Below are 55220 nucleotides of genomic sequence, written 5' to 3'. Positions count from 1 at the left end.
GTAGATCGGCACGGCGACTGCCTTGGTCGTCGGGTCCGGGCTGTAGCCGCCATGAACGGCGAGGGTTTCGATCTTCATCCGCGTGTCTCTCTTTTGTGTTTGAAAAAAAGTGAAGTTTACAGGAGCCCGGCTAGCTTAACCGGGCCTTCGGCGGGCTGCCAATAACATCGGCAGCTAAGCTTATGCCGGTTTCACGTGCGGTCGTCGAAGCCGTCGTCTTCCTGCAGCCGGCTGGCCGGTTTGAGCAGGAAACGGCCGGGATCGACGGCGTCCACCAGGTCGTTCTCCAGCGGCAGCGGCTCGCCTTCCAGGCGTGACAGCAGCAGGTCGGCCATCAGCGCCGACCAGACGATGCCGCGCGCGCCGAAGCCCTGCACGCACCACAGGCCGGGGTGGCGGGGCAGGGCCGGCAGGCGGGGCTGGCCCTTGAGCGCGGCGAGGTCGGGCAGCGGGCCGACGATGGGCAGGCGGTCGGGCGACATCGGCCGCACGCCGCAGCGGCCGGTGAGCGTCGCCGGGTCGATGGCGGTGGCGAAGCCGGGCAGGCTGCGCTGCAGGCGGGCCAGATTTTCGGCGTGGTCGGCCGGACGCAGCGCCAGATCGGCTTCGCCCGGCTGCAGCGTGGCGCCGGTCAGGCAGATGCCGTCGATGGCCGGCATCAGGTAGCCGTGGCGGCAGACGACGTGCGGCAGCGGCGCGATGCTGGCGGCCGGCAGGTGGCTGACCTGGCCGCGGGCGCCTTTCTGCGGCTGGCCGGCGAACTGCGCAAAATGCGTGGCGCCGGCACCGGCGGCCAGGATCACCACTGGCGCGCGGGCGATCTCGCTGCCGTCGGCGGCGAGCAGGCGCCAGCCGTCGTCCGTTCTTTCCAGGCGGTCGACGGCGACGCCGTAGCGCGTGGCGATGCGCTCCGGAAAAGCCGCCAGCGCGGCGCGGCAGACCGAGGCCGGATTGACCCAGCCGCCCTGCGGGAACCACCAGCCGCCGGTTTCCACCGGTCGGCCGAGGCGTTCGGCAACGGCGTCGGCGGCGGCGAACTGGAGCAGTTCGGGCGGCAGCTGTAGGCGCTCGACGACGCGGCGCTGGGTCGCTTCATGTGCCGCGTCGCGGCCGAGATGCAGCACGCCGCACGGCGACCAGCGGGCGTCGGGCAACGTCTGCAGGAGGGCGCGGGTGGCCAGGTAGCCGGCGCGGGTCAGGCGCGACAGACGGTTGTCGTCGGCGCTGGGCAGCGGCCGCAGCACCCCGGCTATGTTGTTGGAGGCGCCGGTGGCCGGCGTCGCCGCGCTTTCGATCACTTCGACCTGCCAGCCGGCGCCGGCCAGTGCGCTGGCCGTGGCGCAGCCGGCGATGCCGGCACCGATGACGATGGCGCGTCGTTCGGTCGGCGGGCGGTGGCGGTCGGGGCGGCGCGAGCGGAAACGGCCGTGCAGCATCTGCCGCTTGCCGGCGAAGCCGGGGCGCTTTTCCAGGTCGAACTCGGCGGCTTCCAGCGCCGCCCGGACGTGGCCGGCAACCGACCAGGTGGCCAGCGTGGCGCCCGGCGCAGCGAGGCGCGACAGCGCGCGGCACAGTTCCGGCGTCCACAGTTCGGGGTTCCTGGCCGGCGAGAAGCCGTCGAGGAAAAAGGCGTCGACCGAAGCGTCGAGCTGACGCAACTGCGTCGTCGCGTCGCCGAAGAACAGGGTCAGGATGACCTGCCGGTCGTCGAGGAAAAGGCGATGCACGCCCGGCGTCAGCAGCGGCCAGCGGGCCTGCAGTTGCGCCGCCAGTTCGGCGAACTCCGGCCAGGCGCGCTGGGCGATGGCGAGGTCGGCGGCGGAGAAGGGATGCTTCTCGAAGGAAACGAAATGCAGCCGCCGGCAGCGTTGCGGGTCGGCGCGCCAGGCCTGCCAGGTGGCGAGGAAGTTCAGCCCGAGGCCGAAGCCGGTTTCGAGGATGACGCAGCGGTCGCGTCCCTGCCAGCGCTGCGGCAGTTCGTTGCCGCCGAGAAAGACGTGGCGCGCCTGCGCCGGGCCGCCGTGGGCCGAGTGATAGACATCGCCGTAGGCGCTCGACCAGGGGGTGCCGTCGTCGGCGAATTCGAGCCGGGCGGGGCGCAGCGCTTCCACTAGTGGAGCAGGCCGGGCTTCTTGTCGCCAGCCGGCATGGCCGGCGTTTCCCCGGGTGCCGCCGGCGCGTAGTCGAGGGCGAGATCCCAGGCGGCCTGATCGGCCGCCGCACGCAGCATGGCGCACAGCGCCTGCATCAGTTCGGCGTTGAGGTTCAGGTTGAAGGCGCGTTCGCGACCTTCGCGCAAAGTCAGGCGAGCCAGGCCTTCACCCGCCTCGGCCAGCGTCGCCTCACTGGCCAGCAGTGGCGTCGAACCCAGCGGATAGAGCGGGTTGTCTTCCTTGAACGGCTGCTCGAAACTCGCCTGCGCCGCCTTGGCCGGCGCCTCGGACGCCGGCCGCGGCCGGGAAGCGAGATGCCCGGCGAGCATCGCCGTCAGGTGCGGCCACAATTCGCGCAGATAGCGCCGGGTGATCCACACCCGGTATTCCTCGTTCGCCTGCGTCGCCACGCGCAGGGTCAGGCGATCCTGAACGGCGTCGCGGGCAACCTGGAGCTGGCGGATCTGCATCAGTCGATCTTGCGCAACTGTTGATCGACGCCTCCAAGGCATGAGCGAGCGCAGGCGAGACAAGGCGCAGCCGGCCGCCGCATAGCAGCGCTATGCAAGGCCGGATGCAACGCCGTATCGCCAAGCGCAGCCATGCCTTACTCGGGACGCATTTGGGGGAAGAGAATCACATCGCGGATCGCCGGGCTGTCGGTGAGCAGCATGATCAGCCGGTCGATGCCGATGCCGCAGCCGCCGGTCGGCGGCAGGCCGTACTCGAGCGCGCGGATGTAGTCGGCGTCGTAGTACATCGCTTCCTCGTCGCCGGCATCCTTGGCCTTGGCCTGTTCCTGGAAGCGGGCGGCCTGGTCTTCCGGGTCGTTCAGTTCGGAGAAACCGTTGGCGATCTCGCGGCCGACGATGAACAGCTCGAAGCGTTCGGTGATTTCCGGGTTGCTGTCGGAGGCGCGAGCCAGCGGGCTGACTTCGACCGGGTAGTCGATGATGAAGGTCGGCTCCCAGCACTGCGCTTCGGCGCAGGCTTCGAATAGCTGCAGCTGCAGGCTGCCGAGGCCGCCCGGCTTGACCTTCTCGCCGAAGGCGACGATCTTGGCCTTGAGGAACTCGGCGTCGGCCAGTTGTTCGTCGGAGAACGACGGCTGTTCGCGCTGGATCGCCTGGGTGATGGTCAAGCGGTGGAAGGGCTTGGAGAGGTCGAGTTCGCGCCCCTGGTAGATGAAGACTTCCTTGCCCAGCGCTTCGCGCGCGGCGTGGCGGATCAGGCCTTCGGTGAAGTCCATCAGCGTGTGGTAGTTCGCATACGCCTCGTAGAACTCCATCATCGTGAATTCGGGATTGTGGCGCGGGCTCAAGCCTTCGTTGCGGAAGTTGCGGTTGACCTCGAAGACCTTCTCGAAGCCGCCGACGACCAGGCGCTTCAGGTACAACTCCGGCGCGATGCGCAGGAACTGCTGCATGTCGAGCGCGTTGTGGTGGGTGACGAAGGGCTTGGCCGCGGCGCCGCCGGGGATCGGGTGCATCATCGGCGTCTCGACTTCCATGAAGCCGTGGCCGCACATGTAGTTGCGGATCGACGAGACGATCGCCGAACGGGCGCGGAAGGTGAAGCGCGTTTCCTCGTTCATGATCAGGTTGACGTAGCGCTGGCGGTACTTCATTTCCTGGTCGGCCAGGCCATGGAACTTGTCCGGCAGCGGGCGCAGCGACTTGGTCAGCAGGCGGATTTCAGTGGCGGCGATGGTCAGCTCGCCGGTCTTGGTCTTCATCAAGGTGCCGACGACGCCGAGGATGTCGCCGAGGTCCCAGCCCTTGAAGGCGGCGTAGCTTTCCTCGCCGACCTTGTCGCGCGCGACATAGACCTGGATGCGGCCGGAAACATCCTGCAGCGTGGCGAACGAGGCCTTGCCCATGACCCGCTTCAACATCATGCGGCCGGCGACCTTGACCTCGACCGGCAGGCCTTCCAGTTCCTCGGCCGATTTCTCGCCGTAGCCGTCGTGCAGCTTCTGCGCCGTGTTCTCGCGCTGGAAGTCGTTCGGGAAGGCGACCCCACCCTGGCGCAGCTCGGCCAGCTTGGCGCGGCGCTCGGCGATGATGTGGTTCTCGTCTGGTTGCTGTTCGGCGTTGGACATCGGGGAATCCTTGGGGAAATCGGGGTTTGGCGCGGTGGCGCGCGAAAGGAAGGATTTTCGCTGATTCGGGGGGGAGGGACAAGGGAAAGGGGCGCTGTTTTGTGCCGCTGACTGGCGGAGGGGCTTGGTTATTTGGGCGGCGGGCTCGGCGCCTGAGGCGGCGGGGACGGCTTTGGTTCGGAGGCGCGGAACCCAGCGGTCAAAAAACCAAAGCCGCCCGCCGGTCAACGGCGGAACCCGGCGGAGGGGAAAGCAAAGTGGCTGGCCGGTCGCCAGGGCGGAAAACAGTGCTCCACCAAGCAATGCCATAATTCCGCCCCATGGAAATCCTGATCGAAATACTTCTCAAGGCTGGCCGCTCCGCCGTCGAGCTTTCCCTGTTCATCCTGCTGCCGGTGATGGTGGTGATGCTGTCGCTGATGCGCCTGCTCGAGGCGCGCGGGGCCCTCGACTGGGTGGTGGCGAAACTGGCGCCCTTGCTGAAACCCTTCGGCCTGACCGGGCTGGGCGTGTTCGCGGCGGTGCAGATCAATTTCGTCAGCTTCGCGGCGCCGATGGCGACGCTGACCATGATGGACCAGCGCGGTGCCTCGGACCGCCACATCGCGGCGACGCTGGCGATGGTCTTCGCGATGGCGCAGGCCAACGCGGCGCTGCCGATGATGACGATGGGCCTCGATATCGGCCTGACCCTGCTGTGGTCGCTGATCGGTGGCCTGGGCGCGGCGGCGGCGACCTGGTACCTGTTCGGACGCGGCCTGTCGGCGGCTGAGGGCGTCGTCAACGAACACCTCTCGCACCCGCTGGCGGAGAGCGCCAAGGGCGTGCTCGACGTGATCAACCGGGCCGGCGCCGAGGCCTTCAAGCTGGCGGTCGGGGCGATTCCGATGCTGGTGCTGTCGCTGGTGGTGGTCACTGCGCTGCGCACTTTCGGCGCGATCGACCTGCTGACGACCTTGCTGGCGCCGCTGCTCGATGCGCTGGCGATCGATCGAGCGCTGGTGCTGCCGGCGTTGACCAAGTACCTGGCCGGCGGCACGGCGATGATGGGGGTGATGGACGAGATGCTGCGCGCCGGTCAGGTCAGCGTCGAACTCCTGAACGCCAGCGCCGGTTTCCTGATCTCGCCTTTCGATCTGCCCGGCGTTGCCGTGCTGATCTCGGCCGGGCCGCGCGTTGCCAAGGTGTGGAAGCCGGCGGCGCTCGGCGCCTGCATCGGCATTGCGCTGCGCACCCTCGGTCACGCACTTGCCGCCTGATCCGGCCGGAAGGCGAACCGCCGGGGCGGGAGATCCTGCGGGGGCGGGAATGCGCTGGCGTAGCGGATTCGATTGACCGCCAGCGATGGCTCATTGATACTTGAAAATGACATTCACATTTTTCAGGAATCGACATGACCGGAACGCATCCGCTGCTGAACAATCTTCGCGCCCTTCTCGCCGACCCCGATGTGGGCAACATGAACCAGTTCAAGGCCGACGGCTGGTTCCAGCCGCTATGGATGCCCGGACAGACGCAGGCTCATCCCAGCGGTCAGGTGGCAATTTCGTTTTCCGCTGCCGAGGTCGATGGAATCGATCGGCCGGTCCTCTTCACCTATGTCGACGAACAGCAGGCGCGCCGGCTAAACCCGGAAGATGAACTGTTGAACTATCCCCTCGCCGTTGTTGCGATGCTGGCGCACCAGCAGGAAATGGACGTCGCCGTGGTCGATGGCGAGGCCAGCGAGGCGGTGACCCACGAGCAATTGATGCTGCTGCGCGAACTCATGCAACTGGAGAACGCTCCCCAGACCCGGAACGAAGCGGCGGACAATCAATTCCTGAAACAGCTCAATGTCTATGTGAAGCGTGCGCTCGATTACTGCGAGGCCGCCAGCGATGTTCGCAGCATGCACGTGTCGGCAATCGTCCCGGGTGGTGCGCCGATGCGTGCCGGCATCCTGTTGCGGGCGAGCAACGAGACGGCGCACCGGAACGCCTTGCTGGCCTTGTTCGAGAAGATGATGCAACCGGGCGACATGCTGACCTTCATCGACCCGCTTGCAGCCGATCATCGGGTCATGGTCGATGCGCTTGAAAAACAGGCGCCGACTTACCTGCGGCAGCAGGGTGGAGGCTGGTGGGGCCAGCTGATGCGTCGTTTCGAGCGCCCCCCGGTCACGCTGCTGACGATGGAACTCACGCCGGACGAGGCGTGACCGGCGTTGCCGGGCCGGGCGTGACGCCGGTTGCACGATAGAAGACCGCCAGCCAGACCGTGACCTGGTCGCTCGGCGTCCAGTCGACGCGATGCCGGCGATGCGGGGCGATGTCGATGCAATCGCCGGCCCGCAGATGGCGGGCGTCGGCTTCGTCGGCAAAGCGCAGTTTCGCTTCGCCCTGCAACAGAACCACCCATTCGCCGTCGTCCTGGTCGTACCAGAAGCCTTCCGGGCTGGCCTGGCCGGTCGAGACGATGCGCTCTATGCGTAGTCCCGGGCGCTGCAGAATTGTCGCGAATTGCTCGTCGGCCAGCGCGGCCGACGGCAATCCGGCGAACAGGTTGGCGGTTACCTGTCCGGTTTCAGGCGGGAATTTCGGCATCGATCAGCTTGAGCAGCGCGCGTTCCAGATGGGCGAAGTCGGCCGATTTCTGGCGTAGCAGGTCGATGTCCAGGTGCGCGGCAATTTTCTGCTGATGAACGGATTCCTTGTAGGCCATGCCCTTGGGCCTTTTCTCGCTCAACCATTCCTTGGCGCCTCGTATGTGCTCCGGCTGCTCAGGGAAAACAACCTGCTTGGGGATGTCGCTGAAGACTGCCCGGGTGGCGGCTTCGTCGTGCAGGAACAGGGTTTCGAATTCCTTGACCAGGAAGGCGAAGGCGATCGGCCAGTCGGGGCGCAGTAGAGCGGCGAGTCCTACCAGGTTGGTTGCTTCCCGGTAGGGGCAATCATGGCCTTTGGCGTCGAAATCCATGATCCAGAGGATGGGCGCACGCTCTTTGATTGCTGCCAGGAAAAAGTTCTTGAAGTTCTTGGCGACTGCCGGGTATTCGCCGCGCCGCTGCGTCGGGCGGAGGATGATGTCGTAACGGTTGTGCTGCTCAAGAATCTTGCGCACCAGTATCGGGGCGGCTTTTTCGTCCCCGTGGCCTTCGACGATGAGCAGCAGCGGACGCATCAGGCGTCCTCCGGCTGTAGTCCTTCCGCCGCCATGATCTGCTCCAGGCTGAGCAGGTGTTCCTTGATCGCTTCCTGCTGGCTGGCGCGGATTTTCGCGATGCGCGTTTCGCCGTCCTGCATCGTGACGACGCGGATGTTCTCGGTCGGGAAGAGGTCGACCAGATGCGGGCTGTGGCTGGTGATCAGAATCTGGGTGCGTTCCGAACACTCGCGGAAGGCGTCGGCCAGTACGGCGAGCAGCGCCGGGTTGATGGTCTGTTCCGGCTCTTCGATGACCATCAGCGAGGGATGCGGCGTTTGGTAAAGCGCGAGCAGGATGCCGAGGATGCGCAGGGTACCGTCGGAAATTTGCGAGGGGTCAAACAGATGCGCCTCGCCGCTGGTTTCGCGCACCTTGAAGCGGGGCAGGATGAAGCCGCCGACCGCCACTGGCGAAATGTCCTCCAGTTGCGGCATGACCACCTGCATCATCTCCCGCACCTGTTCCCAGGCTTGCTTGCCGCGGCTGGTCTTCTTCATGTTGCGCAGGATGGACGCCCAGTTGGCACCGTTTTCCTTGAGGATGGGGTCAGTGTCGGGCGGGGCAGGTTGGCGCAGGGTGTTGGGGTAGATGGCGGAGAAGCGGAAGTTGAGGATGAAGTCGCGGAGTGATGTGCCGCCAAAGTAGTTGGTGGCGATCAGTCTCTCGTTGAAAAACTGCTGTCCAAATGCAAGATTTTCAGGATGGATAAGAGTTTGATTTTCAAGTTGGAAAGGCTTTCCCTCAATTTCCATGTCTGGCTTGACTTCACCTGCTGCATTGCGTTCGAAGCGCATCCGGTGATGGCCTAACTCGATCAACTTTCCTTCGGGGTCGAATATCGGCGACATTGCTTGAAGCCATTCGCAACGTTCCCGCTCCACTCTATAGTTGCCTTCCCGCAAACTGGTCAGCGTCAGTTGATAGCGGGCAGTAAAGGCTTCGTCATCATCTTCGGCAAAACCAAAATCGAACGAAACCTGGTACGGCTTCCTTGGCGAATACTGCCGAATCAGCCCAATGCCGCCTCGTGTGCTGACGGCATGGTCCAGACCCTGGACGACCGCGTCGCGCAGGAAACGCAGGGCATCGGCCAGGTTGCTCTTGCCGACCCCGTTGCAGCCCACCAGTACCGTGACCGGTTGAATATCGGTCAGCGCAATGTCTGACAGACTCTTGTAGTGGCTGATACGGAGGTCGACCAAGCGCATGGTTTTCTCCTGATGTGGTCACACGCCCTGTTTCAGGCTGGCCTCGATGAAGGTGTCGAGGTCGCCGTCGAGTACGGCCTGGGTGTTACCGGTCTCATGGTTGGTGCGCAGGTCCTTGATTCGGCTCTGGTCGAGCACGTAAGAGCGGATCTGGTGGCCCCAGCCGATGTCGGACTTGGCGTCTTCCAGCTTTTGCTGCTCCGCCTGCTGCTTGCGCAGTTCGAACTCGTAGAGGCGGGCGCGCAGCATTTGCCAGGCTTCGTCGCGGTTGCGGTGCTGCGAACGGTCGTTCTGGCACTGCACGACGATGCCGGTCGGGACGTGGGTCAGACGCACGGCGGAGTCGGTCTTGTTGATGTGCTGACCGCCAGCGCCGGAGGCGCGGTAGGTGTCGGTACGCACGTCGGCCGGGTTGATGGCGATTTCGATGGAATCATCGACTTCCGGGAAGACGAAGACCGAGGTGAAGCTGGTATGGCGGCGGGCGTTGGAGTCGAACGGCGACTTGCGCACCAGACGGTGGATGCCGGTTTCCGTGCGCAGGGTGCCGTAAGCGTAGTCGCCGCTGAACTTGACGGTGGCGCTCTTGATGCCGGCGACGTCGCCTTCCGACTCTTCCATGACCTCGACGGTAAAGCCCTTCTTTTCGCCGAACTTCAGGTACATGCGCAGCAGCATGGCGGCCCAGTCTTGCGCTTCGGTGCCGCCGGCGCCGGCCTGGATTTCCAGGAAGCAGGGCATGGGGTCGGACGGGTTGCTGAACATGCGGCGGAATTCGAGGGCGGCGAGCTTCTTTTCCAGCTCGGCGTTGTCGGCCTCGACGGCGAGCAGGGTGTCGTCGTCGCCGTCTTCCTTGCCCATGGCGAACAACTCGCGACCGTCATTGACGCCGCTGTCCACGGCTTCGAGGACGAGCACGATGTCCTCCAGCGATTTCTTTTCCTTGCCCAGTTCCTGGGCACGTTTCGGATCGTCCCAGATCTTGGGATCTTCCATCTCCTGGTTGAGGAGGGTCAGGCGTTCGCGCTTGTGATCGTAGTCAAAGATACCTCCGTAACTCGTCGGCGCGCTGCGCCAGGTCGTCGAGTTTGTTGGCGATACTGTTGAGCTGTTCGGCTTCCATGTCGATTCAATTCATTCAAATGCAAAACGCGGATTATACATTGACCGGGTAGTGTGCCCGGCGCCACTCAGCGGTGAATCGCCGCACCAAGATGGGGCGCGATTTTGTCGTTTTTCCGCTGATGAGTCGCAAATTCGCTCGAATTCGCGGATTCTGTGGCTGGCAAGTATCTTGCTTAACAGTGTTTCGGATTAACCGAGATTTACGATTGTGAACGACCAGGCATCTTCCCCCGGCTTTCTTCCCGTACTGCGCAAACGCCGCGAATCGGTCTGGAACAGGATCGACAGCGAGCGCGTCTTGCAGGTCCTGGTCCATAACCTTGAAGGCATGGTTTTCCGCTGCGCCATCGACGATCAATGGACGATGCATTTCGTCAGCGACGGTAGCCGTGAGCTGACCGGCTATTGCCCGGACGAACTGGAATACAACAAGGTGGTGTCCTACGAGGCGATCACCCATCCGGAGGATCGTCTGCCGGTGCGTCAGCGGATCGTCGAAGCGATGAACGGCGTCGCCCGTTACCGGGTGCAGTACCGGATCGTGCACCGCGACGGTTCGGAAAAATGGGTGCTCGAACGCGGCGCCATCGTCCTCGACGAGCAGGGGCGGCGGGTGCTCGAAGGTTTCGTCGAAGACATCACCGACCAGGTTCTCAGCCAGCGCCAGCTAAGCGACGCCGAGCAGCGCTACCGCAGCATCTTCGAAGATTCCGTGGTCGGCATGTTCCAGACCTCGATCGACGGCCGCTACATCGCCGCCAACCGCGCGCTGGCCCAGCTCTACGGTTACGTCGGGGCTGCCGAACTGATCGCTGGCCTGTCCGACATCGCCGGCGATCTCTATGTCGAGCCAGGGCGCCGCGACGAGTTCGAGACGCTGATGCGTGAGCATGGCCGGGTCAGCGATTTCGAATCCGAGGTCTATCGCCGCGACGGCAGTCGCATCTGGATTTCCGAGCACGCCCACGTCGTCCGCAGCCCCAGTGGCGAGCCGCTGTATTACGAAGGCACGGTCGAGGACATCACCGCCCAGTACCACTATCGCCAGCAACTGGAGTACCAGGCGACGCACGACCCGCTGACCGGCCTGCCCAACCGCAACCTGTTGCAGGACCGCCTGCAGCAGGTGGTGCGTCTGGCCAGCCGGCGCGGTACCAAGGGCAGTCTGGCCTTTGTCGATGTCGATAACTTCAAGCTGGTCAACGACAGTCTCGGCCACGGCGCCGGCGACAAGCTGCTGGTCGAAGTCGCCCGCCGGCTCAAATCCTGCCTGCGCGATTCGGATACCGTCGCCCGTTACGGCGGCGACGAGTTCGTCCTCATCCTCGGCGACTACGACGGTCTCGCCGAGACCCTGCACATCCTGCACCGCATCCAGGACGCCATCGCCGAGCCGATCACGCTGGACGGCCAGGAGGTCCGCGTCAATTGCAGCATCGGCGTCAGCATCTTTCCCGACGACGGCGTCGACCTCGACGTCCTGCTGCGCCACGCCGACGCCGCGATGCACCACGCCAAGAAGCTGGGCAAGGGGCAGTTCCAGTTCTATACCGAAACCCTCAACGTCGAGGCCCGCGAGCGCCTGGCGCTCGATTCCGCCTTGCGCCGGGCGATCGAGGAAGAGGCGCTGAGTGTCGTCTATCAGCCGAAGGTCAACGCCCGTGGCCGCGCCTGCGGTTTCGAGGCGCTGGTGCGCTGGGAGAGCGCCGAATTCGGCAGCGTCTCGCCGGTGCGCTTCATTCCGCTGGCCGAGGAAAACGGCCTGATCGGCCAGCTCACCTGGTTCGTCCTGCGCCAGGCCTGTCAGCAGGCCGCCGCCTGGCGCGCTGCCGGTCATTCGGACCTGCGCATTGCCGTCAACATCTCGCCCAGCCTGTTCCGCGAGAAGGACCTCGCGGCGCTGGTCGGTGCCGTCCTCGAGGAAGCCGGGCTGCCTGCCGCCAACCTCGAACTGGAGATTACCGAGGGCATGCTGATGGGCGACGTCCAGCGCAGCCTGGCGGTGCTCGGCGAACTGAAGGCGATGGGCGTCGATATCGCGGTGGACGACTTCGGCACCGGCTATTCCTCGCTGGCCTACCTGAAGCGTTTCCCGATCGACATCCTCAAGGTGGACCGCTCCTTCGTCCTCGAATGCGACAGCGGCAACGGCGGGCTGGCCATTACCCGCGCCATCGTCTCGCTGGCACACAGCCTCAACTTGCGCGTCGTCGCCGAAGGGGTCGAGCAGCAGACCCAGCTCGCCGTGCTCAACGCGCTCGGCTGTCAGGAATTCCAGGGTTATTACTTCGCGCGGCCGATGCCGGCCGGACAGATCGCCGCCTACCTGGCCGGGCGCTGAAAAAAATGCCGGAATCCGCGCGTTGCGCGGAGTTCCGGCAAAGGCCGGCGTAGCGGTGCGCCGGCCGGGGGTTCAGCCCTTCTTCAGGCTGAGGATGCTCGATTTGCGGTATTCCTCGCTCGGGAAGACGCGGCCGCTCACCAGGGTCTCGAAAATATGCTCGAAGACGATGCCGGGCTGGCCTTTCTTGATCCCGGAACGGAAATAGGAATGGCCCTTGGGCGGGTCGTAGAGCGTATTCACGTCGTCGCAATCGATGGCGTAGACGTTCTTCGGCGTCCGGTCCATGTCTTCCGGTCCGGAGTGGCCGAGCCGGCGCGACGCCTCGCCGTTCTTCAGGTTGGAGACCTTGCTGGCGCGCAGCGCCAGGTCGTCGGAGGCGTAATAGACGACGACGTTGCGCGAGGCATGGCTGATCAGTTCGCCTTCCTCGCCCTTGTGCAGCGACTCGTTGAGGATGTCGGCAGCGACCATGAAGGTGTTGCGGAAGAGCAGCGGCAGGCCTTGCGGCTGGTCGTAGCGTTGCCAGTTGGACAACGTCTGGCGCAGCACCCGGTTGCCCATCGAATGCGCCAGCAGGTTGATCCGCTTCAGGCAGGGGTCGTCTTCCGGGTTGTATTCGAGCGAGTTGCGCCATTCCATGAAACGCTGCATCACCCGGGCGAAGGTGAAGGCGCTCTGGTCGGCGGCCTTCTGGTCGTCCCAGTAATCCTTGATGATGCCGAGGTCGGCGTCGCACGGCCAGACCAGCGGCAGCACCAGGACTTCGCCCGGCTTCTTCCTGTCGCTCAGCTTCTGCAACTCCTCGGTTGCCGCGAAGACATCCTCGGGCAGGTTGGCGAAGCCGTGGATATACACCAGCACCTGCCGAACTTTCGCCGTTTTCAGGGCTTTCAGCAGGTTCATGCTGCCGATTTCCTCGTATTTCCCCTTCTTGTGCCGGATGCAGCAGAAGAAGCTGCGGCTCGACGAATTGTTCTGCAGGTCGAATACGAAATCCTTGTTCAGTTCGGGTTCCGTGTTGACCGTCGGCATGCGGCTGGTGATGAACAGCATGAGGCTCCTCCTGTGGGTGTCGACGTACCGCCTCCGCGGGCGATTGCCGTCAAGCTTAGTAGCTGCATGGAATATGTCAATCGGTTTTTTCGGCGCTGCGAGCGAGGAAATGCTGCCGGCGTGCCGTTGTCCGGGGCGACTTCAGAAGCGGCGCATCAGCAGTTGCCGCCCGTCAATCTCGCTGTCGCGGATCGCATCGAAACCATGGTCCTTGAAGCGGCGTGATTTGACGGCCGAGACCAGGATGCGGCCGGATTTGAAATTGCTGGTCACCCAGTCAACCCGCGCCTTGATCATCGCCCGTCCCAGTCCCTGGCCGCGTCTTTCCAGCGCCACCGCCGACAGGTAGAGGATATGGGTCCGACTCGCCCAGTCGGCTGCCTTGACACCGCCGAAGGCGAGCACTTGTCCGTCCGCTTCGGCGATGAAGAACTGGCGGTAGAACAGCGGGTCCGCTGCCTGCAACTCCCGTTGCAAGCGCTCGGTACCGTAACGCAGGGGATCGCCGAAAGCATCGACGAGCAGGGCGATGCTGGCGTCGAGCCGCGCTGGACAGCCGGTGTCCAGGGGGGCGATGCGGATCCCGGCGAGGTCGCCGGCGGCTGCGTCAGGACTCGGCAAGTTGGCGCAGGCGCCATTGGTTTTCGGCGGCGCGGCAGGCAGCCTCGCGATTGAGCGCCGTCTGTTGGCGGCCGAAGGCATCGCGCTCGCCGTGATTGCGGCGGGCGGCTTCGATGCTGCGCAGGCAGCGCCAGCGATAACCGTGGCGGGTCCGGAACAGGCGCATCTCGTTCTTGGCATGATGCACGCGGCAGCAGTAGCAAAACAGCATCTCTGTCATCACAACCTCGCGGGAAAGGTCTCGTTGCCAGATCAGCTTGCCGCTCGCGTGTTACGGCAGCGTGAAGGCTGCGTTCCTGCCAGGGGAGCTTCAGCGCGCGGCGCCTTCCTTCATCGCCGCCAGCTTGACGTACAACGTGCTGCGGGCGATGCCCAGGGCGCGCGCGGCGCGCGAGACGTTGCCGTTGGCGCGGCTGATGGCGAGCTGGATCGCTTCCTGCTCGAGTTCCTCCAGGCGTCCGGGCAAGGCGGGCAGGGTGGCGGCGGGCGGAGCGGTCAGCATGTCGGCGGCGATGTGCGGCGGCAGCAGGCTGTCGTCGATGGCTTCGCCTTCGCTCAAGGCGAACATCGCTTCGAAGACGTTCTGCAGTTCGCGGATGTTGCCTGGCCAGCGGTAGCGCAACAGGGCTTCGACGACGCCCGGCGAGAGCCGCTTCGGCGGGCAGCCGTATTTGCGGGACAGGCGTTCGTTGAGATGGGCGATCACCGCCTCGATGTCGCCCGGGCGCTCGCGCAGGGCGGGCAGTTTCAGGCTGACCACGCACAGGCGGTGGAAGAGGTCCTCGCGGAAGCGTCCGGCCTCGACTTCGGCCAGCAGGTCGCGGTTGGTGGCGGCGACGATGCGCAGCGCAACCTTGCGTTCGCGGGTGTCGCCGAGGCGGACGACGATGCCGTCCTGCAGCACGCGCAGCAGGTGCGGTTGCATGTCGAGCGGCATTTCGCCGATTTCGTCGAGGAACAGGGTGCCGCCGTCGGCCTGCTCGAACTTGCCGGGCAGGCCGCCCTTGCGCGCGCCGGTGAAGGCGCCCTCGCTGTAGCCGAAGAGTTCGCTGGCCAGCAGTTCGCGGGTCAGGGCGCCGCAATTGACGGCGACGAAGGGGCCATCCGGACGGCTGCCCGAGCGATGCACGGCACGGGCGAACAATTCCTTGCCGGCGCCGGTTTCGCCGAGCAGCAGCACCGGCAGGTCGAGCGGGGCGATGCGCCGGGCGCGGCTCTTGGCCATGCGCAGGCTCTCGCTGCTGCCGATGATTTCGGCGAAGGGATCGGCGGCCTCGGCCGTCGCCGCTTTCGGAGGGGGCGGCGCGGCCGGCCGCGCCGCGGCGCCGAGCGGGATCACCAGCAGGGTGCCGAGTTCGCCGTCCTCGTCGCGGATCAGGCGCTGCCATTCCGGGCGCAGCCAGTCCGGGCGCTGCTGCCGGCGGTCGATTTCCGGCTGCGCCAGGTTCAGCCCCGGCACCTGGCCGCCGATCTCGAAGGGCAGGCGGACGCCGTGCTGTTCGCGGGCGCCCTGCACGCTGCCGGTGGTCTTCACCACCCGGCCGCGGTGATCGAAGAGGACGACGCAGTCGCTCGCGTAGCGGGAAAAATCGTCGATCGCCCGGGCCAGCAGGCGGCCGTGCAGGAGGCCGTCGTGGCGCGCCAGTTCGCCCTCGATCTGCTTGGCGGCGGCCATCACCAGGGCCAGGGTATGGCCGTGGAAGCTTTCCTTGACGCCGGAGACGTTGACCACGCCGAGCAGGGTGCGCGCCAGCGGGTCGAGGATGGGCGCCGCGGCGCAGGTCCAGCGCTTGACGTCCATGCAGAAGTGCTCGCTGGCGTAGATCTGCACCGGGGCGGCGGTGGCGATCGCGGTACCGATGGCGTTGGTGCCGATCACCGATTCGCGCCAGCAACCGCCGGTCGCCAGGTTGATGTCCTCGCCGGCGCTACGGGCCCGGGTTTCGCCGTTGAGGTCGATGATGGTGCCGCTCTGGTCGCACAGCATGATCAGGGTGCCGCATTCGCGCAGGATGTCGCGCAAGCCGTCGAGCACCGGGCGCGCCGCCGCGCACAGGTCGCGGTTCTGCCATTGCAACTGGCGCAGGCGTTCGCTGGCCGCGCCCGGCGCGCTGCGCAGCGCCGGGTCGACGGCTTCCGAGCGGCAGCGCTGCCAGGAATCGAGGACCACGTCGCGCACGCCGCCGCCGGACCACGGCCGATCCTGCAGAAAACGTTCCCAGGCGGTGGCGACGACGTTCTCGTCGCCAATCCGGGGAACCAGTGAGCCGCATTGGGAAAAAGGCATGGGGCGTCGATCTCGTTGGCTGTTGGTTTTTGATTAGGTGAAGCGATAAACCATTGCGTAACCCTAGTCGGCTTGTCGGGATATGTCAATAAATTCCTTATGGATCAATGGCTTGTGCGGCGCAGCACAGCGCCGGAAAAGTGTCCGGATTCCGGACACCGGCGTCCGTTCGTCGTGAAAACGGACAGTGGCGGACAGTCGGCGCGGGGGCCTGGGCGGCATCAGGTTGGTACTTTCAAGCCACTGATTCGCAAACGGATTTTCGCGTGGCGGACGGCCGTGTGCAGGGCCTGGCCCGGCCCTTGCCAAGAAGCTGGCGTGGGGAAGCCCCCCATGCACACACCAAATACAGGAGGCAACATGCAACAACAATCCACCGTCCAGGTGATGGGAATCGATGCCGGCGGCACGATGACCGACACCTTCTTTGTCCGCGCCGACGGCCGTTTTGTCGTCGGCAAGGCGCAAAGCAATCCGGGCGACGAGTCGCTCGCCATCTTCAACTCGTCGCAGGACGCGCTGGCGCACTGGAACCGCAGCGTCAACGACGTCTATCCGGAACTGGCGACCTGCGTCTATTCCGGCACCGCGATGTTGAACCGCATCCTGATGCGCAAGGGGCTCGACGTCGGCCTGATCTGCAACAAGGGTTTCGAGCAGATTCACTCGATGGGCCGCGCCCTGCAGAGCTACCTCGGCTACGCGCTGGAAGATCGCATCCACCTCAATACCCACCGCTACGACGAGCCGCTGGTGCCGGTCGCGCGGACTCGCGGCGTCACCGAACGCACCGACGTGCAGGGCAAGGTGGTCATCCCGCTGCGCGAGGACGAAGTGCGCCAGGCCATCCGCGAACTGGTCGAAGCCGGCTCGCAAGCCATCGTCATCTGCCTGCTCCAGTCGCACAAGAACGAAAGCAGCGAGCAGCGCGCCCGCGACGTGGCGAGGGACGAACTGCAGAAGCTCAAGGTCGATATCCCGGTCTTCGCCTCGGTCGATTACTACCCGTCGCGCAAGGAAAGCCACCGGATGAACACCACCATCCTCGAAGCCTACGGCGCCGAACCGTCGCGCCAGACGCTGAAGAAGGTCAGCGACCGCTTCAAGAAGCACGGCGCCAAGTTTGACCTGCGGGTGATGGCCACGCACGGCGGGACGATCAGCTGGAAGGCCAAGGAGCTGGCGCGCACCATCGTCTCCGGCCCGATCGGCGGCGTCATCGGTTCCAAGCTGCTGGGCGAGGCGCTCGGCGACGAGAACATCGCCTGTTCCGACATCGGCGGCACCAGCTTCGACGTGGCGCTGATCACCAAGGGCAACTTCGCGATCAAGTCCGACCCCGACATGGCCCGCCTGGTGTTGTCGCTGCCGCTGGTCGCCATGGATTCGGTCGGCGCCGGTGCCGGCAGCTTCGTCCGCCTCGATCCGTACAGCAAGTCGATCAAGCTCGGCCCGGACTCGGCCGGTTATCGCGTCGGCACCTGCTGGCCGGAAAGCGGGCTGGATACCGTGTCGGTCTCCGACTGCCACGTCGTGCTGGGCTACCTCAACCCGGACAACTTCCTGGGCGGCGCGATCAAGCTCGACGTGCAGCGCGCCCGCGACCACATCAAGGCGCAGATTGCCGACCCGCTCGGCCTGTCGGTCGAAGACGCGGCGGCCGGCGTCATCGAACTGCTCGATCTGACGTTGTCCGAATACCTGCGCGCCAACATCAGCGCCAAGGGCTACAACCCGGCCGAGTTCACCTGCTTCTCCTACGGCGGCGCCGGCCCCGTGCATACCTACGGCTACACCGAAGGCGTCGGCTTCAAGGACGTCGTGGTTCCGGCCTGGGCCGCCGGCTTCTCGGCCTTCGGCTGTGCCTGCGCCGACTTCGAGTACCGCTACGACAAGTCGGTCAACCTCGGCGTCGCCCAGCTCGCTGCCCCCGAAACCAAGGCGGCCGCCTGCCGGACGCTGCAGGAAGCCTGGGGCGAACTGGCGGTCAAGGTGATCGACGAGTTCGTGTTGAACGGCTACAAGCCCGCGGACGTCATCCTGATCCCCGGCTACAAGATGCAGTACATGGGCCAGTTGAACGACCTGGAAATCGTCTCGCCGGTGACCAGCGCCGCTACCGCCGCCGACTGGGACCAGATCGTCGATGCCTTCGAGACCACCTACGGTCGCGTATATGCCAACAGCGCGCGCTCGCCGGAACTCGGCTTCTCGATCACCGGCGCCATCCTGCGCGGCATGGTCGTCACGCAAAAGCCGGTGCTGCCGGAAGACCCCGACGCCGGCCCGACGCCGCCCAAGGAAGCCTACCTCGGCACGCGCCCGTTCTACCGCCACAAGCGCTGGGTCGATGCTGCGCTGTGGAAGATGGAAAGCCTGAAGGCCGGCAACCACATCGTCGGCCCCGCGATCATCGAATCCGACGCCACCACCTTCGTCGTGCCGGATGGTTTCGAGACCACGGTGGACAAGCATCGGCTGTTCCACCTCAAGGAAGTGAAATAAGGAGATCCACCATGAACATGATGAGCAAAAAGGAAATCGGTTTCGCCGACCTGCTGCAGAACGGCCAGACCCTGAAGCAGTACCGCGACGGCATCATCGAGCGGACCAAGGCCAGCGGCTGCTACAACGGCCTGGAAAAGCTGGAATTCCGCGACAGCGACCCGATCGGCTATGAAAAGCTGTTCTCCAAGCTGCGCGGCGGCCTGGTGCATGCCCGCGAAACCGCCAAGAAGATCGCCGCCAGCCCCATCGTCGAGCAGGAAGGCGAACTCTGCTTCACGCTCTACAACGCGGCCGGTGACTGCGTGCTGACCTCGACCGGGATCATCATCCACGTCGGCACCATGGGCGCGGCGATCAAATACATGATCGAGAACAACTGGGAAGCCAACCCCGGCATCAACCCGGGCGACATGTTCACCACCAACGACTGCGCCATCGGCAACGTCCACCCCTGCGACATCGCCACCATCGTGCCGATCTTCTGGGACGGCCGGCTGATCGGCTGGGTCGGCGGCGTCACCCACGTCATCGACACCGGCTCGGTGACGCCGGGTTCGATGTCCACCGGCCAGACCCAGCGCTTCGGCGACGGCTACATGATCACCTGCCGCAAGACCGGCATCAACGACGAGCCGCTGCGCGACTGGCTGCACGAATCGCAACGCTCGGTACGCACGCCGAAGTACTGGATTCTCGACGAGAAGACCCGCATCGCCGGCTGCCACATGATCCGCGAACTGGTCGAGGAAGTGATCCGCGCCGACGGCATCGAGGCCTACGAGAAGTTCGCCTTCGAAGTCATCGAGGAAGGCCGCCGCGGCCTGATGAGCCGGATCAAGGCGATGACCCTGCCTGGCAAGTACCGCAAGGTCTCGTTCGTCGATGTGCCGTACAAGCACGACGATGTGCAGGTCTCCAACGCCTTCGCCAAGCTCGACTCGATCATGCACTCGCCGTGCGAGATGACGATCAAACCGGACGGCAAGTGGCGGCTCGACTTCGAGGGCGCCAGCCGCTGGGGCTGGCATACCTTCAACGCCCACCAGGTCGCCTTCACCTCCGGCATCTGGGTGATGATGTGCCAGACCCTGGTCCCGACCCAGCGCATCAACGACGGCGCCTACTACGCCACCGAGTTCCGCCTGCCCAAGGGCACCTGGTGCAACCCGGACGACCGCCGCACCGGCCACGCCTATGCCTGGCACTTCCTGGTCTCCGGCTGGGCGGCGCTGTGGCGCGGTTTGAGCCAGTCCTACTTCAGCCGGGGTTACCTGGAAGAGGTCAATGCCGGCAACGCCAACACCTCGAACTGGCTGCAGGGCGGCGGCATCAACCAGGACGGCGAGATCCACGCGGTGAACAGCTTCGAGGCTTCGAGCTGCGGCACCGGCGCCTGCGCCGTCAAGGACGGCCTGAACCACGCCGCCGCGATCTGGAACCCGGAAGGCGACATGGGCGACATCGAGATCTGGGAAATGGCCGAGCCGCTCCTTTACCTCGGCCGCAACGTCAAGGCCAACTCCGGCGGCTACGGCAAGTATCGCGGCGGCTGCGGCTTCGAGACGCTGCGCATGGTGTGGAACGCCCAGGACTGGACGATGTTCTTCATGGGCAACGGCTTCATGAACAGCGACTGGGGCATGATGGGCGGCTATCCGTCGGCCACCGGCTACCGTTTTGAGGCGCACAAGACCGGGCTGGAAAACCGCATCGCCATCGGCGACTCGTTGCCGCTGGGCGCCGACCTCGACCCGTCCAACCCGGACTACGAGCGCCATCTCGACGCCACCGCCACGGTCAAGCGCGACAAGCAGTGCATCACCACCGAGGACTGCTACGCCAACCACGATCTCTACCTCAACTACCTGCGCGGCGGCCCCGGCTTCGGTGACCCGATCGATCGCGAGCCGAAGGCGATCGAGGCCGACCTCAACCAGAAGTTCCTGCTCCCCGAGTACGCCCAGAAGGTCTATGGCGCGGTGTTCAGCGAAGACAACGGCGTGTTCACCGTCGATGTCGTCAAGACCGCCGAACGGCGTACCCAGATCCGCAAGGAACGCCTGGCCCGCGCCCTGCCGACCCGCGAATGGATGAAGGCGGAACGCGAGCGCATCCTCAACAAGCACGCCTCGACCCAGGTCAAGCACATGTTCGCCACCAGCTTCGCGCTGTCCGAGAAGTTCACCAAGCAGTTCAAGGACTTCTGGCATCTGCCGGCCGACTGGCAACTGCTCGAGGACGAGCTGGACGTGCCGACCTACGGTTCCAAGCACCGCATGGACCTGTCGCTGCTGCCGGACGTCACCACCGTCGTCCAGGTCGAAGAGTAATCACCGAATCAAGGAGTCAGAAATGTCTACATACACCAACGAACAGGTCGCCCACCTCGTCGAGGGCACGCTGGACTGGGAAACCACCTTCCGCATGCTGTCGATGCCCAAGGACCACGGTCGCTTCGAGCAATACCTGGCGGCGCTGCAGGCCAAGGTCGATTTCCCGGACCGCATCATCCTGCCGCTCGGCCCGCACCTCTACATCGTGCAGCAGGTCCAGACCAAGAAGTGGGTGACCCAGTGCGACTGCGGCCATGTCTTCGGCGACTACCGCGAAAACTGGAAGCTCAACGCCCTGGTCTACGTGCGCCGCACCGAGGAGGCGATGACCGAGGTCTATCCCAAGCTGATGGCCCCGGACACCGAATGGCAGGTGTACCGCGAGTACTACTGCCCGCAATGCGGCGCCATGCACGACGTCGAGGCGCCGACCCCGTGGTACCCGGTGATCCATGACTTCGAGCCGGATATCGAAGCCTTCTACAAGGAATGGATGCACCTGCCGGTGCCGGAACGCGCCGACTAAGCGGCGCTGCCCCGGGGGCGGGTGATGGCCGCCCCTGGGGCTTTTTCGACGATTTCGGAGCAGCAACGCAATGAGCAAAGTCTATGAAAATGCCGCCGTCGCCCTCGACGGGCTGCTGTTCGACGGCATGACCCTGGCCGCCGGCGGCTTCGGCCTGTGCGGCATCCCGGAGAACCTGATCGGCGCGCTGCGCGAATCGGGGACCCGCAACCTGACCATCGTCGGCAACAACGCCGGCGTCGACGACTTCGGCATGGGGCCGCTGTTGAAGACGCGGCAGGTCAAGAAGGTGATCGCCTCGTATGTCGGCGAGAACAAGGAATTCGAACGCCAGGTGCTGGCCGGCGAGCTGGACCTGGAACTGGTGCCGCAAGGCACGCTGGCCGAGCGCCTGCGCGCCGGCGGCGCCGGCATCCCCGGCTTCTACACCCGGACGGCGGCCGGCACGCTGCTCGCCGAAGGCAAGGAGACGCGCCGCTTCGACGGCCGCGAGTACGTGCTGGAACCGGCGATCCGCGCCGACCTCGCCATCGTCAAGGCATGGAAGGGCGACCGCGACGGCAACCTGGTCTTTCGCAAGACGGCTCGCAACTTCAACCCGATGATCGCCACCTGCGGCCGCCTGACCGTGGCCGAGGTCGAGGAACTGGTCGAACCGGGCGAACTCGATCCCGACCACATCCATACGCCAGGCATCTACGTCGACCGCATCGTCCAGGGCGAGCGCTATGAGAAACGCATCGAGTTCCGCACCGTCGCCGGCGCCGCCGCGCCGGCCCGCGCCGACCCGGTACGCGACGCGATGGCCCGGCGGGCGGCGCGCGAACTGCGCGACGGTTACTACGTCAATCTCGGCATCGGCATCCCGACCCTGGTCGCCAACCACATCCCGGCCGGCATGCGCGTCACCCTGCAATCGGAGAACGGCCTGCTCGGCATCGGTCCCTTTCCGTCGCCCGATGCCATCGATGCCGACCTGATCAACGCCGGCAAGCAGACCATCAGCAGCCTGCCGGGCAGCAGCTTCTTTTCCAGCGCCGACTCCTTCGCGATGATCCGCGGCGGCCATATCGACCTCTCGATCCTCGGCGCGCTCGAAGTCTCGCAGTACGGCGATCTCGCCAACTGGATGGTGCCGGGCAAGATGGTCAAGGGACCGGGCGGCGCTATGGACCTGGTTTCCGGGGTCGGCCGCGTGATTGTGCTGATGGAGCACTGCGCCAGGGACGGTTCGCCGAAGATCCTGGCGCAATGCACGCTACCGCTGACCGGGCGCGGCGTCGTCAACATGATCATCACCGACCTCGCCGTGTTCGCCGTCGGCGACGATGGTTTGACCCTGCTCGAACTGCAGCCCGGCGCGACGCTCGCCGAGGTGCGCGACAAGACGGCCTGTCCGTTCGCCGTCGCGCCCGGGGTGTCCGAACTGGCGCCGGAGGAGGCTGCGGCATGATCGATCCGGACTATCGGCGCGGTCTCGCCATCCGCCGCCAGGTGATGGGGGCCGCCCATGTCGATCGGGCGCTCGGCGAAGTCAGCGACTTCGCCGCCCCGCTGCAGGAGTTCATCACCCGCAGCGCCTGGGGCGGCATCTGGAGCCGGCCGGGGCTCGACCTGAAAAGCCGCAGCCTGATCACCCTGGCCTTCCTCACCGCGCAGGGCCGCAGCCACGAACTGGCCGGCCACCTGCACGGCGCCCGCAACAACGGCGCCAGCACCGAGGAAATCCGCGAAGTCCTGCTGCAGGCCGTCGTCTATTGCGGCGTGCCGCTCGCCGCCGAAGCGCTGCGCGTGGCGGAAAGCGTGCTGCTGGCCGGTGAGGCGGGGTAGGGGCGGTCCTACTCCAGGTACTCGATCATCAACTGCGGAGTCTCGACGCCCATGTATTCGTTGACCGACAGCCGGTAGGCGGCGCGGGTGTTGTGGCCGGGCTGGCTGGCGAAGTTGAACTGGATCGCCTCGATCCGGCTGTTGCCCTTCTTCAGACGTAGCTTCAGGTGTTTTTCCTTGAGCACGCGCTGTTGCTCGACTTCGAACTCGTCGCAGAACAGTGGCGCCGGGAAGCCCTGGCCCCAGATTTCGTTTTCCAGCAGCTTGGCGGTTTCCAGGCTGATGTAGCCGCCTTCGAGCGGGCCGTCGGTTTCCAGCGTGCGGGTGAGGTCGGACGGGGCGAGGAGTTCGCCGGCGACTTCGGCGAAGAGCGCCTGGAAGCGCTCGAAATCGCCGGCTTTGATGGTGGCGCCGGCCGCCATCGCGTGGCCGCCGAAGCGGACGAGCAGGCCGGGGGCGCGCTTGGCGACGAGGTCGAGCGCATCGCGCAGGTGCAGGCCGGGGATCGAGCGGCCGGAGCCCTTGACGATGCCGCCCTCGCTTTGCGCGAAGGCGAACACCGGCCGGTGCAGCTTGTCCTTGATGCGCGAGGCGAGGATGCCGACGACGCCTTCGTGCCAGTCCGGGTCGAAGAGGGCGACGCCGGGCGCGGCGGCGTCGACGTCCATCGTTTCCAGCAGCGCCAGCGCCTGTTCCTGCATGCCGGACTCGATTTCGCGGCGTTCGCGGTTCAGGTTGTCGAGTTCCTGGGCGATGTTGAGCGCCCGCGCCGGGTCGTCGGTGAGCAGGCATTCGACGCCCAGGCGCATGTCGGCGAGCCGGCCGGCGGCGTTCAGGCGCGGCCCGATCAGGAAGCCGAGGTCGAAGGCGGTGGCCTTGCGCGCATCGCGCCCGGCGGCCTTGAACAGCGCCGCGATGCCCGGTTGCAGGCGGCCGGCGCGCATGCGCTTCAAACCCTGGCTGACCAGGATGCGGTTGTTGCGGTCGAGCTTGACGACGTCGGCGACGGTGCCGAGCGCGACCAGATCGAGCAGATCGGCGAAGTTGGGCTCGGGGCGCTCGGTGAAGTAAGCGCGCTGGCGCAGTTCAGCGCGCAACGCCAGCATCACGTAGAACATCACGCCGACGCCGGCGATGCACTTCGACGGGAAGTCGCAGCCGGGCTGGTTGGGATTGACGATGCAGTCGGCGTCAGGGAGTGATTCTCCGGGCAGGTGATGGTCGGTGATCAGCGTGGCGATGCCGTGCTGCTGGGCGCGGGCGACGCCTTCGAGGCTGGCGATGCCGTTGTCGACGGTGATGATCAGGTCGGGCGATTGCTGTGCGGCGACGTTGACGATCTCCGGCGACAGCCCGTAGCCGAGCTTGAAGCGGTCGGGCAGCAGGAAATCGACGTCGGCACCGAGCGCCTTCAGCGCGCGCATGCCGACGGCGGTGGCGGTGGCGCCGTCGCAGTCGTAGTCGCCGATGATCAGGAGCTTCGCTTCGGCCTCGATGGCGTCGGCGAGCAGGCTGGCGGCGTCGCCGGCGTGGGTCAGCGCGGCCGGCGGCAGCAGCGATTTCAGTTCGTAGTCGAGTTCGCTCTTGTCGGTGACGCCGCGCGCGGCGTAGAGGCGGGCGAGCAGGGGATGCAGGCCCTGCTGTTCGAGTTGCCAGACGGTGCGCGGCGGCGCGCTGCGGGTGACGATGCGGGTCAAGATGTTTTTCCTTGCGGCCCGGCCAGCGCCAGGGCGACTTGTTGCGGCGTGCGGCCGGATTTCCAGAACTTCCAGCGCTCGCCGGCGGCGAGCGTCCATTGCAGGCGTCCGTAGATGGTCGGTGCGACGATGACGAGCTTCCTGACGGTCTTGCCGAGACGCTTCTGGATCGGCGCCAGCCAGTCGGTGTCGAAGCGCTCGCAGGCGCGTCGCCAGCCGTCCGGGTCTTCGTAGAGCACGGTCGGCAGCAGCGTGTCGACGACGACCAGCGGCCGTTGCGCGCCGCTGTCGAGGACGGCGCCGGCGTCGGCCGGCAGCGCCTGCGCGGCAACGCCGGCGGCGCGGGCGAGGCCGCGCGCCAGCGGGTCGTCGGCAATAACCGCGTCCGGGCCGCTGGCCGGCGTTGCCGCCGGGCCGTTGCCCCACAGCCAGAGGCTGTTGATCGCCGGCTTGCCGGCAGCGGCGCGCGCGGCGTTGACCGGGTGCAGGTGGAGGAACATCTGCACCTCGTTCAGCCAGCGGTGCAGCGGTGAAGTCTTGTCGCTCAGGTCGCTGTCCATGCGCCGGCCGGCGACGGCGGAGAGCGGCGCGGCGACGTGCTCGGCCGGCTGATGCAAACGTAAATACCAGCGCCGCGGCGTCGCCGCGTGGAAGACGCCGATCTCGGCGAACTCGGTGTTGAGCGCGCCGACCAGCGCCTGCGCCTCGGCGGCGTCGATGTCGAAGGCGCCGGCGTCGGCAAGGACGATGCGTTCGTGGTGAAAGCGCAGGTGCACCGGGTCGGCGCATAGCCAGTGGCCGTCTTCCTCTGTGCAGCCGTCTTCGCCGAGGCGGCGGAAAGCGGCACTGCCGGCGTTGGCGATGCCGAACTGTTCGAGCAGGGCGGATTCGACGGCCAGCGGTTCGCCGCGGCTGAAGGCGGCGTGCCCGTCGAGCCAGGCGAAGGCCGGCGTGCTGAGGTCGGCGAGGGTTTGCGTGTCGCCCGGTTCGGGCCAGATCAGTTCGGGGACGAGCAGGGTGAGGCGCACGGCGAAACTCGGGGCAGGGGAAGCCGCGAGTTTACCACCGCGCGGCGGCCGGCCGGCTCAGTTCGCGGCGTCGTCGGCCGATTTGCCGCGGCGACCGCCGAGCATCAGCAAGAGGCGCAGGACGACGACGGCGGCGCCGGCACTGCCGAGCACCGTCGGCCAGCCCCAGGCGGGGAATAACGCAGCGGCGAGCGCCGCCAGAATCAGGAAGAGGAGGGCGAAATGCATGGCCGCATGGTAATCGCCCCTCGCTTCCGGTGACAATCCCGCACTACCGATCCGCCGCCGCGCCGCGTATCCTTGGCGTCCCCCGCAATCCTGCCCGCCGATGACGACCGAACTGACTCCGCGCAACGAACGCCTGCTCCTGCTGGTCCTGGCCGCCATCCAGTTCGGTCATATCCTCGATTTCATGATCATGATGCCGCTCGGGCCGATCCTGATGCGGGCCTTCGGCATCAACGCGGCGGAGTTCGGTTTCCTGGTTGCTTCCTACAGCTTCAGCGCGGCGGCGGCCGGCCTGCTCGGCGCCACCTTCGTCGACCGTTTCGAACGCAAGCGCCTGCTGCTCGTCGTCGTCGCGCTGTTCGGGCTGGCGACGCTGGCCTGCGCGCTGGCGCCGGGTTACGCCACGCTGCTCGTGGCGCGCGGGCTGGCCGGGACTTTCGGCGGCCTGCTCGGGGCGCTGGTGCAGACGATGGTCGGCGACGCCATCCCGTTTGCCCGTCGGGCCCAGGCGACCGGCGTCGTCGCCAGCGCCTTCTCGATTTCGACCATCGCCGGCGTGCCGCTGTCGCTGTGGCTGGCCAACCACCTCGGCTGGCACGCGCCCTTCGTGCTGGTGGCGGCGATTGCTGCCGTCTGTATCGCCGTCGGCCTGCGCTGCCTGCCGGAACTGCACGGCCATCTCGGCGCCCCGGCGCATCCGCTGGCGGCGGCCGGCGAAGTGCTCAAGGAAGGCAACCACCTGCGGGCGCTGCTGTTCTCGGCGCTGGTCATCTTCTCGGGATTCACCGTGATCCCGTACATCACGATCCAGGCGGTCGGCAACGTCGGCATCGCCCAGTCCGAGATCCCCCTCGTTTACCTGGTCGGTGGCGCCGCCACTTTCTTCAGCGCCCGCGCCATCGGCCGCTGGGCCGACCGCCGCGGCAAGGTGGCGGTCTATCGCTGGCTGGCCTTGGCGGCGCTGTTGCCGCTGCTGCTCGTCACCCACGCCGGACACTTGCCGCTGTGGGGCTGGCTGATCTGCTCGACCAGTTTCTTCGTGCTGATCTCGGGGCGCATGATTCCCGCCATGGCGATCGTCACCTCGGCCGCCCAGCCGCGCCTGCGCGGCACCTTCATGTCGCTCAACGGCACCGTGCAGGCATTGGCGATGGGGTTGGCGACGACGCTTGCCGGTGTTCTGGTCGAGGTCGATGCGGCGGGTCAGTTGCACGGTTACCCGCTGGTCGGCTACGTGGCGATCGGCGCCAATCTGCTGGGATTCGCCTGGGTCGGCCGGGTTGTCATGCATACCCGGGCTGCGGGCTGAAGCCGGGCAGGCTAAACTGCGTCACTTGCCTTCCCTGAGCTACACCAACCTACGGAGTTCCGTATGAGCCGTTCCTTCCTGACCGGCGCCGTCTTCGGCGCTGCCCTGCTGGGCGCCGCCTTGTTGCTGAACCCCTCAGCCGATCGCCATCGCGACAGGATCAAGGCGGCGCTCGCCGAGCGCAGTCAACTCAACGCCGTACTCGGTGTCGGCGCCTTGGTGGCCTTCGCTTCCAACTACCACAACCTTGGCGTCGCCTCCTACACCACGGCGGGCGAGCAGAACTTGTCGTTTGGCGTGCTCGGCATGGTCTTCGTCCTCGACTAGGCCCGATCCGGGACCAGCGCTCCATTCCGGGGGCGCGCAGCGTTTCAAGCGGTGCCGTTTCCCTTCGGGTTTTTCAAACGGCATAATGCGCATGGCAAATTTCCGGGCGGCGTCCTGCGCTGCCTGCAACCTTCGAAGCATTTACCGGAACTCCATGAAATCTTTTGGCGTATTGACCGCGTTCATCCGGGAGCGAGCGACGCGTTCGCTGCCGATCGTTTTCTCCTTCGTCATCCTTGCCGGTTGCGGCAACAAACACGAACCCGGTAGCCAGACGGGGGGGGCGGCGGAACGCGCCCCTGCCGAGCAAAGCGCACCGGCACCCGCCGACAGTCCGAGTCGTTACATGGCCTACGAGCACGCCATCAAGCTCGAGGTGGCCGAGGAGCGCGTCGCCGAAGTTCACCGGCAGGCCGAAGCCGCCTGTCTGGCGGCGGCGGCCGAACAATGCGTCATCCTCGAATCGCGCATCGGCACGGGGCGGGGCAGTTATGCGCAGATCACCCTGCGCGCCAAGGCGGCCGGCATCCGGCAACTGATGAGCGCCCTGAGCGCCCAAGGCAGGGTCGCCAGCCAGTCGACGACGGCGGAGGACCTGGCCGGCCCGCTCGAGGATTCGGCCAAGAAGCTGGCCATGCTGAACGACTATCGGAGCAAGCTCGAAGTCCTGCGCAACAAGGCGAGCGGCGATATCGACGCGATGATCACGGTGAACCGGGAACTGGCCCAGACGCAGGCACAAATCGAGGAAATCAGCGGCGCCCGCGCCCACGACCTGCAACGCGTGAATACCGAGGTGCTGCGCCTGTCGATATCGGCGACCGGTGTCACGTCGTCCTGGCGGCCGGTGCGCGATGCGCTGGACGAGTTCGTCGATAACCTGGCGCGCGGCTTGTCGGGCGCGATCACGGCGATTGCCTACCTCATTCCGTGGAGCATGCTCTTCCTGCTGCTCGGCTGGCTGCTCCGCCTGCTGTGGCGCCGAATCCGCAAGCCGGCGCCGAAAGCGGCGGCTTGAGCGTCGGCGCGTTAAACTGCCAGCCCTTTTTCCCCGGAGTCGAGCAATGAACGAGGCCGTTTACTGGATACTGCGCTGCCAGCACCGTGTGCTCACCGTGCCCGGCGACTGGCCTTTTCCTTTCGGCACGGCGGCGGATTTCGGCCTGCCGGCCGGCGGCCTGGCAGTCGGCGAAATCGGCGGCCGGCCCTGTCGGGCGCTCGATGTCGCCGACTGGCCGGCGATCGGCGCTGGCGAAGCGGTGCCCTTGCGGGCGCTGCACGGCCTGGCCGGGATGGAGGTGTTCGCTTTCGCCGGGCGGGCGACGCAACTGCTCGACTGGCAGGCCAACCACCGTCATTGCGGCAGTTGCGGTACGCCGACCGCGCGCCTCGGCGGGGAATTCGCGATGCGTTGCCCGGCCTGCGGGCTGGTCGTCTATCCCCGGCTGTCGCCGGCGGTGATGGTCCTGGTGCGCGACGGCGAGCGTCTGCTGCTGGCGCGCAGCCCGCATTTCAAGGAAGGCGTCTACAGCGCGCTGGCCGGTTTCGTCGAACCCGGGGAAACGCTGGAGCAATGCGCGGCGCGTGAGGTGCGCGAGGAGGTCGGGGTCGACATCGCCAGCCTGCGCTATTTCGCCAGCCAGCCGTGGCCTTTCCCGAACTCGCTGATGATAGCCTTCTTTGCCGATTACGCGGGCGGCGACATCGTTCCCCAGCCGGGCGAGATCGAGGACGCCGCCTGGTTCACGCCGGACGCGCTGCCGGCCTTGCCGGACCCGGTGAGTATCGCCCGCCGGCTGATCGACGCGGCGCTGGCTCCCGCCAATTTTCGCAACCTTATCCCGGAAGAGGCGGAGCGCTAATATAATTTTGCACCGATCATCACTCCTTCATTCATTCCAAACAGAGCCCGCTCATGAAGTGCAAATCCTTCCTGCCGCCTTTCCGCAGCCATCGTCTCCACGCAGCCTTGGCGCTGGCCATGCCCATGCTCGCCATGTCGGCGAACGTAAAAGCACAAAGCGGGCTGACCGACATTGGTGCTCTTGCTGGTGTTGACTATTCCTATGGCCAAGGTGTTTCTGCCGATGGGTCGGTAACCGTCGGTTATGTCGAGAGCGACAGTGGTGGATACGCTTTCCGCTGGACAGCGTCTGGTGGCATGAGCAGATTGGATAACATTGCTTCGCCGCATTATTCAGAGGCTTTGGGTGTCTCGGCGGATGGCTTGGTGATCGTCGGTGACTTTTCCAGTCCGGATTACAACGCGCAACGTCCTTTCCGCTGGACAGCAGGCACGGGCATGGTTGTACTGCCGGTTCTCTGGGATTCGGGACGCGCCGCCGCGACGGCCACCTCTGCTGACGGTTCGGTGGTGGTGGGTTATGGTTACACGGTTGAAGCTGCAGCAGAGCATGCCTTCCTCTGGAGCGCGGCAAACTGGAATACGGTCCAGGATCTTGGCACCTTGGGCGGGAAAGACTCATATGCTGCCGCTGTTTCCGCAGATGGCAGTGTGGTGGTCGGATCTTCCCAGCCTGCCGGCGGCAATGACTGGACCCAGCAGTACGCGTTTCGCTGGACAAGTGCCGGCGGCATGGTCAACCTCGGTGCTCTGGGTGGAAGCCGATCCAGCGCCCGAGGCGTTTCCGCCGATGGCAACGTGGTGGTCGGTGCCGCCACCACAGCCGGTGATGCAAGCGCGCACGCTTTCCGCTGGACCGCTGCTGGCGGCATGGCCGACCTCGGTACCCTGGGGGGAACCAACTCACGTGCCGCAGCCATCTCCGGCAATGGTTTGGTCATCGTCGGTGCAGCCAGCACCGACAGCGCAACCCGCGCTTTCCGCTGGACCCAGGCCACCGGCATGCAGAGCGTCGAAGACTGGTTGCGCGCCAGCGGTGTAACGGTGGCAAGCGACATAAGCTACGAAGCCACGGCTACCAACAGCGACGGCAGCGTTGTGGTGGGCTATCTCGAAAACGAGTCTGCTTTCATCGCCCGCGGTGCAGGGACTGGTCAGGAAGGGGGGCTGATCACCCTGGCCGACGTGCAGAACAGTCTTGCCGGTACCGCCAGGGCGAACAGCATGGCCTTGTCTTCCAACAATACACTCATTCACGGGGCGCACAGTCGCCCGCTGGCACGCCGTGTTGCGGCCGGCCAGAATACCTACTGGCTGGCCGGCGACTGGGGTCGCGACGACCACGGCGACCGCGATGGCGATCTCGGTCTCGCCGAATTCGGCATCGGGCGAAATTTCGGTCCGGCGCAGGTGAATATCTCGCTCGGCCAGACTTGGGCGAAGCAGCACCAGCTATTGAATGGCCAGACCAAAACCGACGGCAGCTATTTGCTGCTCGAAGCCCTTGTCCCCGTTTCCGGCAATATTTCGGCCACGCTGGGCGCTTACCGCAACTGGGGGGATGCCAAGCTGAAGCGCGGCTACATCAATGCCGGCGCGCAGGATTTCTCGCGGGCCAAGGCTGATATCGCCACATGGGGCGCACGCGCGCGGGTCGATCTGGAAAATGCCTATACGCTCGCCGGGGCTGCTTTCACACCGTACGCCGATCTCTCCTATGCGGAGGCAAAGCTCGATGCCTACACCGAAACCGGTGGCGGTTTTCCCGCCTACTTCGATGCACGCAAGGAGAAGGCGACTGATCTGCACCTCGGGGTGAATGTCACGAAACCGCTGACGCAGGGCATCAATCTGCTCGCTACGCTGGAAGCGGTGCACCGTTTCGAGAAGAACGGTCCGCATACCACGGGTCAGGTGCTCGGTCTCTTCGGCTTCGATTTGCCGGGCCAGAAGAACGACCAGGACTGGCTGCGCGTCGGGTTTGGCGTGGAAGGCAAGCTGGCCGGGGGAAATGCTTCACTGTCGCTGAATGCGACCACCCAAGGCGAAACAGCCAACTACTGGCTGGCCGCGAACTGGCAAAGATCGTTCTGAGAGGCTGTTCACGTCTTTCTTCCGGAAGCGCTGCGGGCAGCAAAACTGGACATCGCGCTTAGTCGTTTTTCATGAACGCCGGCAGTGGCATCGGCGGCGCTTTTGCCTGGCTGTGGCGGGCGGCGAAGGCGCGGATCGCCGCGATGCGTTGCTCGGTGTCCGGATGCGTCTGCAGCAGCGTCGGCCCGGACGGCATCGATTGCCGGCGGGCGACTTCCTCGAAGAAGGCGGCAGCGTCGCCGACATGGCCGTAGCGCTGCAGGACCGCCTGCAACGCGGCGGCATCGGCGGCTTCTTCCTGGGCGCGGCTGAACGACAGGATGGGCAGCATGCCGACGCCGCCCAGCCATTGCTGCAGGACGCCGTCGCCGACGCCGGAAAAGCTGGCCAGTGCCAGGGCGACGGCAAAGCCGCGACCGATGGCGACGACCGGGTCGCGGTGCTTGATATGGGCGATTTCGTGGGCCAGCACCATGGCCAGCGCGTTCTCGCTGGGCAGGGTGTCGATCAGTCCCTGAAAGACGACGATGTGGCCGCCCAGCGTCGCCATCGCGTTGACCGTGTCGGTGTCGGCGTAATGGACGGTCAGCGTCATTTCCGGCGGCAGCCGCAGGTCGGCCGCCAGCCCGTCGGCGAGCGCCTGCAGGTAGTCGCGCCGCTGGCGCTCGCCCGGCTTTGCCGGAGGCGCCGGCAGCCAGCGGCCGAGGCTGGCGGCGAGCGCCCGTTCCTGGGCGAACGGGATGTGCCGGGCAAGCTGGCCGGCGAGCAGCGACAGCGCGAGCACGGCGATCAGGATGACGGCGCTGATGCCGCCGACGAGCAGCGCGAAATCCTTCAGCGGATGCGTCGGGCTGACGTTGATGCCTTCCGGCACCTCGTGGTTTTCGTACTCGCTCATGCGCTCAGCGGCGCGTCCGGACGGCGGTGCCGTAGGCGAGAACCTCGACGGCGCCAATACCCTGGGCCGCATCCTTGTAGATCGACGCGGTTTCCAGACGCAGGTTCCAGATGCCGCTCGCCCCCTTGCGCCGCGCTTCTTCCTTCATGCGCAGGACGGCTTCGCGGCGGGCGCGTTCGAGTAGCGATTCGTAGGAACTGACGCGACCGCCGACCAGGTTGCGCAGGTTGGCGACGAAGCGCTTGAAGAAATCGACCGAGACGACGACGCTGCCGCAGACCAGGATGCCTTCCAGGCGCTCTTCGTCCGGGATGCGCCGTTCGGAAAAGACGAGGATGTCGCGCAGCGTCTTTTCGCGTTCGATGATCGACTTGAAATGCCGCTTTTCGGCGATCTGTCCGAAGACGAAGCCGAGCAGCAGCAGGACCAGGAATAGGATCAGGTCGAACATCGCGTCATTCCACGACGACGGCGGTGCCGTAGGCGAACAGTTCGGCGGCGCCGGCGGCGACCGACGAGGTCGAGAAGCGGACATTGACCACGGCGTTGGCGCCGATCGCCTTGGCCTGGTCGAGCATGCGCTGCAGCGCTTCCTCGCGCGATTCGGTGAGCAGTTCGGTGTAGCCCTTCAGTTCGCCGCCGAAGATGTTCTTCAGGCCGGCCATCAGGTCGCGGCCGACGTGCTTGGAGCGGACCGTGCTGCCGTTGACCAGGCCGAGGTGCTTGACGATGGTTTTGCCGGGAACGGTCTCGATATTGGTGACGATCATTGCGAATTTCCTCAACAGGTTGCTGGGCCGGGCTTTCCGGGTGCGTGTACCATAGCGGTTTTGTTGCGTTGCGGGAACACGCATGTCATTGCCCTACGAGTTGCTGATCGGCCTGCGCTACACGCGCGCCAAGCGTCGCAACCACTTCATTTCCTTCATCTCGATGATCTCGATGGCCGGCATCGGGCTCGGCGTCGCCGCGCTGATCGTCGTCCTCTCGGTGATGAACGGCTTCCAGAAGGAACTGCGCACGCGCATCCTCGGCGTCGCCTCGCACATCCAGGTCACCGGCATCGACGGTGGGCTCGACCACTGGCAGTCGATCGCCGCCGGTGTCGAGAAACATCCGGAAGTGCGGGCGACGGCGCCCTTCGTCCAGTCGCAGGGGATGTTCTCGGTTGACGGCGAGGTCAAGGGCGCGCTGATCCGCGGCATCGTCCCTGAACTCGAGGACCGCGTCGCCGACTTCCGCAGCACGATCAAGAGCGGCAGCCTCGACGACCTCAAGCCCGGCGAATTCGGCGTCGTCCTCGGCGCCGACCTGGCGCGCTCGCTGCACGTGTTCACCGGCGACAAGGTGACGCTGATCGCGCCGCAGGGCACGGTGACACCGGCCGGCGTGGTGCCGCGCGTGCGCTCGTTCAAGGTGGTCGGCATCTTCGAGGTCGGTATGTACGAGTACGACTCGGGGCTGGCGCTGATCCATCTGCAGGATGCGCAGCGCCTGTACCAGATGGGCGAGCAGGTGAGCGGCGTGCGCCTGAAGGTCGACGACCTGTTCAAGGCACCGCGCATCGCCCGCGAACTGGTCGCCTACATCAACGCCGACGCCTACATCCACGACTGGACCAAGAGCCACGCCAACTTCTTCCGCGCCGTGCAGATCGAGAAGACGATGATGTTCATCATCCTCTCGCTGATCGTCGCCGTCGCTGCCTTCAACCTGGTGTCCACGCTGGTCATGGCGGTCACCGACAAACAGGCCGACATCGCCATCCTGCGCACGCTCGGCGCCCGGCCGCGCTCGATCATGGCGGTGTTCATGATCCAGGGCGCGCTGGTCGGCTGCATCGGCCTGGCGCTCGGCGTCGCCGGCGGCGTCGCGCTGGCGCTCAACGTCGACGTCGTGGTGCCGGCGCTCGAGCGCCTGCTCGGCATCCAGTTCCTGGCCAAGGACGTCTATTACATTTCCGACCTGCCGTCCGAACTGCTGTGGAGCGACGTCTGGGGCGTCACCCTGATCGCCTTCGTGCTCTCGCTGCTGGCGACGCTCTACCCGAGCTGGCGGGCGGCGCGGGTCAATCCGGCGGAGGCGCTGCGCTATGAGTGAAATCATCCTGCAGGCCGAGGGCCTGGCCAAGACCTTCCGTGGCGGCGGGCTCGACGTGGCGGTGCTGGCCGGGATCGATCTGAGCGTTGCCGCCGGTACCACGCTGGCCGTGGTCGGCTCTTCCGGCTCCGGCAAGAGCACCCTGCTGCACCTGCTGGGCGGGCTCGACGCACCGAGCGCCGGTGCGGTGTCGCTGATGGGGCGCGATTTCTCGGCCTTGAACGAGGTCGATCGCGGCGACTGGCGCAACCGCCACCTCGGCTTCGTTTATCAGTTCCATCACCTGCTGCCTGAGTTCTCGGCGCTGGAGAACGTCGCCATGCCGCTGCTGATCCGCCGCAGCGAACGCGGCGCGGCGCTTGAACAGGCGGCGGCGATGCTCGCCGCGGTCGGTCTCGGTCACCGCCTGGAACACCGGCCGGGCGAGCTTTCCGGTGGCGAGCGCCAGCGTGCGGCAATCGCCCGCGCGCTGGTCAGTCGGCCGTCGTGCATCCTTGCCGATGAACCGACCGGCAATCTCGACAGTCATACCGCTGCCGGCGTCTTCGAACTGCTGCTCGAGCACGTGCGGCGTCAGGGCGCCAGCCTGGTCATGGTCACCCATGACCGCGGGCTGGCCGCCAGGGCCGATGCGATGATCGAACTGAACGACGGGAAATTGCTCTCCGCCTGATATTCATTTGACATTTTTCGGTCTCTGGCTATTCTGGTCGCGTCCGTAGCCTGGGGGTTGAAAAATGCGTGCCTTGTTCCTGCCGGCAGTGGCTTTGATGAATCGCCTGCATTTCCGCGCCAAGTTCATTTTTCTTGGCAGCGCGCTGGTGGTTGTCTTGCTGGTGCTGCTCTACACGCTCTACGACAACCTCAGCCGCGACATCCGGACCGCCGAGCACGAACTGGCCGGCCTGCAGATGCTCAAGCCGATGAACCGCGCGGTGCAGTTCATGCAGCAACATCGCGGGCTGTCGTCGGGCGTGCTCAATGGCAACGCGGCGATGCAGGAAAAGCGGGCGGCAGTGGCGAAGGAAGTCGAGCAGGCGCTGGAGGAAACCGAGGCGACCCTCAGCCCCGGGTTGCGGAACAGCCCGCGCTGGCAGGCGATCCGCGGCGAATGGACGGCAATCAGCCGCCAGGGGCTGAACTGGTCGGCCCCGGAAAATCTCGCAAGGCACAGCCGGACGATCGCCGGCATCCTCGGTTTCATGGTCGACCTGGCCGACGAAACCGAACTGACGCTGGACCCGGCGATCGATACCTACTATTTCATGGATACCGTCGTCGACAAGATGCCGGCCATGCTCGAGCCGCTCGGCATCATGCGCGCCCGGGGGACGGGAGCGCTCAGTTCGCAGGAGCTGACGCTCGATACGCGGCGCGAGATCGTCGCCCTGCTTGAACGCCTGAGCGGAACCTTGCGGGAGCAGAACGCCAACCTCGAAAAGACGATGAAGTACGCGCCGGAACTGCGCGCCGTGCTGGGCGGGCCGGGCAGCGAATTTGCCGCCGCCAGCGAGAAGGTGTTCAAGCTGGTGCGGGAAGAGATTCTCGAGGAACGCTTCCAGATCTCGGCCGCCGATTATTTCGCGCTGACGACGCAGGTCATCGACCTCGGCTACCGGATCATGTACGACACGCTGATCCCGCAGTTCGAGCAACAACTGGAGAAGCGCAAGGCGGACGCCCAGCGCGTCCTGCTGCTGCAGGGCGTGCTGGCGACCCTGGTGACGCTGCTCGTCGCCTATTTCGGGATTGGCACCTATTACTCGGTGATCGGCACGGTCGAAGTCTTTTCCGCCGGCGCCCGGCGCATGGCCGACGGCGACATGACGGTGCATTTCGCGACCGCCGGCAGTGACGAACTGCACGCTGCCGGGCGCGACCTCAACGACATGGCGGCGTCGATCCGGGCCTTGCTGGCGCGCATCCAGGACGACGTCGGCGAGCTGCGCAACGCCGCCGGCGAACTGGCGGGCTCGAGCCACCAGATCTCGCGCAGCGCCGGCGCGCAGAGCGATTCGGCGTCGAGCATGGCGGCCTCGGTCGAGGAAATGACCGTGGGCGTCGATCACATCGCCAGGAACGCCCAGGATGCCGAGTCCTATTCCCGCGAGTCGGACCGCGTCGCCGGCGAGGGCGGCGACACCGTGCGCCGGGTGGTCGCCGAAATCCAGGGCATCGCCGAGTCGGTCAATCATTCAGCGGCCAGCGTCGAGGCGCTCGGGCTGCAGTCCGACCGGATTTCGACCATCGTCGGCACGATCAAGGACATCGCCGACCAGACCAACCTGCTGGCGCTCAACGCCGCTATCGAGGCGGCGCGGGCCGGCGAGTCGGGGCGCGGCTTCGCCGTGGTCGCCGACGAGGTGCGCAAGCTGGCCGAGCGGACGGCGAAATCGACCCAGGAAATCGCCGGCATGATCGCCGCCATCCAGTCCGGGACGGCGACCGCGGTCGATAGCATGAAGCGCGGCGTGGCACGCGTCGGGCTCGGTGTCGTCGAGGCGCAGCGGGCCGGCGAGTCGATCGGCCTGGTCCAGGAGCATGCGCGGCGGGTGGTCGAGGCGGTGTCCGAGATCACCGTCGCCCTGCGCGAGCAGGCGGCGGCCAGCACCGAGATTGCCCGGAATGTCGAGCGCATCGCCCAGATGGCCGAAGAGAACAATGCCGCCGCCGGCAGCAACGCCCATACTGCCGACGGCCTGCGCCAACTGGCCGAGACGCTCAACGGCGAGGTCGGCCGCTTCCATACCTGAAACCGGCGCCGACGACGCGCGCGCCGGCGCCGGCCGGCGTATCATTTCTCCCTTTGACAACAACAGAAAGCAACCAGGGAGGAAGCTTCATGATTTTCGACATCGAGAACGAGACCTTGCCACGGGAAGAGCTCGAGGCCTTGCAGTTGCGCCGGCTGCGCAACACGGTCGAGCGCTGCTACGCGACGGTCAAGTTCTACCGCGAGGCGATGGATGAACTGGAGGTCAAGCCGCACCACATCCAATCGCTGGCCGATGCCCGTCTGCTGCCCTTCACCAAGAAGGAACAACTGCGCGACAACTATCCTTTCGGCATGTTCGCCGTGCCCACCGAGCAGGTCGTCCGCGTCCATGCCTCGTCCGGTACTACCGGCAAGCCGACCGTCGTCGGCTATACCCGCCGCGACATCGCCAACTGGGCGCAACTGGTTGCCCGCAGCCTGGCTTCCGCCGGTCTGCATCCCGGCGACCGCCTGCACAATGCCTACGGCTACGGCCTGTTCACCGGCGGCCTCGGCCTGCATTACGGCGCCGAGGAACTCGGTGTGCTGACCGTGCCGATGTCCGGCGGCCAGACCCAGAAGCAGGTCATGCTGCTCTCCGACTTCGAAGCCACCGCGCTGTGCTGCACGCCGTCCTACTCGCTGAACATCGCCGAGGAAGCCGAGAGCATCGGCATCGACCTGCGCAAGCTGCCGCTGCGCGTCGGTATTTTCGGCGCCGAGCCATGGACCGAGGAAATGCGCTACGAGATCGAGGCGCGCCTCGGGCTGGAAGCGATCGACATCTACGGGCTGTCCGAAGTCATGGGGCCGGGCGTCGGTGTCGAGTGCATCGAGGCGAAGAAGGGCCTGCACGTCTGGGAAGACCATTTCCTGGTCGAATGCGTGGACGTGACGACCGGGTTGCCGGTGCCGGACGGCGAGGAGGGCGAGATCGTGTTCACCTCGCTGACCAAGGAAGCCTTCCCGATCCTGCGTTACCGCACCCGCGACATTTCGGTGATCGACCGCACGCCGTGCAAGTGCGGCCGCACCCATGCGCGCATCCGGCGCATCTCCGGACGTTCCGACGACATGCTGATCATCCGCGGGGTCAACGTCTTCCCGACCCAGGTCGAGGCGGTGCTGATGCGTACCGAAACGCTGTCACCCTTCTACCAGATCGAAGTGTTCCGCGAAGGCTTCATGGATTCGATGGCGGTCAATGTCGAAGCCAGTCCGCCGCTGTTCGCCAAGGGCCAGGAGGCAATGGACCGTATTGCCGCCAAGGTGCAGAAGGACATCAAGGACTTCATCGGCGTTTCCTGCCAGGTCATCGTCAAACCGACCGGCGCCATCGAGCGTTCGATGGGCAAGGCGGTGCGCGTCATCGACCACCGCAAGAAGTCAGGCTGAAGCAGTTCGCCGGCGGCGCCGGTGCCAGTGGCGGACGAGGTAGAGCCGCCAGGCGCCGCGCGTCAGCAGGTAGCCGGCCAGCGCCAGGCCGTCGGCAAGGACGATCAGGCCGACGGCGAGCGGCCGGGCGACGGCCAGCATCCAGGTGTGCATGGCTTCCGTCCAGGCGCCGAATTCGGCGAAGCTGAACGCCGGCGGCAACAGGAAGCCGGCCGTATCGCCGATCAGCAGGCGGCCGGTCTGGTAGGCCAGCAGGTAGAGCGGGACGATGGTGAACGGGTTGCTGTAGAACGTCACCACCAGCGCCAGCGGCAGGTTGACGCGGAACAGGATGGCGCACAGCGCCGCGCCGGGCATCTGGAAAGGGCCGGGGATCAGACCGCAGAACAGCCCGGCGGCAATTGCCCCGGCCGCCGAGCGGCGGTTGAGGTGCCACAGCCGCGGGTGCAGCAGTGAATTCTCGAACGGCCGCAACCAGGGGTTGCGGCGTATCGTTTCGTGGTCCGGCAGATAATGTTTGAGCAGGCGGCGCATGGGCTGATTATCCTTGAAACCTCAGTTGGACGCGGCCGATGGTGCGTTTGGACGGGATGGCCGGCGCGAAGCGACGACGCGGCAGGCTCGTGCCTGCAAGGAGAAGCGACAAAGCCGGGCGCCCGTCCGGACGTGCCAGCGGCCGCGTAGCGCCATCACTCAACGAGTGAGCCGTATCGTGGGCATTGAGGTCGGCATTCATGCGGCTGCACAAGGAGAGATAAGCGGTCAACTGAGGTTTCAAGGATTATTGCAAAGGCCGGGCTCGTCGTCGGTAACGCTTCGTGTCATGATGTTGGCATGAAATCCGCCGCGCTTGCCTTCGCGCTGGGTGTGTTCCTGCTGCAGACCCAGGCGCTGCTGCCCGATCCCTTGCTGTGGTCGTTGTCGGCGCTTGTCCTGTGCCTGCCGGCCTGGCGCTGGCGCCGCTGGCCGGCGCAACTGTTGCTGCTGATCGGCGCCTGCGGCCTTGGTTTCGGCTGGGCGGCGTGGCGTGCCGAACTGCGCCTGGCCGACCAGCTGGACGCGGCGTGGGAGGGCAGGGACGTCGCGGTGGTCGGCGTGGTCGCCGGCCTGCCGCAGGATTTCGAGCGCGGCGTGCGTTTCGAGTTTGCCATCGAGCGCCGCCTCGATGCCGGCGCCATCGTCCCCGACCGCGTGCAACTGGCCTGGTACGACGACGGCGAGACGCGCCACCCGGTTAATCCCGGCGAGCGCTGGCAATTCACCGTTCGCCTCAAGCGGCCGCACGGCGCGGCCAATCCCGGCAGTTTCGACTACGAACTGTGGCTGCTCGAACGTGGCATCCGCGCCACCGGCTACGTGCGGCCGGCGCCGACGCAGCGTCTCGACGCTTTCGTCGCGCAGCCGGTGTATCTGGTCGAGCGGCTGCGGGCGGCGGTCCGCCAGCGTTTCGAAAGCGCTCTGCCGGCGGCTAGCCATCCCTGGCGCGGCATCCTGACGGCGCTCGCGGTGGGCGACCAGAAGGCGGTGGACGGCGAGCTGTGGACGGTCTTCAACCGCAGCGGCGTGACGCACGCGATGGCGATCAGCGGCCTGCACATCACCCTCGTCGCCGGTCTCTGCGGCGCGCTGCTGGCCGGGCTGTGGCGCCGCCTTCCCGGCCTGGCGCTGCGCTGGCCGGCGCAGAAGGTCGGCGTGCTGACGGCGGCGCTGGCGGCCTTTGCGTATACCGCGCTGGCCGGTTTCGGGGTGCCGGCGCAACGCACCCTGTACATGCTGCTGGTTGCTGTCGCGGCCATGCTTTCCGGACGCATCGTCGCGCCCGGCCGGGTGCTGGCGCTGGCCCTGGTCGTCGTTCTCGTCGTCGATCCCTGGGCGGTGCTGGCGCCGGGTTTCTGGTTGTCGTTCGGCGTCGTCGCCGCCTTGCTTCACGTCGGCGCGGCGCTGGTCGGTACCGGGCGCGGCTGGCGTGAGCGCCTGCGCGGCTGGGGAACGGTGCAGCTGGCGGCGACGCTCGCCTCGCTGCCGATCCTGCTGTTGGTGTTCGGCCAGTTTCCGCTGATTTCGCCGCTCGCCAACCTGGTCGCGATCCCGGTGATCAGCCTGCTGGTGACGCCGCTGGCGCTGCTCGCCGCGCTCCTGCCGTGGAATTTCCCGTTGCAGGCGGCGCACGCGGTGCTCGAGCCGCTGATGCAGTTCCTGTTCTGGTGCGCCGCCTGGCCATTGTGGCAGGTGCCGGCGCCGCATCCGGCGGCGGTGCTGCTGGCCGCCATCGGCGTCGTCGTCTGTCTGCTGCCGCGCGGCGTGCCCGGACGCTGGCTGGGGCTGGCCCTGCTCCTGCCGCTGTTGTTCTGGCCGGCGCCGGAAATTCCCGATGGCGAGGCGCGGGTCGATGTCCTCGACGTCGGCCAGGGGCTGGCGGTAATGGTGCGTACCCGCCAGCATCTGCTGGTCTACGACACCGGTCCGCGCTACGGCAGCGACGCCGATGCCGGGCTGCGGGTGGTGGTTCCCTATCTGCGCTGGCTCGGGGCGACGCGCATCGATCGCCTGCTGCTCACCCATGGCGACGCCGATCATGCTGGCGGTGCCGAATCGCTGCGCGCGGCGCTAGCGGTCGACGAGAGCATTTCGTCGGAGGCGGCGCTGGGGCGGCGTTGCGCCGCCGGCGAGACGTGGCGCTGGGACGGCGTCGATTTCGCGATCCTGCATCCGGCGCTTGAAGCCTATACCGACGACGGCCGGCACAATTCGTTGTCCTGCGTGCTGGCGGTGACGGTCGGCGGCGAGCGCCTGCTGCTGACCGGCGACATCGGCGCTCGCGAGGAGGCGGCAATGCTGGCGCGCGATGCCGCGGCGCTGCGCAGCACCGTCCTGCTGGCACCGCATCATGGCGCCAAAGGCTCGTCGACGGCCGAATTTCTTGCGGCGGTCGGGGCGGGCGAGGTGCTGTTTTCGGTCGGCCATCGCAACCGTTTCGGCCATCCGCGCCCCGAGGTGCTGGAACGCCACGCGGCGAGCGGCGCCCGCCTTTGGCGGACCGATCGTGACGGTGCCTTGCTCCTGACGCTGCGCCCGGCAAGCCGGGAAATTGCCGCCTGGCGCCAGCTACGCCAACGCTACTGGCAGGGACGGTGATACATTTAGCCAAGGAGGTAGGCGTGATGACGATAAAACAACGTAGCGTCCGTTGTCTCAGTCCTTCGGGGCTGCACCGGATGAGTTATTACGAATGGGGTGAGCGCGACAATCCGCGGGTGCTCGTCTGCGTCCATGGCCTGACCCGCAACGCGCGCGATTTCGATCGCCTGGCGCTGGCGCTGTCCGGGCATTACCGGGTCGTCTGTCCGGATGTCGTCGGTCGCGGCCTCAGCGGCTGGCTGCGCGATCCGGCCGCCTACGCGATTCCCCAGTACGTCGCCGACATGGTCACGCTGCTTGCCCGCCTCGACGTCGAGACCGTGCATTGGCTGGGCACCTCGATGGGCGGCTTGATCGGTATGGCGCTGGCGGCGCAGGAAAATTCGCCGGTGATGCGCCTGGTCCTGAACGATGTTGGACCGGCGATCACCCGTGCCGCGCTGCAACGCATTGCCGCCTATGTCGGTGCCGATCCGAGCTGGACCACGCTGGCCGAAGCGGTCGCCTACCTGCGCGAGATCAGCGCACCGTTCGGTGCGCTGAGCGAGGCGCAATGGGTCGAGTTGACCGAAAGCAGCATCCGTCAGCGTGCCGACGGCCGCTGGGGCTTCCGTTACGATCCGCGCATCGCCGGGCCGTTCCGGGCTGCCTTCGGCGACGGCGACATCGCGCTGTGGCCGCTTTACGAGGCGATCCGCTGTCCGACGCTGGCGATCCGCGGCAGTGAATCCGACCTGCTCGCGCGTGACGCCTGGCAGCGCATGGGCGAGTGCGGGCCGCGCGCGGAACTGGCCGAGATTCCCGGGGTCGGACATGCCCCGATATTCCTTTCCGACGACCAGATCGACGTCGTCCGCAATTTCCTCCTGCATGCATGAACACCATCGAGATCCCCGGCTATCGCATCGAAACCCTTGATATCCCCGCCGCCCGTTCCGGGCTGCCGACTCTGGTGCTGTTGCACGAAGGGCTGGGCTGCGTTGCCATGTGGCGCGATTTTCCGCAGCAACTGGCAGCGGCGACCGGTTGCCGGACCATCGTCTATTCGCGGCCGGGGTATGGCGCTTCCGATCCGCACCCGGCAGCGCGCCAGCCGGACTATATGCACCGCGAGGCGCAACACATCCTGCCGGCGCTGCTCGCGGCGATGGCGGTCGAGCGGCCGTTACTGGTCGGGCATAGCGACGGCGGCAGCATCGCCCTGATCTTCGCCGGCAGCTTTCCCGAACGGCCGGTGGGCGTGGTGGTCATGGCGCCGCACGAGTTCGTCGAGGAAGAAACCCTGGCCGGCATCCGCGCCGCCCGCGACATCTGGCACAACAGCGACTGGCCGCAGAAGCTGGCGCGTTACCACCGCGATGCGCCGCGGGTTTTCGCCGACTGGAACGACTGCTGGCTGGCGCCGGCCTTTCGCGACTGGAACATCGAGGCCTGCCTGCCGGCAATCCGCTGCCCGGTGCTGGCGATTCAGGGCGAGGACGACGAATACGCGACGATGCGCCAGATCGAGGCGATCGCCGAGCAGGTGCCGGAGACGCGCCTGCTCAGGCTGGCGCGCTGCGGACACACGCCGCAGCGCGACCAGCCGGCGGCCGTGCTGGCGGCAATCGCCGATTTCGTCAGTTGGCGGTGAACTGTTCGCGGGCGATCCGCCATTGCCCCTGGTCGCGGACCAGTTGCAACTGCTTGACGCCTTCGTCCTCGAAACGCTTCGACCGGTAGTTCATCGGGAAAGTCAGGGTGGCGCGATCCTTGCCGTCCATCTCGATCTCGGCGGCGCCGAAGCTGATGTCGATCAGGCCGGCCTGCTCGATGATGCGACGCCGGCTGGCCTGCCACTGGGCGGGACTTTCCGAGGTGCCCGCGTAGTCGGCGGCGTAGAACGAGAAATAGGCTTCGACGTCGCGATTGGCCCAGGCCTTGCGCCAGGCTTCGAGCGTACGCAGCAACTCGTCGCGGCTTTGCGCGGTGTTGTCGGCGACTGCCGCCGGCGCTGCAGCGACGGCCGTGATGCCGGCCGGCGTGACAACGGCGACGACCGGGGCGGCGCTGACCGTTTCTGTCGGCAGCGGCGCGGCCGCTTCCGTCGGTAATGGCGTAGCCGCTTCCGCCGGTGGCACCACTTCGATCGCCCCCGGCACCGGCAGGGCAGCCGTCGGCTGACTTTCAACGAATTGTTCCGGCGAAGGCGGCGTCGGTGCGCTCAGGTCACTATAAAGACTCATCAGCGCAACCGCGCAAAGTGCCCCGATAGAAACTGCCGCAATCAGGTAAGTGCTAAATCCCGTATTCCCCTTGTTCATGCTGGCTCCCTATTTATGTTCATGAATCGCAACATTATTCTGATCGACCTGCGAGAACCGATTCTTTCATGATAGATAAGAAGATTTGTAAAGAAAGGTGTATTACTTTTGTATAATTGTTGCCGGAAACGCTTGCAGCATCTGGGAATAGCGTTTGGCATTCTCGACATAATGGCTAGCCGAATGTTTTAAACGGGAAATTTCTTCTTCCGACAATTCGCGTACCACTTTTCCCGGTGAGCCGACGATCAGCACCCCATCCGGGAAAATCTTGCCTTCCGGAACCAGAGTATTGGCGCCGACGATGCTCGACCTGCCGATTACCGCCCGGTTGAGGATGACCGAGCCGATGCCGATCAGGCTGCTGTCGCCGACCGTGCAGCCATGCAGCATGACCAGGTGGCCGACGGTGACGTCGCTGCCGATGTGCATCGGCACGCCTTCATCGGTGTGCAGCACCGAACCGTCCTGAATGTTGCTGCGCTCGCCGATGTGAATCGGGTCGTTGTCGCCGCGCAAGGTGGCGTTCCACCAGATCGAAGCCTGGGCGCCGAGGCGGACGTCGCCGATGACCGTGGCGTTGGGGGCGATCCAGGTCTGGTCGCCGAGTTGCGGGATTTTTTCGCCGAGTTGATAGATGGGCATGGGGTTTTCTCCGGGTTGGGCAGGTTCGTCGGCCGATTTTCTCATGTTACGCTTCACCACCGAGCGGGCTGCGGGGCCGGCCAAGCAAAGAGACAGCATGCTATTTCCGAAACTCAAATCCGGACACTGGGTCCTCATCGTCATCGCCCTGCTGGTTGCCCTCGATTGGGCGATCCGCCGGCCGGACGGCCAGACCCGCCAGCTCAACGAAATCCTGGCCAGCCAGGGCAGCGCCGAGTTGCGCAGTTATCCCTATCGTTTCCAGGTGTTGCGCGTCGAGCACGGAATGGCGGTGCTGAGCACGCCGCGCAACGTCGAGGTGCCGGCGTTGCGGGCGCTCGGTGTGCTGCACCCGGAGGTCAACGTCAAGGACCCGAACGATCCGGCCTTCATCGCCGTCGAGAAACAACTGGCCCGGGTGCAGTCCGAGGCCGCCGAACTGGTCCGGGCCCAGCCCGGAATCAAGGGCGTGCGTTGGGAACTCGACCGTCAGTGGCTACGTCGTCAGGGCATCGAGGTGATGGAGCGCTGAAGGGCCGGCCTGTGGCATGATGCCGGGGTTGGCAGGCTTCCCCGGATTGCAGAATGGACGATTTTTCCAGTTTGACCGCCGCCGTGCGCGAATTCCGCGATGCGCGCGACTGGCAGCAGTTTCATACCTTGCGCAACCTGATCGTCTCGCTCAACCTGGAAGCCGGCGAGCTGCTCGAGCTGATGCAGTGGAAGAGCGACGCCGAGGTCGAGGCGCTGGCGAGCGAGCCGACGACGCGCGAGGCGCTGGCCGACGAATGCGCCGATGTCCTGCTCTACCTGCTGCTGATCGCCGAGCGCAGCGGCATCGACCTGGCGGCGGCGAGCCGCGCCAAGCTGCAGAAGAACGCCGCCAAGTACCCGGTCGACAAGGCGCGTGGCTCGCGCGCCAAATACACCGAACTCGGCTGAGGCGATGGCCGATTCCGGCTTCTACCGCGACCTGCCGGCCTTGCCGTCGTTCGCGGCGGCGATCGATACGCGCCATCACGTCGACCTGCCCGACGACTGGTGGGTGGTGATCGCCGACATCGTCGATTCGACCAAGGCGATCGCCGACGGCGCCTACAAGAAGGTCAATACCGTCGGCGTCGCCTGCATCGCGGCGATCGCCAACCTCGACCGCAGCATCGAACTGCCTTTCCTGTTCGGCGGCGATGGCGCCACCTTCGCCCTTCCCGAGCGCCTCTGTGCACCGGCGGTGATCGCCTTGCGCGGTGCTCAGCAACTGGCGGCCGACAGTTTCGGCCTGCACTTGCGCGCCGGCCTGGTCCGGGTCGGCGAACTGCGCCAGGCCGGGCACTGGGTGCGGGTGGCCAAGCTGGCGCTGTCGGAACAGATCAACCAGCCGTTCTTTTCCGGGCGCGGCTGGGAGGAGGCCGAGCGCCGGATCAAGCGTGGCGATCCCGGCGTGCAGCACGTCCGCCTGGGCGAGGGGCCGGCCAGCGCCAGTTTCGAGGGCTTCGAGTGCCGCTGGCAGAACGTGCCGAGCTTCCGCGACGTCAAGCTGGCGCTGATCGTCGTCGCCACGGCGCTCGATCCAGCGCTCAACCAGGCGACCTACGCCCGTCTTCTGGCGCGGATCGGCGAGATTTTCGGCGATCCCGGCAGCCATCACCCGCTGCACGCCGGGGCGCTGCAGTTGTCCTTCTCGCCCCAGGCGCTGGCCGGCGAGACGAAGGTGCGCAGCGCCGGGCGCGGCTTCCTTGCCGGTCTGGGCTACGCCTGTCGCCTGTGGCTGCAGAACCTGGCCGGCTGGTGGCTGTTCCGGCACGACCTCGACACGGCGTCGGTCGCCTGGAGCCGCTACCGCGACGATCTGGTCCGGCACAGCGATTTCCGCAAGTTCGACGGCGCCCTGCGCATGCTGCTCGATGCCGGCGAGACGCAGATCGCCGAACTCGCCGCCTGGCTCGACGGCGAGCGGGCGGCGGGTCGGCTGGCCTGGGGCATGCACCGGTCGCGCGAGGCGCTGATCACCTGTCTGGTCGAGTCGCACGCCGGCAAGCACCTGCATTTCGTCGACGGCAGCGACGGCGGTTACGCGCTGGCGGCGCGCCAGCTCAAGGCGCAACTCGGCGAGCGCCGCGCCTGAACCTCAGTTGCCGGGGTAGGCGGCGTCCAGGCTCTGCAGCAACTGCTCGTAGAAAGTATCGGGGACGATCGGCTTGGCGATGAAGGCGTTCATGCCGCAGGCGCGGCAGCGCTCGCGGTCCTCGACGAAGGCGTTGGCGGTCATGGCGACGATCGGCACGGCGGCGTAGCCGGGCAGGCGGCGGATGCGCCGGGTGGCTTCGAGGCCGTCGAGGTTGGGCATCTGCAGGTCCATCAGGATCAGGTCGTAATGGCCGGTGCTCGCCATCGCCACCGCCTGCAGGCCGTCCTCGGCGAGGTCGGCGGCGAGCCCGGCGTCGAGCAGCAGCATCTGGGCGATCTCGCGGTTGACCGGTTCGTCCTCGACCAGCAGCAGGCGGCGACGTCCATGCCGTGCCGCGAGGCCGGCTTCGATCTCGTCGATGCTGCCGGCGCTGGCAGTCGTACGCGCTGCGCCGCGCTGCAGCCAGGCGGTGAACCAGAAGGTGCTGCCCTGGCCCGGCTGGCTTTCGGCGCCAGCCTCGCCGCCCATCGCTTCGGCGATCTTGCGGGTGATCGCCAGCCCCAGTCCGGTGCCGCCGTACTTGCGCGAGGTCGAATGGTCGGCCTGTTCGAAGGCGTTGAACAGACGGTCGATCGCTTCCGGGGCGATGCCGATGCCGGTGTCGCTGACTTCGAAGCGGACCAGCGAAGCATCCTCCCGGGTGGCGACGACCCGCGCGCGCAGCAGGACGCTGCCGCGCTCGGTGAACTTGAGCGCGTTGCCGGCGTAGTTGAGCAGCGCCTGTTGCAAGCGCGTGCTGTCGCCGCGCAGCCAGCGCAGTGCCGCCGGGTATTCGCGGCGCAGTTCGATGCCCTTGGCTTCGGCGCGCTCCTGCAGCATCGAGCAGATGTTCTCGAACAGTTCGGGCAGGGCGAAAACACTGCTTTCCAGTTGCAGCTTGCCGGCTTCGATCTTCGACAGGTCGAGCACGTCGTTGATGATCTCCAGCAGGTGGCGGCTGGCCGCCTCCAGCTTGTCGAGGCGCGTCAGTTGCTCGTCGGGCAGTCCGGCGCGGCGGATCAGGTGGGCCATCCCGGAAATGGCGTTGAGCGGGGTGCGGATTTCATGGCTCATGTTGGCCAGGAAGGCGCTCTTGGCCAGCGTCGCGCACTCGGCGACGCGCCTTGCCTGGTCGAGTTCGGCGGTACGTTCGCTGACCCGCGCCTCGAGCTCCGCGTTCAGTTCGCGGATGCGGGCTTCGGCGGCTTTCTGGGCGGAAATGTCGGTATGCGTGCCGAGCATGCGCAGCGGCGTGCCGTCGGCCTGCCGCGACTGGATGCTGGCTTGCGAGAGCAGCCATTTCCACCGGCCGTCCGCGCAGCGCATGCGGAATTCGACCCGGTACTGGGGAATCCGGCCGGCCACGTAATCCTGGTAGGCCTGCAGCGTCGGGTTGCGGTCGGCCGGGTGGAGAAGCGCCTCCCAGCTCGTGAAATCGAGGTCGGCAAAGGTCTTGGGCGGATAGCCGAGCATTTCCGCATATTCGGGGCTGACCCGGACCCGGCCGCTGCGCATGTCGAGGTCGTAGAGGCCCTGGTTGGCGCCAGCCAGCGCCAGTCGCTGGCGTTCCTCGCTGTCGCTGAGCGCCTGCTGGGTATCCTGGAGCGCCCGTAGCGCGGCGAAGACCTCGGCAACCTCGAGGTTGCGGGCGGCCGGCAAGGGGGCGGCCGGCAGGCCGTTCGGGCGCATCGCCGCGAGCTGGCCGGAGACCGCCAGCAAGGGATCGATCAACTGCAGCTTGAGCAGGCGCAGCAGGGCGACCAGGACGAGCGAGAGCAGGGCGCAGAAGGCCAGCGCCTGCCACAGCATCTGCCGCGCCGACTGAGCGGCGCTGTCGGCCAGGCTGGTGCTGTAGGCGATCATGCTGCCCGAGGTTTCCTCCGCCGTTCGGATCAGTGCCGCCCGCCGGTTTTCCCAGGCGGCCTCGATCTCCGTTGCTTCGGCACGGTTTTCGCGCAGGGTGAGCAGGCGTTCGGCGACCTGGAAGCTTTCGGCCACCGCCGGTTCGCCACCGGCCAGGCCCTGCAGCGAAGGATGCCGGCTGAGCGCCTGGAAAGCGCGGCCGGCGGCCTGCCAGCTTTCCGGTTCCGGACTGCTGCTCAACTGGTCGCCGAGCAGGATCAGGCGCTCGATGTTGCTGACCAGGCGCACCTTTTCGCTCAAGCCGATGGCGGCCTGCCGGCGATGGTTCTCGGCCAGGCGCTGCAGTTCCAGCATCTGCCGGGCCAGCAGGACGCCGGCGGCGCACAGGATCAGGATCAGCAGCCCCAGGACGATCGCCGAGATGCGGCGCAGGCTGGGCGGCTGGCGTTCTGGCATGTCCGCTTACAGGATGCTGTAGGGGAAATGCCGCCGCGACAGCCGCTCGTGGGTGCCGTCGCGGATCAGGGCGTCGAGCGCGTTATCGACCTCGGTCTTGAGGCTGTCGTTGCCGGGGCGCAGGACCATGTGCACGTCGCCGCCGAGGCCGCTCTCGGACAATGGCGCGCCGATGTAGGCGAAGGCCTGACCCGCCTTGCCCTGCAGGAAATCGAGCGCCTGCTGCGTCGGCATCAGGGCAAGCGCGCACTGGTTCTGTCCGAGCAGCTTGAGCAGCTCCTGGTTGCCGTTCGCCGCCAGCGGTGGCGACTGGGTGTTTTCGCCCAGCCAGGTGAATTGCCGGGTACCGGCGATGGCGCAGGTGCTTTCCCGCTTGAGCAGCGTTGCCAGCGGCGCGCCACCGAGTTCGCGATGGCCGACCAGGCTCGATGTCGAGCGCCAGATGACGCGGCTGAAACGGACCAGCTTTTCGCGCTCCGGGGTACGCAGGGTGTTGGCGACGCCGAGGTCGAAACGGCCACCGCCGACGGCGGGAATCACTTCCGGGAAACGCAGCACCTCGATCTTGCAGTTGCGCTGCAAGCGCTGGCACAGCGCGTTCACCAGATCGACGTTGAAACCCTTCAGTACGCCCTTGTCGTCGCGATAGGCGAAAGGCGGGGCGGTATCGGTGATCGCCACCTGCAGGGTTTCCTCGGCCAGGGCGCCGGTGCCGGCAGACATCGCCAGCAGCGTCGCTGCCATCCGTACCATCCGTCCCGCCACGCCTTCACCCCCGACCGTTGATCGCACACCCGGCCGACTGTATTACTTAAAGTAATAGATGCGCAAGCAAACGATCTATACGCTTTCGGGCTGTCGCTAGACCGACTGGCTTTCCAGCGTGTGCCGGGCGCCGTCGCCCTGGGCGAGCAGCGAAGCCAGCGCCGGCAGGGTTTCGTGCAGGGTCTTTTCCAGCGTCCACGGCGGGTTGATGATGAACATGCCGCTGCCGTACATGCCGAAGCCGTCGCGCGGCGGTGCCTTGATTTCGAGCGTCGCGTTCAGCCAGCTCGGCGCGCCGAGGCGTTTCAGGCGCTCCGGCAACTGGCGCGATTCCGGCTTCAGCAGCAGCGGGTACCACAGCGCGTAGGTGCCGGTCGGGAAACGCTTCAGCGCTTCCTGCAGTGCCTTGATCACGTTGCTGTAGTCGGCCTTGGTCTCGTAGGAGGGATCGATCAGCACCAGCGCCCGGCGCGGCGGCGGCGGCAGCAACGCCTTGAGGCCGGCGAAGCCGTCGCCGGCGGTGATGTTGACCTGGCGGCCGGCGCCCTTGAAGCAGGCCTCGAGCAGCGGCACGTCGCTGCTGTGCATCTCGTACAGGCGCAGGCGGTCGGCATCGCGCAGCATCTGCCGGGCCAGCCAGGGCGAACCGGGATAGTGGCGGAGTTCGCCGTCCGGGTTGAGCATGCGCACGAAGTCGAGGTAGTCGGCGGCGGCCGGCGGCAGGCCGCTGGCGTTCCACAGGCGGCCGATGCCGTCGCGCCATTCGGCGAGCTTGCTGGCGTGCGCCGAGTCGAGCGCGTAGCGGCCGGCCCCGGCGTGGGTGTCGATGATCCAGAACGGTGCCGGCTTGTCGCCCATGTACTGGGCGATCTGCAGCAGGATCAGGTGTTTGAGCACGTCGGCGTGGTTGCCGGCGTGATAGGCGTGGCGGTAACTGAGCATGGCAGGCAGTATACTTCGTGCCCATGCCCATCTACGAAAGCATTTTCATCCTCGTCGCCGGCGCCCTCATCTGGTTCTGGCTCGATTCGCTGAAGGCACGCGAGATCGGCGTGCGCGCGGCGCAGGCCGCCTGCGCCGAAGAAGGCCTGCAATTCCTCGACGAAAGCGTCGTCGGCCGGCTCGAAGGCTTCGGCCGCGACGATGCCGGCCATCTCCGGCTGCGCCGCAGCTACCTGTTCGAATACAGCGACACCGGCGACAACCGCCGCCGCGGCAGCGTCAGCCTGCTCGGCCAGCAGATCGTCCTGCTGCATGTCCGCCCCCAACTCTACGTGGTTCCAAAAACGCATGAAACCTTGCATTGAAGACATCGAATTTCGCGGTATCCCGGCCCTGCGCGTGCACGGGCCGCAGGGCAGCAGCGCCGTCGTCAGCCGCCTGGGCGGCCAGGTCCTGTCGTGGACCACGCCCGACGGGCGCGAACGGCTCTACCTCTCCGAGCGTGCGGTGTTCGACGGTAGCGTGGCGATCCGCGGTGGCGTCCCGGTCTGCTTTCCGCAGTTCGCCGAGCGCGGCGACTTGCCCAAGCACGGTTTCGTGCGTACCCGGGAATGGGAGGTCAGCGCCCGGCGCAGCGGCGACGACTACGCGCTGGTCACCCTGGAAACCGCCGATGACGCGACGACGCGGGCGCTCTGGCCGCACCGCTTCCGCCTCGAACTGACGCTGATGATCGAGGCCGACCGCATCGACCTCGAACTCTGCGTCGCCAACACCGGCGAGTCGCCGTTCGAGTTCACCGCCGCGCTGCATACCTATCTGCGCGTCGTCCAGGTCGAGGATGTCGCCGTCGAAGGCCTCTACGGCCACGACTACCGGGACGCCGCCGACGGCGGCAAGCTCGTCCGCGACAGCGGCACCGAACTGCTGATCGAGAAGGAGACCGACCGCGTCTATCGCCACGTCCGCCGCCCGCAACTGCTGCGCGCCGGCAACCTCAGCCTGGGCATCCAGCAGCAGGGTTTCCCCGATACCGTGGTGTGGAACCCGTGGCTGGACAAGTGCGCGGCGCTTGCCGACATGCCGGACGACGACTGGCGGCACATGCTCTGCATCGAGGCCGCTGCCGCCGATGTGGCGCAGGAAGTCGGCGCCGGCGACGAATGGTACGGCCGCCAGACGCTGGTTGCCATGTAAGGGCTTGTCGCACATCCGACAGCGCTCGGCTTCGCTAACTGACTGACGAACAAGGGTTTCTGGCTGGTCCCTGTCTTGCTTCCAGTGAGACATGGATAGTCTGGAACTCTCGTCTCACACCGCGCCGGATGGCGGCCCGCGCATTCCGCCGGGGCTGCTCGACGGCTTCGTCGCGCACGAAGTGGCGCGCGGTACGCTGTTCGCGACGCCGGACGATCCCCGCGACCAGGTGCTGATCGTCGGCGAGGGCCGGCTGCGGGTCTATCTGGCCGGCGAGAACCGCGAACTGAGCCTGAGCTACCTGGAAGCCGGCGACATCTACACGACGCACACGCCGACCTATCTCGAAGCGGTGACGCCCTGCACCCTGTGGCTGATGGATACCCGCGCCTTTGCCCGCAAGCTGGCCAGCGACCCGGCGGTGACGCCGGCGATGATGCGCGTCCTCGGCCGGCTGCTCGCCAACGCCGTGCACCTGATCGAGGACCTCGCCTTCCGCGACGTGCCGGCACGGCTGGCGCGCTTCCTCTGCGGCCTCGTCGAACGGCGCGGGCGGCCGCTCGACGGCGGCATCTGGCTGGTGCCGCTCGAGCTCGGTACCGAGGATATCGCCAGCCTGCTCGGTTCGACCCGGCAGACGGTGTCGTCGCTGCTCAACCAGTGGGAGCGCGACGGCATCCTGCGCCGCCAGGGGCGGCGCGTCCTCTTCATCCACGCCCTCGACAGCCTGCGCCGGCTCGGCGCGAGCGCCTGAAAAACTGTCGGCCAGCCGACGGACGCGGCGGCGGGGCGGTCGCTACCATGTCGGCGTTCAAGACAGGGAGGGCAGGCGATGGCAACGAATCGGGAGGGCGGGGCGGATTGTTCCTGCCGCAAGGGCGGCGACCGTTACGTCAGTTTTGACGGCATCGATTGCGACGGCAACGCGCGGCGGCTGATGGAGTTCATCCTGCGCAATGTCGAAGCGCAAGGTGGAGACCATCCCTTCTGGAATTACTTCCTCGCCAAGCGCACGCCGAAAAGCGGGCCGGCGCCGGACGACCTGTTCCTGATCCACGCCCACATCAACCAGATCCGCGACTTCTTCGAGGCCTGCGGCGACGAGGCGGCGATGGCCCTGCTGCTCCAGGTCGAGGAAGAATGTTGCTGACGATGTCGTCCGCGCGTTGAACTTTTTCCGCCGGGCGATTTCCGATACGGCAAGCTTCGTTTATAGTCGATCCCATGAAATTGCCCCGGCGCCTCCTGGCGCGCCTTCTCCTGCTGATCGTCGCCGCTTCCGCCCTGTTCCCGGCGCAGTTGCCGCTGGCTTACGCGGCTGAAGCAGCGCCGGCGATGCATCACGCCGCCGCTGCCGGTCACGCCATGCCCATGGCGCACGACAGCGCCGCCGACGATTGCGGCGGCTGTCCGGGAGAGCAGGCGCCGATGCCCTGCGACGATGCGCAACACCTCTGCTGTCCCGGCCATCTGCCCGGCTATCCGCCGGCCGTCGTCGGCAACGCGCCCGCCGCGCCGCTCGCCACACCACTGATCGCCGACCGCCGCCTCGACGATTTCTCGTCGCGCGTCCCCGAAGGTCTCGAACGACCACCCAGATCCGTCACCGCCTGAGCGCCGGCGGCTGACCCGTTGATTTCCCTGTAGCCCGGCTCCTGCGAGCCGGAAACGGCATGTCGCCGGCTGTGTTCCATCCAGCCGGAGATTCCCCATGCGCTGTACTGCGCGAATCCTTGTCTTGCTGGCGCTGGTCCTGGTCGAACCGGTCCGCGCCGAACCCCTGGCCACCCTGCCGCAGGCCTTTGCCGCGGCCTGGGCCAGGCATCCCCTGATGCAATCGCTGCCGCTCCAGCGCAGCGCCGCCGCTGCCCGTCACGACGCCGCCGCGGCGTGGACGCCGGCGCCGGCGGCGCTCGAAATCGGCGGCCGCAGCGACCGCTTCAACCGCGACCGCGGCGCCGGGGAAGTCGAGCTCGGTCTCGCTGTTCCGCTCTGGCTGCCCGGCGAGCGCGGTGCCAGCCGGGCGCTGGCGGCGGCCGACAGCAGCCTGCTCGAAGGGCGGGCGGCCAGCCAGCGTCTGCAATTGGCCGGCGAGCTGCGCGCCGCCTGGTGGGACTGGCAACTGGCCCGCGATGAAGCGGCGCTCGCTGCGGCCACGGCGGCCAGCGCCGCCCGCCTGCGCGACGACGTCGCCCGCCGCGTCGCCGCCGGCGACCTGGCCCGTGCCGACCTGCACCAGGCGGCCGGCGCCCTGGCCGCGGCCGAGGCCGATCAGGCCGAGGCGGCGGTCCGGGTCGAAGCTGCCGCCGCCCGCCTGCAGTGGCTGACCGGCAGCGCCCCCGGCGCCGTCGAACTGCACCCGGAAAGCGAGCCGCCGGCCGGCGCCGACTGGCTGGCCGTCCATCCGGCGCTGGCCGAGCGCAACGCCCGCGCCGAGCAGGCGCGACAGACCCAGGAACTGGCCCGCGCGCGCAGCCGGGCCAACCCCGAGCTGACCGTCGCCACCCGGCGCGAACGCGGCGCCAGTGGCGAAGCCGCCGAGCGTTCCTGGTCGCTCGGCTTGCGCATCCCGCTTGCGTCCGGGCCGCAGCATACGGCGGCGATCGCCGAAGCCGGCGCCGGCCGGGTCGAGGCCGAGCTTGCCGCCGGGCGCGAAGGCGAGCGCCTGCAGCAGGCCGCGCAACTGGCGCGCAGCCAGTGGCAGGCGGCCGAACGCCGGCGCCAGGCGAGCGACGAGCGGGCGCGCCTGGCGCGCGAGACGCAGGCATTTTTCG

At 66.6% G+C, this 55220-nt stretch carries 53 protein-coding genes (2 of these 53 cut by a window edge); 29 read left to right on the top strand and 24 right to left on the bottom strand.

The window, feature by feature from the left end; translation table 11 throughout:
* From AC0KWY_RS05260 to lysS, 4 genes are all read right to left on the bottom strand, one after another.
* Positions 1 to 78, bottom strand: partial view of an O-acetylhomoserine aminocarboxypropyltransferase/cysteine synthase family protein gene (locus tag AC0KWY_RS05260; protein ID WP_474028590.1) — the 5' portion only. It extends 1206 nt beyond the left edge of the window; only the first 78 of its 1284 coding nucleotides appear in the window; its start codon is at positions 76 to 78; its stop codon lies beyond the left edge, outside the window.
* 113 nt (positions 79 to 191) lie between these two features.
* Positions 192 to 2111: a bifunctional tRNA (5-methylaminomethyl-2-thiouridine)(34)-methyltransferase MnmC2/FAD-dependent 5-carboxymethylaminomethyl-2-thiouridine(34) oxidoreductase MnmC1 gene (gene mnmC / locus AC0KWY_RS05255; RefSeq protein WP_474028589.1), complete on the bottom strand. Its 1920-nt coding sequence runs from the start codon at positions 2109 to 2111 to the stop codon at positions 192 to 194.
* Positions 2111 to 2623 carry a hypothetical protein gene (locus AC0KWY_RS05250; RefSeq protein ID WP_474028588.1) on the bottom strand — a complete coding sequence of 171 codons (513 nt, stop codon included), beginning with the start codon at positions 2621 to 2623 and terminating at the stop codon, positions 2111 to 2113. Before AC0KWY_RS05250 ends, mnmC begins: the two co-directional genes overlap by 1 nt.
* A gap of 137 nt (positions 2624 to 2760) precedes the next feature.
* Positions 2761 to 4254 (bottom strand): lysine--tRNA ligase, encoded by a 1494-nt coding sequence (gene lysS, locus AC0KWY_RS05245; RefSeq protein ID WP_474028587.1) that lies wholly within the window; start codon positions 4252 to 4254, stop codon positions 2761 to 2763.
* A 320-nt stretch (positions 4255 to 4574) separates the two neighbouring features.
* On the opposite strand from lysS, the gene AC0KWY_RS05240 reads away from it, so the two are divergent.
* Positions 4575 to 5513 (top strand): nucleoside recognition domain-containing protein, encoded by a 939-nt coding sequence (locus AC0KWY_RS05240; protein ID WP_474028586.1) that lies wholly within the window; start codon positions 4575 to 4577, stop codon positions 5511 to 5513.
* Positions 5514 to 5647: 134 nt separating this feature from the next.
* Complete coding sequence (locus AC0KWY_RS05235; RefSeq protein ID WP_474028585.1) at positions 5648 to 6454, top strand: hypothetical protein; 807 nt, start codon at positions 5648 to 5650, stop codon at positions 6452 to 6454.
* Here AC0KWY_RS05235 and AC0KWY_RS05230 read toward each other — a convergent pair.
* The 4 genes from AC0KWY_RS05230 to prfB form a co-directional block, all read right to left on the bottom strand.
* Positions 6435 to 6839 (bottom strand): cupin domain-containing protein, encoded by a 405-nt coding sequence (locus AC0KWY_RS05230; RefSeq protein ID WP_474028584.1) that lies wholly within the window; start codon positions 6837 to 6839, stop codon positions 6435 to 6437. The genes AC0KWY_RS05235 and AC0KWY_RS05230 overlap by 20 nt on opposite strands.
* Positions 6820 to 7416 carry a DUF4276 family protein gene (locus tag AC0KWY_RS05225; protein ID WP_474028583.1) on the bottom strand — a complete coding sequence of 199 codons (597 nt, stop codon included), beginning with the start codon at positions 7414 to 7416 and terminating at the stop codon, positions 6820 to 6822. The genes AC0KWY_RS05230 and AC0KWY_RS05225 overlap by 20 nt, the downstream gene beginning before the upstream one ends.
* Positions 7416 to 8648, bottom strand: a complete 1233-nt coding sequence (locus AC0KWY_RS05220; RefSeq protein ID WP_474028582.1) for an AAA family ATPase — start codon at positions 8646 to 8648, stop codon at positions 7416 to 7418. The genes AC0KWY_RS05225 and AC0KWY_RS05220 overlap by 1 nt, the downstream gene beginning before the upstream one ends.
* 18 nt (positions 8649 to 8666) lie before the next feature.
* Positions 8667 to 9771, bottom strand: a protein-coding gene (gene prfB / locus AC0KWY_RS05215) for a peptide chain release factor 2 (protein ID WP_474028581.1) whose coding sequence is annotated in 2 segments (ribosomal slippage) — positions 8667 to 9689 and positions 9691 to 9771 — 1104 coding nt in all. Because the reading frame shifts where the segments join, the coding sequence is not laid out codon by codon here.
* A gap of 210 nt (positions 9772 to 9981) precedes the next feature.
* Between prfB and AC0KWY_RS05210 the strand changes: the two genes are divergently transcribed.
* Positions 9982 to 12114, top strand: a complete 2133-nt coding sequence (locus AC0KWY_RS05210; RefSeq protein WP_474028580.1) for a sensor domain-containing protein — start codon at positions 9982 to 9984, stop codon at positions 12112 to 12114.
* Positions 12115 to 12186: 72 nt separating this feature from the next.
* On the opposite strand, the gene AC0KWY_RS05205 is transcribed toward AC0KWY_RS05210, so the two are convergent.
* The 4 genes from AC0KWY_RS05205 to AC0KWY_RS05190 all read right to left on the bottom strand — a co-directional run bounded on the left by AC0KWY_RS05205 (position 12187) and on the right by AC0KWY_RS05190 (position 16078).
* Positions 12187 to 13170 (bottom strand): alpha/beta hydrolase, encoded by a 984-nt coding sequence (locus AC0KWY_RS05205; protein WP_474028579.1) that lies wholly within the window; start codon positions 13168 to 13170, stop codon positions 12187 to 12189.
* Positions 13171 to 13311: 141 nt separating this feature from the next.
* Positions 13312 to 13791, bottom strand: a complete 480-nt coding sequence (locus AC0KWY_RS05200; protein ID WP_474028578.1) for a GNAT family N-acetyltransferase — start codon at positions 13789 to 13791, stop codon at positions 13312 to 13314.
* Complete coding sequence (locus tag AC0KWY_RS05195) at positions 13778 to 14011, bottom strand: hypothetical protein (RefSeq protein ID WP_474028577.1); 234 nt, start codon at positions 14009 to 14011, stop codon at positions 13778 to 13780. Before AC0KWY_RS05195 ends, AC0KWY_RS05200 begins: the two co-directional genes overlap by 14 nt.
* A gap of 90 nt (positions 14012 to 14101) precedes the next feature.
* Positions 14102 to 16078, bottom strand: coding sequence for a sigma-54-dependent Fis family transcriptional regulator (locus tag AC0KWY_RS05190; RefSeq protein ID WP_474028576.1), 1977 nt, complete (start codon positions 16076 to 16078; stop codon positions 14102 to 14104).
* A gap of 360 nt (positions 16079 to 16438) precedes the next feature.
* Here AC0KWY_RS05190 and AC0KWY_RS05185 point away from each other — a divergent pair, with 360 nt between their 5' ends.
* The 5 genes from AC0KWY_RS05185 to AC0KWY_RS05165 all read left to right on the top strand — a co-directional run bounded on the left by AC0KWY_RS05185 (position 16439) and on the right by AC0KWY_RS05165 (position 23275).
* Positions 16439 to 18583, top strand: a complete 2145-nt coding sequence (locus AC0KWY_RS05185) for a hydantoinase/oxoprolinase family protein (RefSeq protein WP_474028575.1) — start codon at positions 16439 to 16441, stop codon at positions 18581 to 18583.
* 11 nt (positions 18584 to 18594) lie between these two features.
* The gene (locus AC0KWY_RS05180; protein ID WP_474028574.1) at positions 18595 to 20916 is read left to right on the top strand and encodes a hydantoinase B/oxoprolinase family protein; all 2322 of its coding nucleotides are present in this window, start codon (positions 18595 to 18597) and stop codon (positions 20914 to 20916) included.
* A 22-nt stretch (positions 20917 to 20938) separates the two neighbouring features.
* Positions 20939 to 21445, top strand: coding sequence for an acetone carboxylase subunit gamma (locus AC0KWY_RS05175; protein WP_416692381.1), 507 nt, complete (start codon positions 20939 to 20941; stop codon positions 21443 to 21445).
* Between the two features lie 70 nt (positions 21446 to 21515).
* Complete coding sequence (locus AC0KWY_RS05170; protein ID WP_474028573.1) at positions 21516 to 22898, top strand: 3-oxoacid CoA-transferase; 1383 nt, start codon at positions 21516 to 21518, stop codon at positions 22896 to 22898.
* A complete protein-coding gene (locus AC0KWY_RS05165; protein WP_474028572.1) occupies positions 22895 to 23275 on the top strand; it encodes a carboxymuconolactone decarboxylase family protein in 381 nt (126 codons plus the stop codon). Before AC0KWY_RS05170 ends, AC0KWY_RS05165 begins: the two co-directional genes overlap by 4 nt.
* Before the next feature lie 8 nt (positions 23276 to 23283).
* Here the strand turns inward: AC0KWY_RS05165 and recJ are convergent, their stop codons facing one another.
* From recJ to AC0KWY_RS05150, 3 genes are read right to left on the bottom strand one after another with little or no spacing between them, the layout of a single operon-like run.
* On the bottom strand, positions 23284 to 24972 hold the full coding sequence (gene recJ / locus AC0KWY_RS05160) for a single-stranded-DNA-specific exonuclease RecJ (protein WP_474028571.1): 1689 nt from the start codon (positions 24970 to 24972) through the stop codon (positions 23284 to 23286).
* On the bottom strand, positions 24969 to 26000 hold the full coding sequence (locus tag AC0KWY_RS05155; protein WP_474028570.1) for a hypothetical protein: 1032 nt from the start codon (positions 25998 to 26000) through the stop codon (positions 24969 to 24971). The genes recJ and AC0KWY_RS05155 overlap by 4 nt, the downstream gene beginning before the upstream one ends.
* A gap of 57 nt (positions 26001 to 26057) precedes the next feature.
* Positions 26058 to 26228 (bottom strand): hypothetical protein, encoded by a 171-nt coding sequence (locus tag AC0KWY_RS05150; RefSeq protein WP_474028569.1) that lies wholly within the window; start codon positions 26226 to 26228, stop codon positions 26058 to 26060.
* 100 nt (positions 26229 to 26328) lie between these two features.
* Between AC0KWY_RS05150 and AC0KWY_RS05145 the strand changes: the two genes are divergently transcribed.
* The 5 genes from AC0KWY_RS05145 (at position 26329) to AC0KWY_RS05125 (ending at position 31822) form a co-directional block, all read left to right on the top strand.
* Positions 26329 to 27537, top strand: a complete 1209-nt coding sequence (locus AC0KWY_RS05145) for an MFS transporter (RefSeq protein WP_474028568.1) — start codon at positions 26329 to 26331, stop codon at positions 27535 to 27537.
* Between the two features lie 63 nt (positions 27538 to 27600).
* Entirely contained in the window at positions 27601 to 27864 is a 264-nt protein-coding gene (locus AC0KWY_RS05140; RefSeq protein ID WP_474028567.1) for a hypothetical protein, read from the top strand.
* A 154-nt stretch (positions 27865 to 28018) separates the two neighbouring features.
* Complete coding sequence (locus AC0KWY_RS05135) at positions 28019 to 28882, top strand: DUF4349 domain-containing protein (RefSeq protein ID WP_474028566.1); 864 nt, start codon at positions 28019 to 28021, stop codon at positions 28880 to 28882.
* 46 nt (positions 28883 to 28928) lie between these two features.
* Positions 28929 to 29726 (top strand): NAD(+) diphosphatase, encoded by a 798-nt coding sequence (gene nudC / locus AC0KWY_RS05130; protein ID WP_474028565.1) that lies wholly within the window; start codon positions 28929 to 28931, stop codon positions 29724 to 29726.
* Positions 29727 to 29779: 53 nt separating this feature from the next.
* Positions 29780 to 31822, top strand: a complete 2043-nt coding sequence (locus tag AC0KWY_RS05125) for an autotransporter domain-containing protein (RefSeq protein ID WP_474028564.1) — start codon at positions 29780 to 29782, stop codon at positions 31820 to 31822.
* Positions 31823 to 31880: 58 nt separating this feature from the next.
* Here the strand turns inward: AC0KWY_RS05125 and AC0KWY_RS05120 are convergent, their stop codons facing one another.
* Genes AC0KWY_RS05120 through AC0KWY_RS05110 form a run of 3 tightly spaced genes read right to left on the bottom strand, consistent with a single transcriptional unit; the run spans position 31881 to position 33490 of the window.
* A complete protein-coding gene (locus AC0KWY_RS05120) occupies positions 31881 to 32720 on the bottom strand; it encodes a M48 family metallopeptidase (protein WP_474028563.1) in 840 nt (279 codons plus the stop codon).
* 4 nt (positions 32721 to 32724) lie between these two features.
* Complete coding sequence (locus AC0KWY_RS05115; protein WP_474028562.1) at positions 32725 to 33171, bottom strand: YbjQ family protein; 447 nt, start codon at positions 33169 to 33171, stop codon at positions 32725 to 32727.
* Positions 33172 to 33175: 4 nt separating this feature from the next.
* The gene (locus tag AC0KWY_RS05110; protein ID WP_416692398.1) at positions 33176 to 33490 is read right to left on the bottom strand and encodes a YbjQ family protein; all 315 of its coding nucleotides are present in this window, start codon (positions 33488 to 33490) and stop codon (positions 33176 to 33178) included.
* A gap of 88 nt (positions 33491 to 33578) precedes the next feature.
* On the opposite strand from AC0KWY_RS05110, the gene AC0KWY_RS05105 reads away from it, so the two are divergent.
* The 4 genes from AC0KWY_RS05105 (at position 33579) to AC0KWY_RS05090 (ending at position 38970) form a co-directional block, all read left to right on the top strand.
* Positions 33579 to 34820, top strand: coding sequence for a lipoprotein-releasing ABC transporter permease subunit (locus AC0KWY_RS05105; RefSeq protein WP_474029700.1), 1242 nt, complete (start codon positions 33579 to 33581; stop codon positions 34818 to 34820).
* Positions 34813 to 35493 (top strand): lipoprotein-releasing ABC transporter ATP-binding protein LolD, encoded by a 681-nt coding sequence (gene lolD, locus AC0KWY_RS05100; protein ID WP_474028561.1) that lies wholly within the window; start codon positions 34813 to 34815, stop codon positions 35491 to 35493. The genes AC0KWY_RS05105 and lolD overlap by 8 nt, the downstream gene beginning before the upstream one ends.
* A 64-nt stretch (positions 35494 to 35557) precedes the next feature.
* Positions 35558 to 37573, top strand: a complete 2016-nt coding sequence (locus AC0KWY_RS05095; protein ID WP_474028560.1) for a methyl-accepting chemotaxis protein — start codon at positions 35558 to 35560, stop codon at positions 37571 to 37573.
* 89 nt (positions 37574 to 37662) lie between these two features.
* On the top strand, positions 37663 to 38970 hold the full coding sequence (locus AC0KWY_RS05090) for a phenylacetate--CoA ligase family protein (protein ID WP_474028559.1): 1308 nt from the start codon (positions 37663 to 37665) through the stop codon (positions 38968 to 38970).
* On the opposite strand, the gene AC0KWY_RS05085 is transcribed toward AC0KWY_RS05090, so the two are convergent.
* Positions 38962 to 39504, bottom strand: coding sequence for a DUF2062 domain-containing protein (locus AC0KWY_RS05085; protein ID WP_474028558.1), 543 nt, complete (start codon positions 39502 to 39504; stop codon positions 38962 to 38964). The two genes, AC0KWY_RS05090 and AC0KWY_RS05085, sit on opposite strands and share 9 nt — an antisense overlap.
* A gap of 300 nt (positions 39505 to 39804) precedes the next feature.
* Here AC0KWY_RS05085 and AC0KWY_RS05080 point away from each other — a divergent pair, with 300 nt between their 5' ends.
* From AC0KWY_RS05080 to AC0KWY_RS05070, 3 genes are all read left to right on the top strand, one after another.
* On the top strand, positions 39805 to 42105 hold the full coding sequence (locus AC0KWY_RS05080) for a DNA internalization-related competence protein ComEC/Rec2 (protein ID WP_474028557.1): 2301 nt from the start codon (positions 39805 to 39807) through the stop codon (positions 42103 to 42105).
* A gap of 80 nt (positions 42106 to 42185) precedes the next feature.
* Positions 42186 to 42986, top strand: coding sequence for an alpha/beta fold hydrolase (locus AC0KWY_RS05075; RefSeq protein WP_474028556.1), 801 nt, complete (start codon positions 42186 to 42188; stop codon positions 42984 to 42986).
* Entirely contained in the window at positions 42983 to 43741 is a 759-nt protein-coding gene (locus tag AC0KWY_RS05070) for an alpha/beta fold hydrolase (RefSeq protein ID WP_474028555.1), read from the top strand. Before AC0KWY_RS05075 ends, AC0KWY_RS05070 begins: the two co-directional genes overlap by 4 nt.
* Here the strand turns inward: AC0KWY_RS05070 and AC0KWY_RS05065 are convergent.
* On the bottom strand, positions 43728 to 44333 hold the full coding sequence (locus AC0KWY_RS05065) for a YybH family protein (protein ID WP_474028554.1): 606 nt from the start codon (positions 44331 to 44333) through the stop codon (positions 43728 to 43730). The two genes, AC0KWY_RS05070 and AC0KWY_RS05065, sit on opposite strands and share 14 nt — an antisense overlap.
* A gap of 180 nt (positions 44334 to 44513) precedes the next feature.
* Entirely contained in the window at positions 44514 to 45056 is a 543-nt protein-coding gene (locus AC0KWY_RS05060; RefSeq protein WP_474028553.1) for a gamma carbonic anhydrase family protein, read from the bottom strand.
* Between the two features lie 97 nt (positions 45057 to 45153).
* On the opposite strand from AC0KWY_RS05060, the gene AC0KWY_RS05055 reads away from it, so the two are divergent.
* From AC0KWY_RS05055 to AC0KWY_RS05045, 3 genes are read left to right on the top strand one after another with little or no spacing between them, the layout of a single operon-like run.
* Entirely contained in the window at positions 45154 to 45588 is a 435-nt protein-coding gene (locus tag AC0KWY_RS05055; RefSeq protein WP_474028552.1) for a hypothetical protein, read from the top strand.
* 53 nt (positions 45589 to 45641) lie between these two features.
* Positions 45642 to 45998 carry a nucleotide pyrophosphohydrolase gene (locus tag AC0KWY_RS05050; protein WP_474028551.1) on the top strand — a complete coding sequence of 119 codons (357 nt, stop codon included), beginning with the start codon at positions 45642 to 45644 and terminating at the stop codon, positions 45996 to 45998.
* 4 nt (positions 45999 to 46002) lie between these two features.
* Positions 46003 to 47181 carry a DUF3095 domain-containing protein gene (locus AC0KWY_RS05045; RefSeq protein ID WP_474028550.1) on the top strand — a complete coding sequence of 393 codons (1179 nt, stop codon included), beginning with the start codon at positions 46003 to 46005 and terminating at the stop codon, positions 47179 to 47181.
* Between the two features lie 3 nt (positions 47182 to 47184).
* Here AC0KWY_RS05045 and AC0KWY_RS05040 read toward each other — a convergent pair whose 3' ends face one another.
* The 3 genes from AC0KWY_RS05040 to AC0KWY_RS05030 form a co-directional block, all read right to left on the bottom strand.
* On the bottom strand, positions 47185 to 49542 hold the full coding sequence (locus AC0KWY_RS05040) for an ATP-binding protein (RefSeq protein WP_474028549.1): 2358 nt from the start codon (positions 49540 to 49542) through the stop codon (positions 47185 to 47187).
* A 6-nt stretch (positions 49543 to 49548) separates the two neighbouring features.
* Positions 49549 to 50286 (bottom strand): substrate-binding periplasmic protein, encoded by a 738-nt coding sequence (locus tag AC0KWY_RS05035; RefSeq protein ID WP_474028548.1) that lies wholly within the window; start codon positions 50284 to 50286, stop codon positions 49549 to 49551.
* 117 nt (positions 50287 to 50403) lie between these two features.
* Positions 50404 to 51249 carry a 23S rRNA (adenine(2030)-N(6))-methyltransferase RlmJ gene (locus AC0KWY_RS05030; protein ID WP_474028547.1) on the bottom strand — a complete coding sequence of 282 codons (846 nt, stop codon included), beginning with the start codon at positions 51247 to 51249 and terminating at the stop codon, positions 50404 to 50406.
* Between the two features lie 23 nt (positions 51250 to 51272).
* Between AC0KWY_RS05030 and AC0KWY_RS05025 the strand changes: the two genes are divergently transcribed.
* The 6 genes from AC0KWY_RS05025 to AC0KWY_RS05000 form a co-directional block, all read left to right on the top strand.
* A complete protein-coding gene (locus AC0KWY_RS05025; protein WP_474028546.1) occupies positions 51273 to 51614 on the top strand; it encodes a DUF3301 domain-containing protein in 342 nt (113 codons plus the stop codon).
* Positions 51598 to 52446 carry a D-hexose-6-phosphate mutarotase gene (locus tag AC0KWY_RS05020; protein ID WP_474028545.1) on the top strand — a complete coding sequence of 283 codons (849 nt, stop codon included), beginning with the start codon at positions 51598 to 51600 and terminating at the stop codon, positions 52444 to 52446. The genes AC0KWY_RS05025 and AC0KWY_RS05020 overlap by 17 nt, the downstream gene beginning before the upstream one ends.
* Positions 52447 to 52537: 91 nt before the next feature.
* Positions 52538 to 53200, top strand: coding sequence for a Crp/Fnr family transcriptional regulator (locus AC0KWY_RS05015; RefSeq protein WP_474028544.1), 663 nt, complete (start codon positions 52538 to 52540; stop codon positions 53198 to 53200).
* 78 nt (positions 53201 to 53278) lie between these two features.
* On the top strand, positions 53279 to 53596 hold the full coding sequence (gene cowN, locus AC0KWY_RS05010) for a N(2)-fixation sustaining protein CowN (RefSeq protein WP_474028543.1): 318 nt from the start codon (positions 53279 to 53281) through the stop codon (positions 53594 to 53596).
* A 74-nt stretch (positions 53597 to 53670) separates the two neighbouring features.
* Positions 53671 to 54060: a hypothetical protein gene (locus tag AC0KWY_RS05005; protein WP_474028542.1), complete on the top strand. Its 390-nt coding sequence runs from the start codon at positions 53671 to 53673 to the stop codon at positions 54058 to 54060.
* Between the two features lie 97 nt (positions 54061 to 54157).
* A protein-coding gene (locus AC0KWY_RS05000) for a TolC family protein (RefSeq protein WP_474028541.1) crosses the window boundary here: on the top strand, positions 54158 to 55220 show its 5' portion. The gene runs 155 nt beyond the window's last position; only the first 1063 of its 1218 coding nucleotides appear in the window; the start codon lies at positions 54158 to 54160; its stop codon lies beyond the right edge, outside the window.

Source organism: Azonexus sp. MM2026_4, assembly GCF_055901855.1.
This window is presented reverse-complemented; position numbering and strand designations above follow the sequence as displayed.

What these genes read in the sequence shown, in the direction of transcription:
- AC0KWY_RS05250 (WP_474028588.1), bottom strand. Translation starts at nt 2,623, where the DNA reads ATGCAGATCCGCCAGCTCCAGGTTGCCCGCGACGCCGTTCAGGATCGC.
- lysS (WP_474028587.1), bottom strand. Translation starts at nt 4,254, where the DNA reads ATGTCCAACGCCGAACAGCAACCAGACGAGAACCACATCATCGCCGAG.
- AC0KWY_RS05240 (WP_474028586.1), top strand. Translation starts at nt 4,575, where the DNA reads ATGGAAATCCTGATCGAAATACTTCTCAAGGCTGGCCGCTCCGCCGTC.
- AC0KWY_RS05235 (WP_474028585.1), top strand. Translation starts at nt 5,648, where the DNA reads ATGACCGGAACGCATCCGCTGCTGAACAATCTTCGCGCCCTTCTCGCC.
- AC0KWY_RS05230 (WP_474028584.1), bottom strand. Translation starts at nt 6,839, where the DNA reads ATGCCGAAATTCCCGCCTGAAACCGGACAGGTAACCGCCAACCTGTTC.
- AC0KWY_RS05225 (WP_474028583.1), bottom strand. Translation starts at nt 7,416, where the DNA reads ATGCGTCCGCTGCTGCTCATCGTCGAAGGCCACGGGGACGAAAAAGCC.
- AC0KWY_RS05220 (WP_474028582.1), bottom strand. Translation starts at nt 8,648, where the DNA reads ATGCGCTTGGTCGACCTCCGTATCAGCCACTACAAGAGTCTGTCAGAC.
- AC0KWY_RS05205 (WP_474028579.1), bottom strand. Translation starts at nt 13,170, where the DNA reads ATGCTGTTCATCACCAGCCGCATGCCGACGGTCAACACGGAACCCGAA.
- AC0KWY_RS05195 (WP_474028577.1), bottom strand. Translation starts at nt 14,011, where the DNA reads ATGACAGAGATGCTGTTTTGCTACTGCTGCCGCGTGCATCATGCCAAG.
- AC0KWY_RS05190 (WP_474028576.1), bottom strand. Translation starts at nt 16,078, where the DNA reads ATGCCTTTTTCCCAATGCGGCTCACTGGTTCCCCGGATTGGCGACGAG.
- AC0KWY_RS05185 (WP_474028575.1), top strand. Translation starts at nt 16,439, where the DNA reads ATGCAACAACAATCCACCGTCCAGGTGATGGGAATCGATGCCGGCGGC.
- AC0KWY_RS05180 (WP_474028574.1), top strand. Translation starts at nt 18,595, where the DNA reads ATGAACATGATGAGCAAAAAGGAAATCGGTTTCGCCGACCTGCTGCAG.
- AC0KWY_RS05175 (WP_416692381.1), top strand. Translation starts at nt 20,939, where the DNA reads ATGTCTACATACACCAACGAACAGGTCGCCCACCTCGTCGAGGGCACG.
- AC0KWY_RS05170 (WP_474028573.1), top strand. Translation starts at nt 21,516, where the DNA reads ATGAGCAAAGTCTATGAAAATGCCGCCGTCGCCCTCGACGGGCTGCTG.
- AC0KWY_RS05165 (WP_474028572.1), top strand. Translation starts at nt 22,895, where the DNA reads ATGATCGATCCGGACTATCGGCGCGGTCTCGCCATCCGCCGCCAGGTG.
- AC0KWY_RS05150 (WP_474028569.1), bottom strand. Translation starts at nt 26,228, where the DNA reads ATGCATTTCGCCCTCCTCTTCCTGATTCTGGCGGCGCTCGCCGCTGCG.
- AC0KWY_RS05145 (WP_474028568.1), top strand. Translation starts at nt 26,329, where the DNA reads ATGACGACCGAACTGACTCCGCGCAACGAACGCCTGCTCCTGCTGGTC.
- AC0KWY_RS05140 (WP_474028567.1), top strand. Translation starts at nt 27,601, where the DNA reads ATGAGCCGTTCCTTCCTGACCGGCGCCGTCTTCGGCGCTGCCCTGCTG.
- AC0KWY_RS05135 (WP_474028566.1), top strand. Translation starts at nt 28,019, where the DNA reads ATGAAATCTTTTGGCGTATTGACCGCGTTCATCCGGGAGCGAGCGACG.
- nudC (WP_474028565.1), top strand. Translation starts at nt 28,929, where the DNA reads ATGAACGAGGCCGTTTACTGGATACTGCGCTGCCAGCACCGTGTGCTC.
- AC0KWY_RS05125 (WP_474028564.1), top strand. Translation starts at nt 29,780, where the DNA reads ATGAAGTGCAAATCCTTCCTGCCGCCTTTCCGCAGCCATCGTCTCCAC.
- AC0KWY_RS05120 (WP_474028563.1), bottom strand. Translation starts at nt 32,720, where the DNA reads ATGAGCGAGTACGAAAACCACGAGGTGCCGGAAGGCATCAACGTCAGC.
- AC0KWY_RS05115 (WP_474028562.1), bottom strand. Translation starts at nt 33,171, where the DNA reads ATGTTCGACCTGATCCTATTCCTGGTCCTGCTGCTGCTCGGCTTCGTC.
- AC0KWY_RS05110 (WP_416692398.1), bottom strand. Translation starts at nt 33,490, where the DNA reads ATGATCGTCACCAATATCGAGACCGTTCCCGGCAAAACCATCGTCAAG.
- lolD (WP_474028561.1), top strand. Translation starts at nt 34,813, where the DNA reads ATGAGTGAAATCATCCTGCAGGCCGAGGGCCTGGCCAAGACCTTCCGT.
- AC0KWY_RS05095 (WP_474028560.1), top strand. Translation starts at nt 35,558, where the DNA reads ATGCGTGCCTTGTTCCTGCCGGCAGTGGCTTTGATGAATCGCCTGCAT.
- AC0KWY_RS05090 (WP_474028559.1), top strand. Translation starts at nt 37,663, where the DNA reads ATGATTTTCGACATCGAGAACGAGACCTTGCCACGGGAAGAGCTCGAG.
- AC0KWY_RS05085 (WP_474028558.1), bottom strand. Translation starts at nt 39,504, where the DNA reads ATGCGCCGCCTGCTCAAACATTATCTGCCGGACCACGAAACGATACGC.
- AC0KWY_RS05080 (WP_474028557.1), top strand. Translation starts at nt 39,805, where the DNA reads ATGAAATCCGCCGCGCTTGCCTTCGCGCTGGGTGTGTTCCTGCTGCAG.
- AC0KWY_RS05075 (WP_474028556.1), top strand. Translation starts at nt 42,186, where the DNA reads ATGAGTTATTACGAATGGGGTGAGCGCGACAATCCGCGGGTGCTCGTC.
- AC0KWY_RS05070 (WP_474028555.1), top strand. Translation starts at nt 42,983, where the DNA reads ATGAACACCATCGAGATCCCCGGCTATCGCATCGAAACCCTTGATATC.
- AC0KWY_RS05065 (WP_474028554.1), bottom strand. Translation starts at nt 44,333, where the DNA reads ATGAGTCTTTATAGTGACCTGAGCGCACCGACGCCGCCTTCGCCGGAA.
- AC0KWY_RS05060 (WP_474028553.1), bottom strand. Translation starts at nt 45,056, where the DNA reads ATGCCCATCTATCAACTCGGCGAAAAAATCCCGCAACTCGGCGACCAG.
- AC0KWY_RS05055 (WP_474028552.1), top strand. Translation starts at nt 45,154, where the DNA reads ATGCTATTTCCGAAACTCAAATCCGGACACTGGGTCCTCATCGTCATC.
- AC0KWY_RS05050 (WP_474028551.1), top strand. Translation starts at nt 45,642, where the DNA reads ATGGACGATTTTTCCAGTTTGACCGCCGCCGTGCGCGAATTCCGCGAT.
- AC0KWY_RS05045 (WP_474028550.1), top strand. Translation starts at nt 46,003, where the DNA reads ATGGCCGATTCCGGCTTCTACCGCGACCTGCCGGCCTTGCCGTCGTTC.
- AC0KWY_RS05040 (WP_474028549.1), bottom strand. Translation starts at nt 49,542, where the DNA reads ATGCCAGAACGCCAGCCGCCCAGCCTGCGCCGCATCTCGGCGATCGTC.
- AC0KWY_RS05035 (WP_474028548.1), bottom strand. Translation starts at nt 50,286, where the DNA reads ATGGCAGCGACGCTGCTGGCGATGTCTGCCGGCACCGGCGCCCTGGCC.
- AC0KWY_RS05030 (WP_474028547.1), bottom strand. Translation starts at nt 51,249, where the DNA reads ATGCTCAGTTACCGCCACGCCTATCACGCCGGCAACCACGCCGACGTG.
- AC0KWY_RS05025 (WP_474028546.1), top strand. Translation starts at nt 51,273, where the DNA reads ATGCCCATCTACGAAAGCATTTTCATCCTCGTCGCCGGCGCCCTCATC.
- AC0KWY_RS05020 (WP_474028545.1), top strand. Translation starts at nt 51,598, where the DNA reads ATGAAACCTTGCATTGAAGACATCGAATTTCGCGGTATCCCGGCCCTG.
- AC0KWY_RS05015 (WP_474028544.1), top strand. Translation starts at nt 52,538, where the DNA reads ATGGATAGTCTGGAACTCTCGTCTCACACCGCGCCGGATGGCGGCCCG.
- cowN (WP_474028543.1), top strand. Translation starts at nt 53,279, where the DNA reads ATGGCAACGAATCGGGAGGGCGGGGCGGATTGTTCCTGCCGCAAGGGC.
- AC0KWY_RS05005 (WP_474028542.1), top strand. Translation starts at nt 53,671, where the DNA reads ATGAAATTGCCCCGGCGCCTCCTGGCGCGCCTTCTCCTGCTGATCGTC.